A 43,042-nucleotide genomic window follows, 5' to 3' on the forward strand; every position below is an offset into this window, starting at 1 on the left:
GTCATGAGGCGCGTCCTTTGAGGGGGCGGGTGTCTGCGAGAGGGGTGAGGGTTTCGCCGGTACGGAGTTGGAAGGCCTCGTGGGTCAGCTCAAGGGTTGGCTGGGGGAGGCCGCGGAGGTCGGCAAGGGTCCAGGCGAGGCGGACGACGCGGTCGAAGCCGCGGCCGGTCAGGCGGCCGGTGGAGTAGTGGTCCTCGAGGAGTGCCTGGGCTTTGGCATCGAGGGGGAAGTCGCGGCGCAGGACTGCACCGGGGACTTGGCTGTTGAGGGTCCACGGGCTGTCGCGGTAGCGGGCGGACTGACGATCCCGGGCGGCCTGGACCCGGGCGGCGACGGCAGCGGTCGGCTCGGAGGACTCGGCGTCGGTGCTGCCACGGCTCGCGGGAAGGATCTGGCGCTGGATGTCGAGGCGGTCCTTGATCGGGCCGCTGATGCGTTGCCGGTATCGCGCGAGTGCTTGGGGTGTGCAGTTGCAGACCGCGTGCCGGACGCCGGACATGCCGCAGGGACAGGGATTCGCGGCGAGCACCAGCATGAAACGGGCCGGGAACTTCGCCACCGCTGCCGACCGGTGGACCTCGACGAACCCGGACTCCAGCGGCTGTCGCAAGGTGTCCAGAGTCAGCGGATGCATCTCGGGCGCCTCGTCGATGAACAGGATCCCGCGATGTGCGCAGCTGATCGCTCCCGGACGCGGCACCCCCGAACCACCACCGACCAGGCTCGACAACGAGGCGGTGTGATGAGGCGCGATGAACGGCGGTCGTGAGACCAGCTCGGCCTCACCGGTGAGCATCCCGGCCAGCGAATGCACTGCCGACACCTCCAGCGATTCGTCGGTACTGAGATCCGGCATCAGCCCGGCCAGCCGCTCGGCCAGCATCGTCTTGCCCGAACCGGGTGGACCGTGCAGGAACAGGTGATGGCCACCCGCGGCTGCTGCCTCGATCGCCCGGCGGCCCTCCTGCTGCCCGATCACGTCGTGCAGATCGACCTCCGGAACCCGCGTCAGCGACTCCGACAGCAGTCGTGGCTCGGCCTGCGGCGCCGCCTCGTCCGGAATCTCGACCCCGCGCAGCAACGCCAGCACCTGACGCAGCGACCGCACGCCGTAGACCTCGATCCCCGGAACGAGCCGCGCCTCACCCGCATTCAGCTCCGGCACGACGATGCGATCGAACCCGGACCGGGCCACGGCCAGCGTCATCGCGAGGGCACCGCGGACCTCGCGGATCCGGCCGTCCAGGCCGAGCTCGCCGATGATCGCGGTGCGCCGTGATGACACCGCCTCGACCACGCCCGCGGCTGCGAGTAGAGCACAGGCGATAGCGACGTCGTAGTGCGAGCCGGTCTTCGGCAGGGTCGCGGGGGAGAGGGCGATGGTGACCTTGCGGTCGGGGAACTTCTCACCGCTGTTGACCACGGCCGCCCGGACCCGGTCCCGGGCCTCCGAGAGCGAGGTGTCCGGCAGGCCGATCAGGGTGGTCTTGGGCAGGCCCTGGGCGATATCGGCCTCGACCTCGACCAGATGCCCCTCCAGCCCGACCAGGGCGACGGACCACATGTGTGCGAGCGTCATCAGGCCGCCCCTCGCAGATGATCCACCTGCGGGGGAGCGTCGGGGGTGATCAGGACAGCGACGAAGTCGATCCGTACCTCCCGGGGCCGGACCTCGTGGCTGCGCAGCCAGGCACCGGCCAGCTTCCGCAACGTGGTGAGTTTGCGGTACGTGATCGACTCCAGCGGCGACCCGTAGCCGAGCCCTCGCCGGGTCTTCACCTCACAGATGACGAGCGTGCCACCCTCGCGGGCGACGATGTCGATCTCGCCGATCGGGCAGCGCCAGTTGCGCTCGAGGATGACCAGACCCTGGGTCGTGAGATACCTGCTGGCGAGCTCCTCGCCGTACTGCCCAACTGCGTTGCTGGTTTGCATCGATGACCACCTCCGACAGAGAAGATGCCGGGATCGGGCCTCGGTTCTGGAACGACTTCGCCGCCTGTGGAAAACCACAGACGGCGAAGAAGGTCAGGCAAGAAGCGCAGGAGGTCAGTTGCGCATGTGCTTACCGCGAGTCGGCTTCTGCGGATTCTGCTGTGGGGTACGGATCGCCTTCAGCTCACCGGTTCGCTCCGGCTCCTGCCGGACAGCCTGCAGGCCACCCGTCCCGGGGTCGGTGTCGCCGATGTCGAACTCCCAGCTGTCCTCGTTGGCCAGCCGGCTGTGCCAGCGTCCGTAGAGCCCGTAGATCGCCAGCCCGAGCGCCATCCAGATACCGAACTTGGCCCAGGTGCTGGTCTTCAGGTTGAGCATCAGCCACACCGTCGCGCCCAGCGAGAGCAACGGCACCAGCGGCACCAGAGGCACCCGGAACCCACGCTCGAGATCCGGCTCGGTGCGGCGCAGCCTGAGTACGCCGACCGCACAGAACGCGAAGCAGAACAGGGCTCCGATGACGAGCAACTCCTCGAGCTGCAGCACGCTCGGATACAGCGTGAGTGCCACCGCGGCCAGACCGGCCACACCCGCGGCCCGGGCCGGCGAGGAGTAGACCCGGCTGACCCGCCCGAGGCTCTTCGGCAGCAGACCGTCACGGCCCATGTTGAACAGCACGCGACTCTGGCCGATCAGGACCACCATGATGACGGTCATCAGCGCCAGTAGGGCACCCAGATTGACCACCTTGGCGGCCCAGCCGACCCCGACTGCCGAGAGCGCACTGGAGACCGGTGCACTACCGGCGAGCTGACCGTACGGCCGCATGCCGACCAGGACCACGGCCATCGCGATGTAGAGGATCGTGACGGCGCCGACACCGAGCAGCATGCCCTGTGGGACCGTCTTGCGCGGGTTCCGCGCGTCCTCGGACGCGGTCGCGATCAGGTCGAAGCCGATATAGGCGAAGACGATCGTGCTCGCGGCGGTGAAGATTCCCATCGTCCCGAAGGTGCCGAACGACGAATCGACTATCCAACTGAACAACGTCGGACTGGCCGTTGCAGGCGCAGCCCGCGCGATCGGCACGAACGGCGTGTAGTTGTCCCAGTTGATGTGCGTCGCGCCGACCACGATCACCAGCAGGATCACGGCCACCTTCGCGGCCACGACCACGGTCAGCACCCGGGCGGACAGCTTCGTCCCGGTGACCACCATCGCGGTGAGCAGGAGCAGCAGCAGCGGCGCGACCAGGTTCACCTTGGCGGTCGGGCCGAAGTACTGCGCGACATTCTCGGGCAGGGTGATGCCGAACCCGTCCAGGGTGGCCAGCGCGTACGCCGACCAGACCCGGGCGACGATCGCGGCCGCGGTGACGAGCTCGAGCACGAGGGCCCAGCCGACCAGCCAGGCCCACATCTCGCCGAAGGTCACGTAACTGAAGGTGTAGGCGCTTCCCGAAACCGGGATCGTCGAGGACAGCTCGGCGTAACAGGCCGCGGCCAGCAGGCACACGATCGCTGCGATGACGAACGACAGGATCACGGCCGGACCGGCGGTCAGGGCCGCCTGGTTGCCGCTGATACTGAAGATGCCGGAACCGATCATCACGCCCAGGCCGAGAACGACCAGGTCGCGACGACCGAACAGGCGCGGCAGACGGTGCCGTGCATCCTCGACTCGAGTGAACGCCGACTCGACCGGCAGGCGCCGGCCTACGGTCTGTCCGTTCGCTGAGGGGGCCATGGTCAGGGGTGCCTCCGTTGCTACTAGGGCAATCGGGCCGAACAGTAGTCGACCGTCGGGCTAATCGACCAGACCTCCTCTTCCCGACGTCCGCGCGGTGGCTTGCGATGGCGGTCCCGCTCCCGCATGGTCGAGGCATGACGCCGGGCGAAGTCAGCGCGAACCCGTCACCCACACCGGACGGCACAGCCTGGCCGGAGGGTCTCACGGTGTTACTGACCGACTACGAACGGCATCTGACGGCGGAAAGAGACCTCAGCAAACACTCCGTCAGAGCGTACCTCGGAGATATCGCGGATCTACTCGATCATTTGATTCGGCTTGGTCACAACGATCTCTCGGGGCTCGACATCCGTGCCCTGCGGTCCTGGCTGGCCAAGCAGCAGAGCCTGGGCAAGTCGCGGAGCACGATGTCCCGCCGGGCGACCGCCGCGCGTGTCTTCACCGCCTGGGCCCACCGGACCGGGCGGATCGCGACCGATCCCGGCGCCCTGCTGGCCAGTCCGCGGCCGCACAAGAGCCTTCCGGGCGTGCTCAACCTGACCGACACGCGGGCCGTGCTGGACGCCGCCGCGGTCGCTGCCGACGACGGCAGCCCGGTCGGGCTGCGCGATCTCGCGATCATGGAGTTGCTCTACGCAACGGGTATCCGGGTCGGCGAACTCTGCTCGCTGGACATCGACGACATCGACACCTCCCGCCGCGTCGTCCGGGTCTTCGGGAAGGGCCGCAAGGAACGCTCGGTCCCGTACGGCGTTCCGGCCGCCAAGGCACTCGATTGCTGGCTGACCGAGGCGCGCCCGCAGTTGGCCCGCACCGGCAGCGGCCCCGCGGTCTTCCTCGGAGCCCGTGGCGGGCGGATCGATCAGCGCGCCGTCCGGCGACTGGTGCACGAGCGGATCGCGGTCGTCGAGGCGCCGGACCTTTCGCCGCACGGCCTGCGGCACACAGCGGCGACGCACCTGCTGGAGGGCGGCGCGGACCTGCGTAGCGTGCAGGAGTTGCTCGGTCACGCTTCGCTGGCGACCACCCAGATCTACACGCATGTCTCGACCGACCGGCTCCGCAAGGCCTACGAACAGGCTCATCCCCGCGCCTGAGCTGGGGTGTGTCGCTGCACCTGGTGCGGCGGCGACCGGCCGGAATGCGGCAGACTGCGGACCATGCGGGTTTCGGCGAAGTCTGACTATGCGTTGCGGGCGCTGATCGAGATCACCCAACGTTGGGTGGCCAACGACCCCTCGGTGGTGTCGGCCGAGGAGCTCAGTCGTGCACAGGGGATCCCGCACGGCTTCCTGCAGGGCATCCTGGCCGATCTGCGCCGGGCCGGCATCCTGGCCAGCCAGCGCGGGCAGTCCGGCGGCTGGAAGCTCGCGGTGGATCCGAACGAGATCTCGGTCGCCGACGTGATGCGGGCCGTCGACGGGCCGATCGTGAGCATCTCCGGCGTGCGGCCGGAGAGCGTCGCCTACAACGAGCGGGCAGTCGTCCTGCAGCGGGTCTGGATCGCCGCGCGGGCCAGCCTGCGTGACGTTCTCGAGCACACGACGCTGATCGACCTGGCCAAGAACAAGCTCCCCGCCGGTGTCGAGCGTCGCTCCAAGGACGAAGACGCCTGGCAGGCGCGCGTCCCCGGGAGCTGATCGGCCCAGTGGCACTGATCGGCCCAGCGGCAGTAGCCTGACCGGTCGGTCCGGGAGCAGGGTCAGCGGATCGAGATAGCGCTCGCCCTCCCGCAGTCCCCAGTGCAGGCAGGTCGCGGGCGCACAGTGCGACCCGGCCGCCGACAGATGGCCGATGAGCGTGCCGACGGTCACCACCGTCCCGGCCCGAACCGCCGGCACGACCGGCTGGTACGTCGTACGGCGTGGGCCGGAGGCGACTGTGACCACGCCGATCCCGGCCACCGAACCGGCGTACGCGACTGTGCCGTCGGTGGCGGCGAGGACGGGTTGACCCGGGAAGCCCGCCAGGTCCACCCCGCGATGGCCGGGCAGCCACGGCTCGGAAGGGTTGTCGAAGCCGTGCAGGACGGCCGGTCGTGGGTGCAGCGGCCAAGCGGCGGCCGAAGGCGGCGCGACGGCGGGCGGTGACGGTGTGAGGGCGGCTGGGAGGGCGAGGAGAAGGGCGGCAATGTTCATACCTGGAAGATGCCGCGGAAAGCGCCGTTTCCGGCGGCCGAGTTGCCGCCTGTGGACAACCCGTCCCCAGTTCGCTTCCGGTGGGGTTGGTCCCGTAGACTTCCGGTGGCGTCCCGCCTCGTGTGGGGCGACTACGCATGCCCGCACCACTGTGCGACCCCCTCGGTCCTGGCCTCACGGTCTGGATGGGGCCGGACGACGGGCATCAGGCGCGGTGGCCAACCGGTCCATCGCGAAACAACCGAGAGTGCGTTGCCCGGGGCGATACCTGGGGGCGCGCGACAGGAGGACCACCTCATGGCCGTCGTGACCATGAAGCAGATGCTCGAGAGCGGTGTCCACTTCGGGCACCAGACCCGGCGCTGGAACCCGAAGATGAAGCGATTCATCCTCACCGAGCGCAACGGCATCTACATCATCGACCTGCAGCAGTCGCTGTCCTACATCGACCGGGCGTACGAGTTCGTCCGCAGCACGGTCGCCGCCGGTGGCGCGATTCTGTTCGTCGGCACCAAGAAGCAGGCCCAGGAAGCGATCGCCGAGCAGGCGACCCGGGTCGGCATGCCCTACGTGAACCAGCGCTGGCTGGGCGGCATGCTCACCAACTTCCAGACCGTCAACAAGCGGCTCCAGCGGCTCAAGGAGCTGGAGCTCATCGACTTCGACGATGTCGCCGCCTCCGGTGTCACCAAGAAGGAGCTGCTGCAGAAGCGTCGCGAGCACGACAAGCTGCTCAAGACCCTCGGCGGTATCCGCGACATGGCCCGGGTCCCGGCCGCCGTGTGGATCGTGGACACCAAGAAGGAGCACCTCGCGGTCGACGAGGCGCGCAAGCTCAAGCTGCCGATCATCGGCATCCTGGACACCAACTGCGACCCGGACGAGGTCGACTTCCCGATCCCGGGCAACGACGACGCGATCCGTTCGGTCGGCCTGCTGACCCGCGTGGTCGCCGACGCCGTCGCCGACGGTCTGATGTCGCGCGGTGGCCAGGGCGCTGCCGCGGCCGGCGAGGAGCTGGGCGCCGAGGAGCCGCTGGCTGCCTGGGAGCGCGAGCTGCTGGAGAGCCAGAACGGCGCCGCTGCGGCCCCCAAGGCCGACGAGGCCCCGAAGGCCGAGGAAGCTGCCGCTGAGGCCACCGCCATCGAGGCGCCCACCGCTGAGGCCGAGGCTGTCGAGGCGCCTGCCGCCGAGGCTGCTCCGGTTGCCGAGGCTCCGGCTGCCGAAGAGGCTCCGGTTGCCGAGGAGACCCCGGCCGCCGAGGCCCCGAAGGCCGACGAGGCCTGAGACCCGCTGATCCTGCCGCCCGCCTCCGCGGGCGGCAGGGCACCGGACAGCTCCGCCCATCCAGCCGCATCGACACAGACGAGAGAACGAGGAATGGCGAACTACACCGCCGCTGACGTGAAGAAGCTCCGCGACACCACCGGCGCGGGCATGATGGACGCCAAGAAGGCCCTCGAGGCCACCGACGGCGACTTCGAGAAGGCGATCGAGGAGCTGCGCATCCACGGCGCGGCCAAGGCACAGAAGCGGGGCGCCGAGCGCTCCGCCAGCAACGGCCTGGTGGCCGCGGCCGAGAACGCCCTGGTCCAGCTGAACTGCGAGACCGACTTCGTCGCCAAGAACGAGCAGTTCCAGCAGCTCGCGGCCGACATCGTCGCGCACGCGTCGGCCAGCAAGGTCGGCGACATCGAGGGCCTGCTCACCGAGAAGCTCGCCGACGGCAAGTCGGTCGCCGAGAACATCGAGGCGCTGGCCGCGGTCATCGGCGAGAAGCTGGAGCTCGGCAAGGTCGCCGTGTTCGAGGGCCAGGTGACGGCGTACATGCACAAGCGCGCCGCGGACCTGCCGGCTCAGGTCGGCGTCCTGGTCGAGTTCGAGGGTGACAACGTCGAGGCCGCCCGTGGCGCTGCCATGCAGGCCGCCGCGATGCGTCCGCTCTACACCACCCGCGACGAGGTTCCGGCCGAGACGGTCGCGAACGAACAGCGGATCGCCGAGGCGACCGCGCGCGAGGAGGGCAAGCCCGAGGGCGCGCTCCCGAAGATCGTCGAAGGCCGGGTGAACGGCTTCTTCAAGGAGGTCGTGCTGCTCGAGCAGCCGTCGGTCACGGAGAACAAGAAGACCGTGAAGGCGGTTCTCGACGAGGCCGGTGTGACCGTGAAGCGGTTCGCCCGCTTCGAGGTCGGCGCCTGAGGCCTGCAGGACCGACGACACAGCACGGCACCACTGCAGGACATTGAGGAGAGGCCGGAATCGTGACGGAAACCCTGGGTACCGAGACGAATCCGGCCTCTTCGCCGTCTTCGCCCGCCTACCGGCGGGTGCTGCTGAAACTGTCGGGTGAGGTGTTCGGCGGCGGCAAGCTCGGCGTCGACCCCGACGTGGTGAACTCGATCGCCCGCCAGATCGCCGAGGTGGTCCAGGCCGGTGTCCAGGTCGCCATCGTCGTCGGCGGCGGCAACTTCTTCCGCGGTGCGGAGCTCCAGCAGCGCGGGATGGAACGCAACCGCGCCGACTACATGGGCATGCTCGGCACCGTGATGAACTGCCTGGCGCTGCAGGACTTCCTGGAGAAGCTCGGGATCGAGACCCGGGTGCAGACCGCCATCACGATGGGCCAGGTCGCCGAGCCGTACATCCCGCGCAAGGCCGAGCGGCACCTGGAGAAGGGCCGCGTGGTCATCTTCGGCGCGGGCTCCGGCATGCCGTACTTCTCCACCGACACGGTCGCCGCCCAGCGCGCGCTCGAGGTCGGCGCCGAGGCGCTGCTGATGGGCAAGCAGGGTGTGGACGGTGTCTACGACTCCGACCCGAAGACGAACCCGGACGCGGTCAAGTTCGACCAGCTCTCGTACGACGACTTCCTGGCCCGCGGTCTGCGGGTCGCCGACGCGACCGCGATCAGCCTGGCCCGCGACAACGCGCTGCCGATCGTGATCTTCGGTCTCGAGGAGGGCAACATCGCCCGGGTCGTGCACGGGGACAAGATCGGTACTGTCGTCGCCCCGGGGTAGTCCCCCGGTTCGGGCCGCCGTACCACTAGGATCGTCACGAAACGGGCCGCGCGGACGCGGCCCTGAGGAAGCGAGGGAATGTCGTGATCGACGAAGCACTCCGCGAAGCCGAGCAGAAGATGGCGAAGGCCGTGGAGGTCGCCAAGGACGATTTCGCCGCGATCCGCACCGGCCGCGCGCACCCGTCGATGTTCTCGAACATCGTGGCCGACTACTACGGTTCCCCGACGCCCCTGCAGCAGCTGGCCGGTTTCCAGGTCCCGGACCCGCGGACCGTGCTCATCTCGCCGTACGACAAGGGCGCGATGGCCGCGATCGAGAAGGCGATCCGCGACTCCGACCTCGGCGTGAACCCCGGCAACGACGGCTCGGTCATCCGGGTCACGATGCCGCAGCTCACCGAGGACCGCCGCAAGGAGTACATCAAGGTCGCCAAGACCAAGGGCGAGGACGCCAAGATCTCGGTGCGCAGCATCCGCCGGCACGCCAAGGACTCGATCGACAAGTCGGTCAAGGACGGCGAAGCCGGCGAGGACGAGGGCAAGAGTGCTGAGAAGCGGCTCGACGGGATGACGAAGAAGTACGTCGACTCGATCGACCAGCTGCTCAAGCACAAGGAAGCCGAACTGCTCGAGGTGTGATGGGCGTCGAGAGCACGCCGCCCGCACCGAGTCCGAAACCCACGCCGGATCCGGGTCGCGCCGGGCGTAACCTGCCCGCGGCGATCGGGGTCGGCCTCGGCCTGGGTGTGGTCATCATCGGCTCCCTGTTCTGGGAGAAGGTGCTGTTCATCTTCGTCGTGCTGGCCGCCGTCCTGGTGGCCGTGGACGAGATGATCAAGTCGCTGCGGACCGGTGGCGCGGTGATCCCGCGGGTCCCGGTCTTCGTCGGTACGGCGGCGATGCTGGTGGCCGCGTACTTCGGCGGACCGATGGCGCTGCTGGTCGCGATGGCGGGCACGGTCCTGGCCACGCTGTTCTGGCGGATGCCGGGCGGTTCGGTCGGGTTCGTCCGGGACACCAGCGCCGGGATCTTCCTGATCGGGTACGTGCCGCTGCTCGCCGGGTTCGCGATCCTGCTGGTCCAGCCGGACGCCGACGGGCCGCTGCGCGTCCTCACCTTCTTCCTGGTGGTCGTCGCCAGCGATATCGGCGGTTACGTGGCCGGTGTCCTGTTCGGCAAACACGCGATGGCGCCGACGATCAGCCCGAAGAAGTCCTGGGAGGGTTTCGCCGGCTCGACGCTGGCCTGTGTCGGTGCCGGTATCGCCTCGGTCGTCTTCCTGCTGGACGGGAGCTGGTGGGTCGGCGCGATCGTCGGCGCGGTGGCCGTGGTGACCGCGACCGTCGGTGACCTCGGCGAGTCGATGATCAAGCGCGATCTGGGCATCAAGGACATGTCGAACCTGCTGCCCGGTCACGGCGGTGTGATGGACCGGCTGGACTCGCTGCTGGCGACGGCGCCCGCGGTGTGGCTGCTGCTGCATCTTCTGGTGAAGGGGTGAGGGCATGACGATCGCACCGGACGGGCGTTCGCTGGTGGGTGAGGTGGTCCGCCTGGATCGCCTGCAGGACAACGACTATGACGAGCTCTACGCCGCGATCGGCAACGAGCAGGTGTACGCCGGCGGCTTCGGTGGCGGTGTCGCGCCGAAGAGTGCAGCTGAGATGCGGGAGTCCTGGATCCCCGCCGCGGCCAAGCGGTTCGCGTACGGCGTCCGGTTGGTTGCCGATAGCCCCCTTGGCGCGGCGGGCACTCTGATCGGGACGTCGAGTCTCGGCGATGTCGACGTACCGAACGAGCGGATCCATCTCGGCTGGACGGGCTACGCCCCCTCGGTGTGGGGGACTGCCGTCAACCCGGCGGCCAAGCTGCTGCTGATGAAGCACGCCTTCGAGGACTGCGGATTCGGTCGTCTGAAGATTCAGACCGGCTTGAAGAACACTCATTCCCAGGCCGCGATCGCCAAGCTCGGTGCGACCCGCGAAGGCGTCCTTCGTCGGCACATGGCGCAGGCCGACGGATCGTGGCGCGACACCGTGGTCTTCTCGATCCTGGCCGACGAGTGGCCCGAGGTGCGCAAACGCCTCGAGGAGCGGATCAACCGTTAGTCAGCTCCGCGAGCGCGGTGTACGAGGCGACGAGGTCACCACGGTCGTACGTGTTCGTGGTGACCAGGACCTCGTCCGCGCCAGTACGCCGTACCAGCCCGCCGAGCGCGGTGTCGACCTCAGCCGGCGTCCCGTAGATCTGCCCGGTCAACGCGTTGTCGAAGAGTTCCCGTTCCTTCGCCGTCATCTCGGCCGGGGGAGCGGACTCCAGCGGCGGAAACACCCCGCGCGTCCGCGTGTACGCAGTCGCCCATGCCTCCGGTAGCAACAGCTCCCTGGCCTGCTCAGTCGTCGGCGCAACCGCGGCGGTCGCAGCCAGTACGACGTATGGTCGCGAAGCCGAGGTGGATGGGCGGAACTCGGCGCGGTAGCGCTCAACCAGCTGCACCAGCTCTGCCTCGCCCTTCACGCCCGCGATCACCAAGGGGAGCCCGAACGACGCGGCCAGCGCGGCGCCCTCACCGATCGCCAGAATGAACGCCGGGATGCGCAGACCCTCGCCAGGACGGGCGTGTACCTGTGGATGGGCCTGCTGAGTGCCATCGAAGTACCCGAGGAGTTCCTTGAGCTGGACTGCGAAGTCCTCAGCCGCGTCCTTCTCGACGCCCAGTGCGCGACGGATGCCGTTGGTGAAGCCGACCGAGCGCCCGAGGCCCATGTCGATCCGGCCCGGGTACAGCGACTCCAGGACGCCGAACTGCTCCGCCACTACCAGCGGCTGATGGTTCGGCAGCATCACGCCACCGGTACCGACCCGGATCGTGTCAGTGCGCGCTGCCACGGCCGCAGCCAGCACCGTAGGGGCGGATCCGATCACTCCAGGCACGCTGTGGTGCTCAGACACCCAGAAACGCTTGTAGCCGAGCTTCTCGACCTCCTGCGCCAGGTCGACGGTCGCGCGCAGCGTCTCGGCCTCCGACTCGCCAGCACGCCGCCGCGACCGGTCCAGAACCGACAGCGGCACCCCTGACAACAAGCCCATACTCGGAGCAACCGCGGCCCCGGACGGCTCATTCCCCGAGCAGCAGCCGCAGGTCCGCCCGGAACCGATCGCCGTCGCGGAGCGGCGCCAGGAACTCGCGTTCGAGCTCGTGCCGAACCCGCTCGGCTGACTCGAACGTGCGCTCGCCCGCGGTCGTCAGTACGACGACGTTGCGGCGGCGATCCTCCGCGCTGCGCCGGCGCTCGACCAGCCCGCGCTCCTCGAGACCGTCGATCAGGTCGCCGATCGACGTCCGGTCCACCCGGAGCCGCGCGGCGACCTCCAGTTGCGACAGCGGCTCTCCGGACGCGATCGCGGACAACACGGCCAGGTCGCGGCCGTTCAGCCCGTGCGGCGCCAGCGCCTCGGTCTGCGCCTCGGTCAGGCGCGCCAGAACGTGTTTGAGCAGATATCCCAGCCGATCGGACGCCATGCGTTCGAATCTACCGGGGAACTGATCGTCAGGAGGGCTGATCATCAGCTAGTCTGATGATTATGGAACCGACCTTCGGTCTGAAGACCACCCCGATGCATGTCCCGTACGCCGACATCCAGCGCGTCTGGCGGGACGCCGACGAGGCCCCGCAGTTCCGCGATGCGTGGTTGTGGGACCACTTCCTGCCGTTGGCCGGCCCAAAAGGTGGTGACGTGCTGGAGGGTTGGACGCTGCTCGCGGCGCTCGCCGCCCAGACGAGCCGGCTCCGGCTCGGTCTGCTGGTCACCAGTAACCGGATCCGGCCGCCCGCCGTACTGGGCAAGATCGCCAGCACGCTCGACGTCATCTCCGGCGGCCGCCTCGTGATGGGCCTCGGCGTGGGCGGCACCCGGCAGCCGGATGGGGCCGGGGGCCTTCCCGGTCCGAATCCCGCCGCCGCGGAGTATGCGGCGTACGGGTTGAGCCTCGTGTCACCGGGGGAAGGCGTCGATCGGCTGCGGGAGACGATCGAGATCCTGCGGGCGATGTGGACGAAGGAGGTCTTCGACTTCCACGGTCGCTACTACACGCTCGAGCAGACCTGGAACGCGCCGAAGCCGATCCAGCGTCCGGGGCCGCCGCTGCTGATCGGCGGCTGGGGAAACCGGATGATGCGGCTGATCGCGGAGTGCGCCGATATCTGGAACATCAGCGGCCCGCCGCACAATGACCTCAATTTCCTGGCCGACCGGATCCGGCGGCTCGACGCCGAGTGTGCGGCGATCGGCCGGGATCCGGCTTCGATCAGCCGGTCACTGCAGCAGATCGTCTCGTACGACGATCCGTCCTCGACGCGGGCGATCGTGCGTGGAGCTGTCGACCTGGGGTTCGATCACATCGTGCTGTCGCTGCCCCGGCCGTACCCGGAGCGGGCGGTCCAGTGGCTGGTCCGGGAGATCATCGAGCCGACCGTCGGGTGACTCTTCGAGCAACATCGAAAAGTTCTGATCCTTTTCTGGAGCCTGCCGAACGCTCGCTGCAGGCCGCTGACCTGCGGAAACACCGCCGTGTGAGTATCTGACGGTTGTGTGACGATTCTGGGCAGGGGTTTACATTCGCGCCGAAGTCGAATGCACTCAGTGCTGGAGCGACCACCCCGGGTCACTCCGTGAGGCTGAGGGAGTTGACATGAGACACACCCCGCCGAAAATCAAGGCCGCACTCTGCGGTCTGGCCCTGGTCGCCGCAACCGCACTGCCGATGGCGTCCGCCCCCGCCATCGCCGGTCCCGCGCCGGCCATCTCGGCCGAAGCCGTCGCAGCGGCCAAGCCCGTCCCCAAGCTGGGCTACAGCACCCAGGTGCTCAAGACGCTGAACATCCAGTTCCAGTACCAGCAGACCGGCTACTGGTGCGGCCCGGCCGCGACCCGGATCGCGCTCTCGGCCAAGACGTCGAATCTGCCCAGCCAGCAGCAGCTGGCCAATGAGCTGCCCACGGACCAGAACGGGACCGACTGGATCGGTCAGGTCACCCGGGTACTCAACAACCGCCTCGGCACCTCCTACTACGAGACCAAGGAGATGCCGAACGACCCGCCCACCCAGGCGCAGCGCAACCTGCTCTGGCAGGACATCACCTACGACATCGACCGCGGCTGGGCCCTGGTCGCGAACATCGTTGCCCCGGCCAACAACCACCCGCCGGGCTACCCGAACTACACGATCTGGCACTACTTCACCGTGATCGGGTACGACTCGAGCGACTCGACGGTGCTGATCGCCGACCCGGCCGGCTTCAACCCGAACGCGACGTACTGGCTGACCTTCAACCAGCTCGCGACCCTGATCCCCCCGAAGGGCTACTCAGCCTGAGCTAGTTCCCTGAGGATCGCTTCCACGTGCTCAAGGCGCAGGTCGCGGACCTCACGCAGGCTGAACGCACCACCACGATGCGGGCTGAGGACAACGTTCGGCAGCTCGTGGAACGGGTACGTCGATGCGGTGACTCCGGTCACCGCATCGGCCGACCTGGCCTCCTCCCACCAGACGTCCAGGCCGGCAGCGACCCCGCCGGCACGCAGCCGCTCGTACAGGGCGCGTTCGTCGACCACGGTCGCGCGGGCGACGTTCACCAGCACACTGGGCTCAGGCAGTTGCGCAATGAGGCCCGCACCGAACAGACCGTCCGTCGCAGGCGAGCCAGGAATAGCCAGTGCGACGACGCGCGCCTGGCTGACCAGCTGAGGCAGCTCGGAACGAGGGTGGATGCGGATGTCGCCGTCCACACCGCTTTGCTCGGTCGAACGCACCACGTGGACCCGCATACCGAGTCCGTTCAACGCACGGGCGATCCGGCGGCCCACTTCGCCGTACCCGATCACCAAAGCTGGATGCTCGCCCAGAATCATCGTCGGGTTCGGTGGCACGTAGCGGGCGGTCCAGTCGCCGGTGCGCATCCCCTGGTCGGCAGGTACGATGGCGCGGGCCGCAGCCAACACCAGTGCCACCGCAAGCTCAGCTGTCGGCCCCGCGCTGTGGTGCACGGTTCGCAGTTGCACCTGTGGGAACTGCTCCAGCAGATCGCGCACCTCTTGCCGGACTCCGGCGAACGGGACGATCAGCGTCCGCAATCGCGGGCTGGCGGCAACCAGTTCGCGGGTGGGGGAGCGGGCGACCAGTACGTCGACGCGGCGTCTGCAGGCGGTGTGCCGTCGGTGAAACGCCAGCCGGGGTGGCGCTCGGTCAGGCGTTCGGTGGCTTCGTCCTCGAGGACGCCCACACCGTGGACCCAGAAGTGCGTCATGGGAGGGAAATGTAGTTTAAGGAGGTGAGCAGAGCGCCGCGGTTGGAGATCGAGTACTGCACGCAGTGCCGGTGGTTGATGCGGGCGGCTTGGACCGCGCAGGAGTTGTTGACGACGTTCCCCAAGGAGCTGGGGGAGGTGGCGCTGGTGCCGTCCACCGGTGGGATCTTCGACATCTCGCTGGACGGGGAGCTGCTGTGGTCGCGGAAGGCCGAGGGTGGGTTCGCCGAGATCCCGCTGCTGAAGCAGATGGTGCGCGACCGGATCGCCCCGGATCGCCAGCTCGGTCACTCGGACCGCAAGGCCGCGGAGTGATCCGTAGCACGTCGTGGATGTGAATTTGTGAATGGTTGGGCCCGCAGGCGACAATGGGTCGGTTATGACTACCTCCCTGCCTCTCGTTTTCGATGAGCCGCGCCGTGCCAAGAAGCCGCCGCGGCACTTGGCCGACCTGTCCGGGGAGGAGCGCCGCGAGGCGGTCGCCGCGCTGGGGGAGCCCGCTTTCCGGGCCAAGCAGCTGTCGAACCACTACTTCTCCCGGCTGACGTCCGACCCGGCCGAGATGACCGATCTGCCGGCCGCGACCCGCGACAAGCTCGTGGCCGACCTGATGCCGCCGTTGCTGACCAAGGTCCGCGACATGGAGTGCGACAACGGGACCACGCGCAAGACCCTGTGGAAGCTGCTGGACGGTTCGCTGGTCGAGTCCGTGCTGATGCGCTACACGGACCGCACCACGATGTGCGTCTCGTCGCAGGCCGGTTGCGGGATGGCGTGCCCGTTCTGTGCGACCGGTCAGGCCGGCCTGACCCGGAACATGAGCACCGCGGAGATCGTCGAGCAGGTCGTCGACGGCGCCCGCGCACTGGCCCGCGGTGAGATCGCCGGCGGCCCGGGGCGGGTCAGCAACATCGTCTTCATGGGCATGGGCGAGCCGATGGCCAACTACAAGGCCGTCATCGGTGCTGTCCGCCGCTTCACCGACCCGTCGCCGGAGGGCCTCGGTATCTCCGCGCGCGGCGTGACGGTCTCGACCGTCGGCCTGGTGCCGCGGATCAATCAGCTCGCCGGCGAGGGCATCCCGGTCACGCTCGCGCTGTCGCTGCACGCGCCGGACGACGAGCTGCGCGACGAGCTGGTCCCGATCAACAACCGCTGGAAGGTCGACGAGGTCCTCGACGCCGCCTGGGGCTACGCCGAGAAGACCAAGCGTCGGGTCTCCATCGAGTACGCGATGATCCGCGACATCAACGACCACGCCTGGCGCGCCGACCTGCTCGCCGAGAAGCTCCGCGCCCGCGGCGACTGGGGCTGGGTGCACGTCAACCTGATCCCGCTGAACCCGACCCCCGGCTCCAAGTGGACCGCCTCCGACCCCGCCGACGAGCGCGAGTTCGTCCGCCGCCTCCAGGCCGGCGGCATCTCCACCACCGTCCGCGACACCCGCGGCCAGGAGATCGACGGCGCCTGCGGCCAGCTCGCCGCCGCCAGCAAGTAAGGCCCGATGTTCACCCGCGTCCGCTGGCGCGAGGGCTACGACATCGACGAGGTGAACGCCTTCGTCGAACGCCTCGCCGCCACCGTCGAGGGCCGGTACGTCGGCGCCCCGGTGACCGCAGCCGACATCCGCAACGTCAGCTTCACCCCAGTCCGCTTCCGCGAAGGCTACGACGTGGCCGAGGTCGACACCTTCCTCGAAACGGCCGCCCAGGGCATGGCCGCCGCTCCGACCGCCCCGCCGTACCAGCCGCAGCCCCCGCGCCAGCTCCTGCAGCCCCCGCGCTTCACCCCGGTGAAGCTCCGCGAGGGCTACGACATGGCCGAGGTCGACGACTTCGTCGAACGCATCCTCGCAACCGTGAACGGCGTCCCGACAGACCGTCCCGTCACCGCCCGCGAGGTCAGCACCAAGCAGTTCTCCTCGGTCCGCATCCGCGAGGGCTACGACGTCATGGAAGTAGACCTCTTCCTCGAAGAGGCCGAGCGCCTGCTGAGTCAGTAACACATGAGGATCCGGCCGTACCAGTCCGCCGATCGCGACGCCGTACTCGCACTTGCCCCGCGCCTCACCGAAGGTGTCGCCCGGTGTGGTCGCCGGGTTCGTGTCCGGGCAGCTGCGGTCGCATTGGTCTGGCACATCCGAGCTGTACATCGGTGAGCTGGTCGTCTCTGCGCAGCACGAGGGGCACGGCGTTGGCCGAGCGCTCATCGATGCAGCCACGGCGGAGGCAACACGGTTGGGGCTGGCGACAATCACTCTGGACACCGGTGCGGCCAATGCGCGGGCGCTCGCGTTCTACCGGGCGCTGGGCTTCACCGAGGAGGACGTGAAGCTGACCAAACAGCTGGATGGGATGATCGAGGGGTGAAGATCCTCTCCATTCAGTCCGCGGTGGCCTATGGGCACGTGGGTAACTCGGCTGCCGTTTTCCCGCTCCAGCGCATCGGGGTGGAGGTGCTGCCGGTCTACACGGTGAACTTCTCGAACCACACCGGGTACGGCGCTTGGCGCGGGCCGCTGATCAGTCCGGACGACGTACGCGAGGTTGTGCTGGGGATCGAGGAGCGCGGCGCCTTCCCGCAGATCGACGCGGTGCTGTCGGGCTACCAGGGCGGTGAGGGGATCGCCGACGTCATCCTGGAGACCGTGGAGCGGGTGAAGGCGGCCAACCCGCAAGCGGTCTACTCCTGCGACCCGGTGATGGGCAACGCGAAGTCCGGGTGTTTCGTCGCCCCGGCGATTCCGGTGCTGCTGAAGGACCGCGTGGTCCCGGCGGCCGACATCATCACGCCCAACCAGTTCGAGCTCGGCTTCCTGACCGACACCGAGCCGGACACCCTTGAGTCCACCCTGGCGTCAGTAGAGCTCGTCCGCGCCACCGGCCCGCGCACCGTCCTGGTCACCAGCGTCGAGCGCCCAGACCGCGAGGACGGCACCATCGAGATGCTGGCTGTCGACGACACCGGCGCCTGGCTCATCCAGACGCCGTACATCCCCATGAAGGCCAACGGCTCCGGCGATGTGACCGCAGCCCTCTTCACTGCGCACTACCGCCGCACCGGCGACCTGGCCGACGCCCTGGCCCGCACCACCTCCAGCGTCTTCGACCTGCTCACCAACACCCACGCATCAGGTGAGCGCGAGCTACAGCTCGTAGAGTCCCAGGAGGCGTACGCCAACCCCCAGATGCAATTCAAGCCGACTCGCGTCAGCTGACGAGTGCAGCGGCCTCGTCGATGGTGTCGACCAACTGGATCACCATCGGGCGGTCGGCCGCGAGTGACTGCAACAACGGCCAGACGGGGAGGTTGACCGTCCAGTGCTCGACGCCGACCAGGATGAGGGGGATCTGGGTGGCGGGGTCGCCGTAGTAGTTCGGGGTGACGGCCTGGAAGATCTCCTGCACGGTGCCGGCCGCTCCGGGCAGGTACAGGATGCCACCGCGCGCCCGGCTGAGCAGGACGTCCTCGCGGAGCGCGTTGGAGAAGTACTTCGCGATCGAGGTGGCGAACACGTTCGGCGGCTCGTGACCGTAGAACCAGGTGGGAACGGAGACACCGCCGTCGCCCGGGTACTCCCGCCGTACGGCGAGGCCCGTGGTGGCCCAGTCGCCGATCGACGGGCGGAACGACGGCGCCGCCGCGAGTGAGGCGAGAGCCGCGTCCACCGCAGCGTCGTCGTACTCGGCCAACAACGACCCGAGGTTCGCGGCCTCCATGGCGCCCGGCCCGCCGCCGGTAACGACGGTGCGGCCGTCGCGGGCGAGCTTGCGGCCGAGCAGAACAGCAGCCCGGTACGTCGGGTCTGTGCGGGCGATGCCATGGCCGCCCATCACGCCGACCCAGGGACCGGTGTCCGGGAGCTCGTGGAGCGCGTCTGCGATCGCGTGGTCGTGCAGGGCGGTCGCTAGCGTGCGGCTGGTGTCACCACGCTCGTCGTGCAGCCGTGACCATGCGTAAATGCGCGCATCCGGGGTGGCGTCGTACCCGCGATCCAGACCGGCGTACAGGTCCTCTGCGGTGTACAGCGTGCCGCGGTACGAGTCGAACGGGAGCTCCGGGATCGCAGGGAACACCAGCCCGCCACCGTCGCGGATCCAGCGGTCCGACTTCTCCTCCAGCAGACAGCCGAGAAACAATGCGCCGAGCGGGTCCAGACCGAGCAGCTGTGCCGTCCGGCCGGTCAGATCCACCGACTGGACCCGCCACCCGACCATGGTGGTCGCACCGGCGGCCAGGACTCGGTCGAAATGGTCCAGGGACTCGATGTCCACGTGCGGAACGCTCGGCTGTGTCACGCAGAGCACCTTAATCTGACAGGAGGCCTCTATCAGCGGACCGCGCTTTGAGGTAATGCTTAGGACATGACACATGCGGAGCTCTGGGAGCGTCACAAGGCCGTCATGCCGGACTGGCTGGCGTTGTACTACGAGGAGCCGATCGAGATCGTCCAGGGATCCGGCCGCCGGGTCACCGACGGCGAGGGCAACAGCTATCTCGACTTCTTCGCCGGCATCCTGACCAACGCGATCGGCTACGACATCGCGGAGATCTCGGACGCGGTGCGGGAGCAGCTGAGCAGCGGGATCGCGCACACCTCGACGGTGTACCTGATCCGCAAGCAGATCGAGCTGGCCGAGCAGATCGCCGAACTGTCCGGGATCGAGAACGCGAAGGTCTTCTTCGCCAACTCCGGGACCGAGGCAAACGAGGCCGCCCTGCTGCTCGCCACCCAGAACCGCCGTTCCAACCAGGTCCTGGCGATGCGGAACTCGTACCACGGCCGCGCCTTCGGCACCGTCGCGATCACCGGCAACCGCGGCTGGTCCGCGAGCAGCCTGTCGCCGGTCAACGTGCAGTACCTGCAGGGTGCGTACCACTACCGCAGCCCGTTCAAGAACCTGCCGGACGCCGACTACATCAAGGTCTGCGTCGAGGACCTGCGCAACGTCATCGAGACCACGACCGCCGGTGACGTCGCCTGCCTGATCGCCGAGCCGATCCAGGGCGTCGGCGGTTTCGCCTCCCCGCCCGACGGCCTGTACGGCGCCTTCAAGGAGGTACTGGACGAGTACGGGATCCTGTTCATCTCGGACGAGGTCCAGACCGGCTGGGGCCGCACCGGCGAACACTTCTGGGGTATCCAGGCGCACGGCGTCGTACCGGATGCCATGACGTTCGCGAAGGGCCTCGGCAACGGCTTCGCCATCGGCGGCGTGGTCGCCAAACCCGAACTGATGGACAGCATCAAGGCGAACTCCCTGTCCACCTTCGGCGGCAACCCGATCTCCACCAGCGCCGCCAAGGCCACCATCGACTACCTGCTCGACCACGATCTGCAGGCGAACGCCGCCAAGCGCGGTGCCCAGCTGGCCGACGGTCTGCGCGGGATCGCCGAGGAGTTCCCCGAGCTCGCCGACGTCCGGGGCAAGGGCCTGATGCTCGCCACCGAGATCGTCGACCCCGCCGACAACACCCCCGACGCGGCCACCACCGCGCGACTGCAACAAGAAACCAAGAACCGCGGCCTCCTGATCGGCAAGGGCGGCCTCTACGGCAACGTCCTCCGAATGGCGCCCCCGATGACCCTGACCGAGGAAGAAACCACCGAAGCCCTAGAAATCCTCCGAGACTCCTTCAACACCCTCCGCTAACCCCAGTACGCCGAAGGCCCACCCTCGCGAACATCCACCGCAGGGTGGGCTACGCCAACACGTACACGGAGTCTTCTTCCCCCGCGTCGGCTACGCCCGCTCCTTCGTCGCAGACTACGCCAACACCCCACCCACCCCCCAGCCTTTCGCCGGGCTACCGCCCGCGGCCCAGCGCGCTGCCGCGCGCACGAGAACGGTCCGCGTCTGGCTGAGTCCCGCGTTAACGGGACGATCAATTCTCCTCCGCCGAAACCGACCAACATTCAAGCGCCGTGTCGACATCAGGTCTAGTTGATTGTGGACGAGAGTTGCTGATTCCCTTAAAAATAAGGGCGTTGACCATTGGTTGCCAACGGGCAAACATGGCATTTGGCGGTTAAATTGTGGTCGTAAAGTGGTCTAGATTCAGGCCCCGTACGCGCTCGTCTCGCGGAATCTGGCGCCCGTATCGAGACTGGGCCATGCTCTCCTCTGAGGCCCAACGGTTGGCGTTCCAGCAGCGCATGCGGGAGGATCCACAACGTGAGTCCAGTGGATCCTGATGACCGCGGTGAGAGACCGCGTCCAAGCTCGGATACGGATGACTGGTCGCAGCTTGGCTGGATCGCTCGCACGACCTGCGGTCTTGCCGGCGGCGCGGGAATCTATGGCGTATTCCTCGAAGGCACGAACACCGGCGGCGTACCGATACTGCTCGTGCTGGCTGCGTTCTTCGGATACCTGGCCGCCTCAGGCCAGCGGTTGATATCGCTGAAGATTGGCGACAATGAGGCGTGACTTCTGTCGTGAGCTGGACCTCGCCGGACGTCAAGGTGAAGTCGGTCGAAACGAAGCCTTAGCTGCTTAGCTTGGCGTCAGCCACCGTCGTCCACGGCGGGCAGTTCCGCTAATGCGTCTGTGATCAGGCGACGCGCAGCTGCGCCGTACGCCGCCAAGCTCGACAGCGCGGTGAAGGTCTCCGCGTACATCGCTAGTTCGCGTGGGTGCGTGACCGTAAGGAATCCGGACACAAGTTCCACATTCGCCTGGCTGTTGTCGAACATGTAGAAGTCTTCCACCGGCCAACGCGTCGAGCGGTCTACGGTCGTCGGGATGACTCCAAGGGTGACCGACGGAAGTGTCGATACGTCAAGCAGGTGCCGGAGCTGATCAGCGAGGACGGCGTGGCCGCCCACCTGGTAGCGCAGCGCCGCCTCCTCGAGCACGAAAGCAAAGGTATGGTCGCTCTCGCGGAGAATGTGTTGCCGCTCGACGCGCTCGGCAACGGCCGCGGCTACGTCGTCGATTGCAACCTGCCGACGGTCCCGCACCGATTCCAGGACGGCGGTGGTGTACTGCGGCGTCTGTAGGAGGCCGGGGATCATGGTCTGGCAGTAGGACCGAAACTTGCGCGTACGTTCGTAGATATCGCGGACGGCGACGTTCAGTTGTTTCAGCCCGGTTCGCTCAGCCCGGCGCCACTCGAGCCACATCGAGTTGACTGCCCTGACCTCGGCGACGAGCTCTGGTATCAGCTTCGGAACGGAGCAGACGTAGCACCAGGCTCGCAGATCGGTTTCGCTCGGCCGCTGTTTGGCGTGCTCGATTCGCGACGTCTTCGCCTCATGCCAACCGGCCGCAGTAGACAGTGCCCGCGCTGTCAGACCAGCGTCGAGCCTGATCTCCTGCAGCCGGTTGGCGAGAGCATGGTGCGCGCTCTGAGCGCTTGAGAACTGAGACTCAGACATCGCAAACCTACGAGCGGAAGGGCTAGTCGGCTGTCACCCCGTCTGCGGCATAGTTGCTGTGGTCGATCCCGAGCTCCCAGCAGTCCCCAAAGGCCGCCTCGCATAGTCTGACGGCTTCTGAATCGGCGGTTACCTGATCGCCTGTGTATCGCCCGTCCCCCGCGAAGAAGTAGAACTGAAGGAAGGACCCGTCAAAGACCCAGACGTCGTTGCCGGGCAGCGCGAGTGCTGACACTCGCTGCCGAGCCACCCACCGGATTTGCTCCCCGGCATCGATGTTCACCCGCTGGGTGACGGCGTGCTCAAATCGGATGTAGTCAGACACAGGCTCGCTGACGACCCGCACGCGCTTGAGTTCGACTCCTCGGGTGGTCGCCTGTCGAGCGGTCTCAGTCCATTCTGCATAGGCTTCGACGGCGCCATCGAGGTCGCCGGCCTGCCACGCGAGATGACCTGGGTCCTCGATCATGTACTGATCGCGGAACTCCAGCTTGAGCGCCGTTCTTGTGGTCCTGGCGAGCAGATCAGCGAACGACTCCGGCACGACACGCCTCCAAGATGATATCGGCCATTCTGGCCGGTAAATTCACGACCGACTCCGTGTGCTCGGTCGTTGAGGATGATCCGTGGTCGCCTGTTGAATTCGAACTCGATCCGCGCCAGTGTCCAGGCCCTGGACAGGGTGGCGGGTGCATTCGGACCGGTTGCTGGACCTACGTCTTGCGTAGTCAAGAGCGCGCCTTCGGCCGCGCCGCACGCGCTGCCTCAGTCGTGAACAGTCCCGCACGGCCTCGAACGGGTCGCCGCTGGCATCCCCGAACAGCCACTCGTCCGGCGCCCGCACATCCACCGCCTTCAGTCGCACAACCGCTGTACCCCCGTTGAGTCGCGTAGCCGCCAGCTCCCCCAGGTGCCGACCCAAGCCCGCCGCGCCGACCGGAGCCTCCACGTACCGCATCCCCCCACCCTCCCACGAGGTCCGTTGGAGGGGTCTATGTCTCGCAGGTCGGGTTGTACGACACGACCATGTGCCGCTGGCGATCCTGCCTCCGGCAAGGAGAAGCCCCCACGGGCGCGAACTGCGTGGAGGCTCGTCGCGTTCGCCCGCTTCATGTCGGCGAGGAACACCACGTGCCCTTGACCGGATGGCGCTCACAGGGTCCGCCCCTGCCGCTGTGCGAGGACACCGGAGACATCACCATGGCTCTACCTGGTACGCCCATCGGATGGTCGGCAGACAGCTATCTGCCGCAGACGCCGACGGCCTGGTACTTGGTCTCCTGCGGGAGGTGGACGAGATCGAGGGAGACTGCGACGTCCCAGGTGGTCCCGTTGTTGCCCATTCCCAAGATGATCGGGCCGAAGGCGCCGCCGCCGAGTGGTTCGGTCCCAGCGGGGCATTCGGCCTCCGCCCAATCCACGTTTGTGCGGATGTCGGAGACTGCCGATGCCGGATAGCTGAGGCCGGCAATCCCGCGGGCGCAGATCGCGAATGTTGTTGCTATGTGGGCAACGGTGTCGCTGTTGAAGTAGCGCGCGACCCACGCGTCGTAGCTGGGTGGCGGGGGCTTGGCGGCCGCGAATTCTGTGCTCGTCTTGTAGTAGGTCGTGTGCCGAAGGGTCAACTTCGCTGAATCGTGGCCGGCGCCACCTCCGACGAGCTGCTGGTCGTTGGCGCAGGCGGCATAGGTTCCGGAGGTCGCTCCAGGCGCGACCTGGTTCGGTGAGCTCACGATCGTGTAGCCGCTGAGCCCACTCACGCAGACAGCACTGACCGTGAAGCTCGCGCCTGCCTGGCCGTGGATGATGCTGGCTGCCCAACCGGTCCCGTCATTCGTCGGGTAGCCCGACGTCATTGCGTCGATCGAATGCGTAGAGCTGTCAACGCCCCCACCGGTCACCTTGCTCCCAGCCGGGCAACTGGCCCATCCCGAGCCAGTCTTGTCCGCGCCCGCGTAGAACGGCGCCGATACCACATACGTCACCCGCCCCGACGCCGACGCACTCGCCACCTGCAGCAGGCTCCCCACCAGTACGGCAACGAGGCCGATCAGCATTCCTCGAGATCTCATGCCGGAGACGGTAGGCGGCGAGCATCTCCCGACGGTTTCACCGTGATTTCACCAAGCCGACGTCGTGTGTGCCTGTCTTCTGGCGGGGCTGACGAGCTGACGCTGCCAGACCGAAAAGTTCTTCGTCTCCGCCGGCTATCGAACGAACAAGGCCGGTCCGCTCGACAACGTCTGTGGAACCCTGCCGGAAAGCAATCGCCACCGTGTAGCGAACGACCGACTCGAGGCTGCGATCCGTCAGGACGTCCGGAGGCGGTTTGGGCCGGAGCCCAGGTGCACGCCGTTAGGTGCTGTTGTCGGTGTTGTCGGTGTTGTCGCTGTTGACGGGAGGTGCGTGCCGCAGGGCGGCGAGTACGTAATCCACGATCGTGTACACCTCAGCCGTAGAGCTCTGCCGGTGGAGAATCAGGCGCCGCAAGAACGTCGGCCCGGTCAGTAGATCGATTGCCAGTTCGATGTCGGCGCTGTGTGGGATCTCTGCGCGTTGACGTGCTCGCTGTAGCACTTGTCGGAGCGGCTCCCTGCGCCGCTCAGATAGCTCAACGTGAAGGGTCGCGAGAGCGGGATCGCGTTCCGCCGCGTCGATGAATGCGGAGAGTAGACGAGGAAAGGGCTGAGTGCTCAGCAGGGTGTGCATGCCAATCAGCAGAGTGCCCAGATCGGATCGGAGTTCACCGGTCTCCGGCGTCGGATCCGTTTGGGAGATCCGCTCCATGGCTTCGGCAAGCAACTCGGCGCGGGCGGACCAGCGTCGGTAGACAGTCGCCTTACTGGCACCGGCCCGTGCAGCGACGGCTTCCATGGTGAATCCGCCGACACCCTCGTCGGCGAGCAGATCGAGGGCCGCGCGCAGCAGTCGATCCCGGGCAGCGGCGCCGCGCGGGATCGGAGTGCGCGGCCGGTCGGTCGGTTCGGGCACGGGCGCGGGCTCATTGGTCGGAGACAGTGGCACGATCGAAACGGTAGTGTACCGTTAGCCTTATCGCAAGCCGCTGACCGACCAGGGGGGCGAGTCGGCTGCGTTGGCCTGCTCGAACGGGTCGTCAGCGGCGATCATCTCGAACCTGTGCTCGATCAACGCCGTGGGTGATTGTCACACCGCCTGCACGAGATACCTGTTGCCCCCCAAACACAAAGACGCCGCCCGTCGAGATGTCGCCGAAAGTACTCCCGGTGCGCGGGCAACAACTCATCCATCAAATCAAGCGGCCGAACATGGCATAAATCGCAGCCAGCGGATTTATCAAAGCCTAGAAAATACAATTGGAGGAAAGAGAGATGCGAGAGATACGGACACAGGTCGTCGTCGCGGGTGCCGGTCCGGTCGGCCTCTGGCTGGCAGGGGAGCTGCGGGTGGGAGGTGTCGACGTCCTGCTGATCGACCAGGCCTCGCAGCGCACGGACGATCGCCGGGCCGGCTCACTGCAGAGCCGGACCCTGGAGGTCTTCGACCAGCGCGGGTATCTGGAGCCGATGCTCGCCGCCGGATCGCCGGGTCAGTACGCTCACTACAGCGGAATCGTGCTGTCGCTCGAAGATTTCGACGTTCCCTACCGTTATGCGCTGCAACTGTTCCAGGATCGCGTCGAACGGCTGCTCGAGAAGCGTGTGACGCAGCTAGGCGTCAGGCCGACGTGGGGCACGGCGGTCATCGGTCTCAGCCAGGACGCCGACGAGGTGGTGGTGCGTGCGCAGACCGCCGAGGGCGAGGTGCTGATCCACGCCGACTACGTCGTCGGGTGCGATGGAGGGCACAGCGCCGTGCGCAAGCTCGCCGGTATCGGCTTCTCCGGAACCGACCCCACACTCTCGGCTATCGCCGCCGATCCGGTGGTGATGGACGATCCACCGGTCATCGAGGGATTTCCCTTTGACCGTCCTGGCACGAACGGCCACTACACGATACTGCTGGCCGCAGAGGGCTGGTATCGCGTGGGCGTCGTGGAATACGACCCGTCGCTGGCAGAGCGTGAGCCTTCCGCCGACGAGTTGCGGGCGGCCATGCGTCGGGTGATCGGCAGTGACTTCGGGCTGCACGACACTGACCGGGTCAAGCTGTTCGGGGACACGACGCGGCAGGCGGACAGGTATCGGGATGGGCGGGTGTTGCTCGCAGGTGATGCCGCCCACGTGCACTTCCCCGCCGGCGGACAAGGTCTGAACACGGGAGTGCAGGACGCGGCGAACCTCGGTTGGAAGCTGGCCGCGGTGGTACGTGGCGATGCCACCGCGGACCTTCTCGACACCTACCACACCGAACGACACTTCGCTGGCGAGATCGTCCAGAAGAACACTCGCGCCCAGGTCGCGCTCAACCGCCCTGACGAACACCACCGGCCGTTGCGCGAGACGATGAGGTGGCTGGCCACCGAGCCGACGGTGACGAAAGTGCTGGGCGGAATGATCTCGGCGCTCGCTCTGCGCTACCCGTCCGAGGCGGGTGGGATGGCCGGCATGCGTCTGCCGGATGTTCACGTACGCACCACCGACGGTGATGTCCGGCTGTTCGAGCTGCTGCGCCGTGGGCGCCCACTGCTGGTTGTCCTCACCGACGGCATGGACCTCTCCGACGTGGCCGAGGGCTGGGCTGGTCGAATCGATCTGGTCACCGGCACCGCTACCGTTCCGGAATGGACGCTTCCGCAGGGGGAGCGGATCGCCGTACCAGAGGTCATGCTGGTGCGTCCGGACGGTTACGTGGGCTGGAGCAGCACCGCTGGCATCGATGGCCTTGTCGAGGCGCTCGGCACCTGGTGTGGCCCCGTTCGCGAGGCGTCTCAACAGCGATAACTCGTTGACGCGGGAGAAGAAATCTCACGTGAGAAGAAACCTCCTGCGTCGAACGGCGAAGACCCCCTCCCGGCTGCGGAAGGGGGTCTTCAGTCGTTCTAGGACCGTCCGGCGACGGAGGCGTCGCCTTCGTCGAGTGTTAGGGGCGGCGGGGCACCGGTGATCTTGCGGCGGCGCCGCGAGCGGCCTTCGAGGTAGCGGGCCAGGACCGACAGCAGTGAGCACAGGCCGATGTAGACGATCGCGGTGACGATGTACGTCGGGATGTACGGGAACCCGTAGGTCAACCGGCCACCCATCTGCTTGGCGACGTACAGCAACTCGGCGTAGGTGATGATGAACCCGAGCGCGGTGTCCTTCAGCAGCACGACCATCTGGGACACGATCGCCGGCAGCATCGCGCTGATCGCCTGTGGCAGCAGAACGAGGCGGACGACCTGGTTCTTGCGCAGACCGATCGCGTACGCCGCTTCCCGCTGACCCTTCGGTACGGCGGCGATCCCGGCCCGGAAGATCTCGGCCAGCACCGATCCGTTGTACAGCGTCAGGCCGAAGACAACTGCCGAGAACGGGGTCAGTCCCCAGTGGAACTGGATGTTCGCGTAGTAGAAGAAGAACATCAGGATCAGCAGCGGGATCGCCCGGAACAGCTCGACGACGTACGTCGCCGGGACCCGGACCCACTTGTGGTCACTGATCCGTGCCGCGGCGAAGACGGCACCGAACAGCAGTGCCAGTACGGCGGCCAGCCCGGCCGCGCGCAGCGTGTTCAGCAGGCCGGTGAGCAGCTGCTCCTGGATGGCGGAGTACTGGAACTGCCGCCACAGCCGGCCCTCGAACTGACCGTGGGTGTACAGCCGGTTGATCAGCCAGGCGGCGGCGCCGGCGACGGCGAGCACCACCAGGAGGTTGGAGACCCGGTTCCGGACCTTGCCCCGGGGACCGGGGACTTCGTACAGCACCGTGCTCATCAGGCCACCGCCGTCCGTCGTTCGGCCCACCGCTGCAGGAACATCAGCGGGACGATCAGAATCAGGAAGCCGATCGTGATCCAGATCAGCGTGAGCAGCTGGTTCTCACCGCGCTCGGACATCGAGAACGGAATCGCACCGGCCTCGGCCAGCGAGAAGCCGGCCGCGATCGTGGTGTTCTTCAGCAGCGCGATGAACACACTGGACAGCGGCGGCACGATCGCCCGGAACGCCTGCGGCAGCACGATCAGCGTCAGGACCTGGAAGAACGTCATACCGACCGCTCTGGCGGCCTCGGACTGGCCGGGGGAGACCGTGTTCACTCCGGACCGGACCACCTCGCAGACGAATGCCGAGGTGTAGATCGTCAACGCCCCGACACCCGCCCAGTACGGCGACGGCAGCGCCAGGTCCATCTTGGCCGCGCCGAAGAACAGGAAGGCGAAGACCAGCGTCAGTGGGGTGTTCCGCAGCGTGTTCACGTAGCCGGTGCCGACACCGCGCAGCGCCGGAATCGGGGAAACCCGGAACGCGGCCAGGATGGTGCCGAGCACCAAACTGAGCACGGCGGAGACCAGGAACAACCTGATCGTCAGCCAGAATCCGTCCCGGAACAGATCCCAGTTGTCGGTGAGAACCGAGAGCATCGCGACCTTCCTCGTACTAAGCCTCGTACAGAGCCCGGCCGCGGCATCGGTGAGGACGCCGCGGCCGGGGGGTGGATCAGTACTTCTCGAGTGCCGGCGGGGTGCCCGGGGAGCCGGACTTGCCGAGCGTCTCGTCGTAGATGGCCTTCCAGGTGCCGTCGGTCGCGGACTTCTCCAGGATGGTGTTCACCTGGTCGCGCAGCGCCTTGTCGTCCTTGGGCAGGCCGATGCCGTACTTCTCGGTGCTGAACGGCTTGCCGACCACGCGGAGCTGGTCGGGTGCGGTGGCCGCGTAGCCCTTGAGGATCGCGTCGTCGGTGGTGACGGCGTCGACCTTCTTGTCGAGCAGCTGGGAGACGCACTCGGAGTAGGTCTTGAACTCGGAGATGTTGCTGGCTTCGGTGAGCTGCTCGTCCTTGACCCGCTGGATCGGGGTCGAGCCGGTCGCGGAGCAGACCTTCTTGCCCTTGAGGGCGGTCTTGCCGGCGTCCATCGAGGTGTCGGCCTTGTTGACCAGGAGGTCCTGGCCGGCGACGAAGTACGGGCCGGCGAAGGAGACCAGCGCCTTGCGCTTGTCGGTGATCGAGTAGGTGCCGACGTAGTAGTCGATCTCACCGCCGCCGATGGCCGTCTCGCGGTTCGCGGACGGGATCTCCTTGTACTCGATCTTGTCCGGGTCGAAGCCCAGGTTCGCCGAGACCATCCGGGCGACCTCGATGTCGAAGCCGCAGCGCTTGCCGTCGGCATCCTTGTAGCCGAGGTTCGGCTGGTCGGCCTTGACGCCGACGATCAGGTTGCCGCGGGTCTTGATCTTGGCGAACGCCGGGCTGCCGGCCACGTCCACACCGGACGCGGTCTCGAACTTGTGCGGGGTGCCGCAGGAGTCGGACGCGGCGTTGCCGCCCCCTCCGGCCGCAGGCTCTTCCTTACCGCAGGCAGTCGCAGTCAGCGCGAGCGCCGCGACGCCGAGTCCGGCGACGAGGTGACGCATTCTCATTTCAGGTTCCCCTTTGATGTGTGATTGCTGGGTACGGCCGCGGGCGGAGGCTCAGTGCTTCAGGATCTTGCCGAGGAAGTCCTGGGCGCGCCGGGAGGTCGGGCTGGTGAAGAACGTCTCCGGGTCGGCCTGCTCGACGATCTCGCCGTCGGCCATGAACACCACCCGGTTCGCCGCGCTCCGCGCGAACCCCATCTCGTGGGTGACCACGACCATCGTCATCTGCTGCTTGGCGAGGTCGATCATCACCTCCAGGACCTCCTGGATCATCTCCGGGTCGAGCGCCGAGGTGGGCTCGTCGAAGAGGATGACCTTGGGGTCCATCGCCAGCGCGCGGGCGATGGCGACACGCTGCTGCTGGCCGCCGGACAGCTGCGCCGGGTACTTCGACGCCTGGCTGGCCACCCCCACTCGTTCCAGCAGTTCCATGGCCCGCTGCTCGGCCTTCTTCGGGTCCATCTTGCGGACCTTCAGCGGGCCGAGGGTGACGTTCTGCAGGATCGTCTTGTGCGCGAACAGGTTGAACGACTGGAACACCATGCCGACGTCGGCCCGCAGCGTGGCCAGGGTCTTGCCCTCGCTCGGCAGCGGCTGGCCGTCCAGCTCGATGGTGCCCGAGTCGATCGTCTCGAGCCGGTTGATCGCGCGGCAGAGCGTCGACTTGCCGGACCCGGACGGGCCGATCACCACGACGACCTCGCCCTTGGCGATGGACAGGTTGATGTCCTTCAGGACGTGCAGTTCGCCGAAATGTTTGTTGACGCCGGTCAGGGCCACCAGACCCGTTTGCGTCAAGGTGCCGGAATCGCTCATGGCCAGAACCTAGCGGAGCCCGGGGGGCCGTCGCATCGCCGGTCGGTTCCGTGGTGGTAACGATCTGCAATGAACCGGCGCGTACCGTGACAGGCCCATCACCCTGCGCACGATCGTGCTCATCAGTGTCCGGAACCTGCCGCACCGCAACAACCTCCCGCAGGAAGTGCTACCGGCGACGGCGTCACCCCTCCGGTCCCCGATAGGGATTTGTCTACTTCGCGCCGTACTCTTGGTGACTGTTATGCGTACTTACGAGGTCCGCACCTACGGGTGCCAGATGAATGTCCACGACTCCGAGCGGCTGCGCGGCCTGATGGAGGACGCGGGGTACGTGCGCGCGCCCGAGGGCGACCAGGCCGATGTCGTGGTCTTCAACACGTGTGCGGTCCGGGAGAACGCCGACAACAAGCTGTACGGCAACCTCGGGCACCTGGCGCCGGTCAAGGCCAAGCGGCCGGGGATGCAGATCGCCGTGGGTGGCTGCCTGGCGCAGAAGGACAAGGCGTCCATCACCAAGAAGGCTCCCTGGGTCGACGTCGTGTTCGGCACCCACAACATCGGCTCGCTGCCGGTGCTGCTGGAGCGGGCCCGGATCGCCGAGGAGTCCCAGGTGGAGATCCTGGAGTCCCTCGACGTGTTCCCGTCGACCCTTCCGACGCGGCGCGAATCGGCGTACTCGGCGTGGGTCTCGGTCAGCGTCGGCTGCAACAACACCTGCACGTTCTGCATCGTCCCCGCGCTGCGCGGCCGCGAGAAGGACCGCCGCCCGGGTGACGTGCTCGCCGAGGTCGAGGCGCTCGTCGCCGAAGGCGTCCTCGAGGTGACCCTGCTCGGCCAGAACGTGAACTCGTACGGCGTGGAGTTCGGCGACCGTTACGCGTTCTCCAAGCTGCTGCGGGCCTGCGGGGAGATCGACGGGCTGGAGCGGGTCCGCTTCACCTCGCCGCACCCGCGCGACTTCACCGCGGACGTGATCGAGGCGATGGCCGAGACGCCGAACGTGATGCCCTCGCTGCACATGCCGCTGCAGTCCGGTTCGGACCGGGTGCTGAAGGCGATGAAGCGTTCGTACCGGCGCGATCGGTACCTCAAGATCATCGAGGACGTGCGCGCGGCGATGCCGGAGGCGGCGATCACCACCGACATCATCGTCGGCTTCCCGGGCGAGACCGAGGAAGACTTCCAGGGCACGCTCGACGTCGTGCGCGAGGCACGCTTCGCCGGCGCCTTCACCTTCCAGTACTCCAAGCGTCCCGGTACGCCGGCCGAGTCCATGGAGGACCAGGTCCCGCGCGCGGTCGTCCAGGAGCGGTACGAGCGGCTCGTCGCGTTGCAGGACGACATGGCCTGGGCCGAGAACAAGCTGACCCTCGGTCGTTCCCTCGAGGTCCTGGTCGCCGAAGGCGAAGGCCGCAAGGACGCCGCCACCCACCGCCTCAGCGGCCGGGCCCGCGACAACCGCCTCGTCCACTTCGCCCTCCCAGAAGGCGTCGAACCACCCCGCCCCGGCGACGTAGCTACCGTCGAGGTCACCTACGCCGCCCCGCACCACCTGGTAGCCGACACCTTCGGCTCCATCCGCCGCACCCGAGCCGGCGACGCCTGGGAACGCCTCCAGGACGCGCCCTCGTCATCAGCCCCCGGCGTCATGCTCGGCATGCCGACGCTCGGCGCCAAGCCCCTCGAACCCGCCGTTGGCGGCTGCCAAATCGGATGAGCTCGTCGATCCCGGATCCCGCAGCCGCTCACCCGGCGGCGGAACCCGGCGCGACTCCGCTCCTTCCCGCGGACGCCGAGCCGTTCGCGGCGGGGCGGGATGCGGATGTGTACGCACTCGACGAGGCGTGGGTCGTGCGCAGGTACCGGAATGGGCACCCCGTGCGCGATGAGGCCGACTTCATGCGGCACGTGGCGAAGTTCGGCTACCCCGTGCCCGCCGTACGGGAGGTCGACGGCGCGGACATGGTGATCGAGCGGCTCACCGGTCCCACGCTCGCCGAGTCAGCCGTCGCCGGTGACCTCACCGCCACCGAGCTCGGCGTACTGCATGCCGACCTGCACCGCCGCCTGCACGCGATCTCCGCCCCCAGTGGCACCCCGGGCCTCGTAGTCGTGCACGGCGACCTGCACCCCGAGAACGTGATCGCCACCCCCGCCGGCCCGATCGTCATCGACTGGTGCAACGCCGAAGAGGGCACGGCCGAATTCGACATCGCGATGACGGCGGTCATCTTCGCCCAGGTAGCCCTCGACCCCACCTGGGCCGACCTCTCCCCGCTCCTCCGCGAGGCTCTGACCGCCTACCTGGCCAACTCGATCGACCCAACCCCGGGCCTCACCGCGGCATTAGATGCCCGCAGCAACAACATCACCCTGACTCCCGCCGAGAAGGCGCTGCTCCCCGCCCAGGAAGCGCTCATCCGCAGCCATCTCCGTCGGTAACGACACGGTACTAGTCCGCACCGACACCATTCCGCAGCGCCCGCCACGCCTGAAGCTCAGCCGCAGCGGGCACCACTACGTGTTCTTACCGTCACGCGTTCAGGAACTGGGACGGCTTCAGCGCGCGACCCACGATCCGCACCTCACCGATATGCCCCGCGAACCCCTGGTCGACCTCGTTCGCGTAGTGCCCCGCACCCACCAGCCACGGCTTCCCGACCGTCGCCAGCCCATTCGACGGGGTCGCCGGATTACGCAGCAGCTCCGACGAATCGACGTACAGGACGCTGTGCCGTCCGTCGTTGACGATCGCGAGGTGGAACCACTGCCCGGCCACCTGCTCATGCCCCCAGTTGGTGAACGTGTCGTTGCGATCCAGCGGATACACCGCCCACTGCACCTGCCGCCCACCCGAGAACCCAAGCTTCACCACCGGCTCATCCGGGTCACTGCCCGTCTTCCCGGCATCCCGCCCGGTCCCCAGCCGTGAGATCAGCCCCTCCCACGAATGGTCCTGCCCATCGTCGGCCAGCTTCACAAACGCCTCGATCGTGTACCCGCCCCGGAAGGTCAGCTTGTTGATCGGCGCGCTGTCGACCGTCTTCAGATACCCACCACGCGCCGGATTCTTCCCACCCGGGAACAACCAGCTCGCATGCCCAGGCTGCTCCGGATGGAACTCGGCCGAAACGGAAGGCGCACCCCCAGCGAGCTGCACCCGGGTCAGATGGTTCCCCTGCCCTGACTGGTCGACGACCTGCCCGCTCACCGGCCCGTCGAACCGCCAGTACGCCGCCGTCCCAGGAATCACCAACTGCTTCGCAGGCCGGGCCGGCCGCACCGGAACCGGCGCGAACCCCGCGAACCGCTCTTCGAAGTCCAGCGGCACACTGAACCTGTTCACGTCATCGGTCAGCTCGACCTCACCCTCGGCAAGCTCGTTGCGCCGGGCCGGGTCCTGCTTGAGGATCCACGGGGCGATCGTCTCGACGTCGATGGTGTTCCGGGCCAGGTCGAAGTGGTACAGCCGGACCATCCCGGAGCCGCCGTAGTACCGGTCCTGGTAGTTCGCGAGATGCATGTGCACGTCATGCCCGGCAGTGTTCTGCCGAGTGAGCCGGCCGGACGGCCAGAAGTGACCGTTCAGGGTGAGGAAGATCTGGTCGTTGTCCTTGACCAGCTGGTCCCAGACCCGCTTCCCGTGATCGCTGAACTCCGCGACCCCGCTGTCGGCGTACACGAGGTCGTGAATGGTCAGGATCACCGGCATCCGCGGATGCGCTGCGATCACCGCGCGCGCCCACGCGAAGCTCGCGTCCGACGGCCGCCAGTCCATTGCCAGCAGCAACCACTGCCGCCCGGCCGCCCGGAACACGTGGTACGAGTTGTACCCGTTCGCCGTCGATCCACCGTACGTCGCCATCCGCCGGAACCGCTGCGGCCCGAACGTCCGCAGGTACGGCGAGTCGCCGCGACTGTCGTCCTTGGAGCCGTCGATGTCGTGGTTCCCGGCCAGCACCGAGTACGGCATCCGCGCCCGGTCCAGCACCTTGAACACCGGATCCGCCTGCGCGAACTCCGAGGCCAGTGCGTTCTCCACCACATCACCGAGATGCGCCACGAACACCACGTTCTCCGCGGACCGCTGCTCGACCAGATACTCGAACGTCGCCGTCAGCGGCGCCGAGTCACCCCGATCCTGATCGAACTGATACTGCGTGTCCGGTACGACGGCCACCGTGAACCGCGGGTGCTCCGTATCAACCCGCCCGCCGTACGACGAGGTCGTTGCCGAAGCCGCCCCTCCATCCAGCACCCCACCCGCGACCACAGCCCCCGCGCCGAGCGCTCCTGCCTGCAAGAGCCGCCGCCGGCTCGTCCCGTCGTACTGCTGTTCCATGAACTGCCTCCACGTCGCTACCTGACACCGCAGCGAACATTAGAACGCAGCCCCCCAAGCCCCGGTGAACGCCACCAGAACCCTGAGCCAACGCCGGTGAGTCAGCTGAAGCCCTCGACGATGACAGCGGGAAGCCCACCATCCAGCCCCGCCAGCACCCGCGCCTCGTGCGGGACCGTTGGCTCCGGCAACTTGTCCAGCGCGACCCACTCGAGCCCGTCCGCCTTCCCCGGCTCCATCAACTGCGGTTCACCCGTCCACCGCGACGTTGTGAAGAAGAAGTCCACCCGCTCGTCGATCGGTTCCCCGTTCCCGCCCGTCCGGTGCATCGCCGTCACCGGCACCAGATCCGCCGGGTCGATCTCCACCCCGACCTCCTCCCGAACCTCCCGCACTGCCGCCTCCAGCACCGACTCCCCAGCCTCGACATGCCCCGCCGGCACCGCCCAATACCCATCCATGTAACCGGTGTTGGCCCGCAACATCATCAACACCTCGTCCCCCCGCCGCAACACCACATAAGCCGCCGGCACCACCCGAAACCGATCCATCCCCCGAGCCTCCCACGGCTACCCATGTCAATTCACGGCGGTCCGCTTCGACGTATAGGTAAGAGACCGGCAACGGGCCGGTCCACTGCCCCGGAGCTCACCATGACTGCAACCCTCGCCACCGTCCCCACTGTTGCCCCGTCGATCGGACGCCTGCTCCGCGACGGCGCCGTAGCCGGCGTCCTCGCAGCTGTTGCCACCGCGGCCGTCGCCGCCACCGGCCAGGCCGCCGGTATCAGCCTCGACGTCTCCGGCGCCCCGATCCCGGTCCCCGGCTTCGCCGTCACGACCGCAATCTTCGCGACCCTCGGCCTCCTCATCGCGCTGGCCCTCCGCCGGTACGCCGCCCGCCCGCGCACCGCCTGGATCCGCACCACCGTCGTCCTGACGGCCCTCTCCTTCACCCCCGACCTCCTCGCTGACGCGGCCCCCACCACCAAGGCCCTCCTGATGACGACCCACCTGATCGCGGCCGCCATCATCATCCCCGCGGTAGCCCGCCGCCTCCGGTGACGAACGACAAAGGGCCGCGAGCGGTGCTCGCGGCCCTTCGGTGAGGAAGCTTTCAGGCGGGCTTGTTCGCGTCCGGGATGTCGTCGTTCTGGCCGTCGAGGCCATCCAGGCCGTCCTTGGCCTTGTCGACACCCTGGTCGATCTTGTCGCCGTACTTGCCACCGGTCTTCTCGTCGATCAAGTCACCGGCCTTGTCCAGACCGTCGCCGACCTTGTCGCCGTGCTGATCGACCAGGTCACCGGCCTTGTCCTTCAGGTCCTCGGCCTTGCCCTTGAACTTGTCGAAGATGCCCATCTCAGGGGCTCCCATTCCTGCGTAGTGAACTGCTTACTGACAGCTAGCGGTAGATGATTGCATCAACCGGCCTCGAACTCCTAGGACCGCCGCGAACTGTCGGACAGGAATTCAGCGGGTGTTACTACTCGACGTCGCCGCCGGAGTCCTGGCTGCCGCCACCCGACTCGACGTCACCACCCGATTCGACGTCACCGCCGGACTCGACGTCACCGCCGGACTCCACGTCGCCACCACTCGCCTTCAGTTCGACGTCACCGCCGCTGCGCTTCGCGGCGTCCAGCTCGTCGTCCCCCAGACCCAATGCGTCCTTGGCCGCATCGGACTCTCCCTCGAACGGATTCGTCACAGCTTCATTCCTCCCGTAATCCGGTGTTGCGAACTGGCGTCGTGTCTACCCGTCTTCCGGGGTCATCCACAAGGCCACCCCGAGGCTTCTTGGTGCAGACTTGACGGCCCCCCGGGGCCGGTGCAGCGGGCCCGGACCGAAAACTGTCACACTGGAGCGATGGCCGAACCACTCGTCGTCGCGGTCGTCGGCCCTACAGCGGCCGGCAAGTCCGACCTGTCCGTTGCCCTGTGCAAACGCCTGCGCGGCGAGGTCGTGAACGCGGACGCCATGCAGGTCTACCGCGGCATGGACATCGGTACGGCGAAGATCACCGGCCCCGAGCGGAGCGGCGTACCGCATCATCTGCTCGACATCCTCGACGTGACCGAGACCGCGACGGTGGCCGAGTTCCAGCAGTTGGCCCGGTCCGCGATCGACGACTGCACCCGTCGGCAGGTAATTCCGGTCCTGGCCGGAGGGTCCGCGCTCTATGTCCGGGCGATCCTCGACGACTTCACCTTCCCCGGCACCGACCCCGCCGTACGGGAGCGGCTCGAGGCTGAGCTCGAAGACCTCGGGTCAGGTGCTCTGCATCAGCGGCTCCAGGACATCGACCCCGCAGCGGCCGAGCAGATTCTGCCGAGCAACGGTCGCCGGATCGTCCGGGCGCTGGAGGTCGTCGAGATCACCGGAGCGCCGTACAGCGCGACCCTCCCAGCCCATCGGTACGTCTACCCAGGCGCCGTACAGATCGGTCTCGACGTCCCGCGGCCGGTGCTCGACGAGCGGATCGACCGGCGGGTGGACCGCATGTTCGACGAAGGTTTCGTCGACGAAGTGCGGTCGCTGCTCGACCACGGTCTGCTCGAAGGCCGGACCGCGAACCGCGCCCTCGGCTACTCCCAGGTGATCGCCCTGCTGAACGGCGAGATCGACGAGGCCGAGGCCCGGGAGCGGACCGCGCAGTCGACCCGCCGGTTCGCGCGGCGGCAGGATTCCTGGTTCCGCAAGGATCCGCGGATCACCTGGCTCCGGTACGACGACTCCGCCCTGCTGGACAAGGCGATCGATGTGCTGGCCGCAGGCAACCGAACGGGTGCCGATGACGTAGTCGGGGTAGAAATCGCCCCCGGAGCAGGGGCTGTCGATGCGAGGGGGTGACCGTGAGGCGGAGTTCCGTGAGTACTTGCTCGCGGATCGCACCCGACTGATGAGAACGGCGCTGTTGCTGACCGCGGGGGATTCGCATACCGCGGAGGATCTGGTCCAGACCGCCTGTACTCGGGTCTACGTGCACTGGCACCGGATCCGGCACGAAGGCGCCGGGCCGTACGCGCACCGCATTCTGGTGAACGCGTTCCTCGACGAGCGCCGCCGGGCCGGCCGCCACCCTGAGGTGGTGACCGCCGACACGCTCGAGCCGAGACTGGCCGACGAGACGGATCCGGTGGACACGATCGCGGTCCGGCGGGCGCTGCTGGAGCTTGCGCCCCGCCAGCGCGCGGTCCTGGTACTGCGGTACTTCCAGGATCTCGACGTCGCGACCTGCGCGCGGATCCTGGAGTGCACCGAGGGAACGGTGAAGAGCCAGACCGCCAAGGCGCTCAAGCGTTTGAAGGACCTGATGACCGACGAACAGCCGGATCAGGCAACGGGGAGTGGCTGACATCCCGGCCGCACAGGCGCCGGGAGAAGGACGGAGCAGTGGACGAGGTCAAGAAGTTGCTGGAGGGGTTCGCCGAGGAGGCCGCCGATGGGCTGCCACCGGCGGATATCGACGCGGACGTCGCGCGGGGGCGGCGGGCGTTGCGCCGGATCAAGCGGCGCCGCCGGGTGACCGGCGTACTGTGCGTTGCCGCGGCGTCGGCCGCTGTGCTCGCGGTCGGCAACCAGGTGAAGTGGTGGGGCGGCGCCGGCAACCCGCCGGTCGCCGGCGGGGCGAACGAGTCGTCGGTCGCGGCCTCCGGGAGTCCGGCTGGATCGACCGCACCGAGCGCGAAGGCCAGCGAAGGCACGATCTCGTTGTTCTCCACCGGCGTCGATCTGGCGGCCAACCAACAGACCTGGAACACGATCGGCTGCACGCTCGCCCCGGTGGGCTGGGCCCCGGAGACGCCGATCGCTGCGAACCGCGTCGTACTGGCGCAACCGGAGATGCGGACCTCGGAAGTCTCCTCGAAGGTAGTCCTCGAGCGGCGCGAAACTGCACTGACGTTGACTCAGCTCCGAGTGACCGATGAGGCCGGCAAGACGTTCCACATCGGCACGGTGGACGGCCGGCTGGCGGGCCAGGTGAAGCTCGCCGACGACTGGCTGCTGGTCGAGGCCCCGGCCGGTAACACGGCGTGGACCGACGAGACGGTACGTCGTTTCCTGGCGTCCTGCACGATCAACTAGCCGCCGGACGCGCCTGGCGACTGGCGCGCGGCCCGAGTTCGGGGTAGGCAGGGGGAGAGTTCCCCCTGTCGCTCGAGCTCCTGGAGACCCGGTGAAGAAGCTGGTCGCGTCCCTGTCCGCGAGTGCGCTCGTCCTGTCCGGATTCGGTCTGAGTGGTGCGGCCGCGAGTCCACCGAAACAGCAGGCGCGCACCAAGTACCCCACCGCGATCGGGTACGGCGGCGCCGTCGCCTCGGTCGACCCCGATGCGACGAAGATCGGTCTCGACGTACTGCGTCGTGGGGGTAACGCGGTCGACGCAGCGGTCGCGACCGCCGCAGCGCTTGGAGTCACCGAACCGTATTCCGCCGGGATCGGCGGCGGTGGGTACTTCGTGTACTACAACGCCAAGCAGCGCAGGGTGATGACGATCGACGGCCGCGAGACCGCGCCGGCGACGATGCCGTCGGACGCGTTCATCAACCCGGCAACGGGTCAGCCGTACAAGTTCACGCCGGACCTGGTCACTTCCGGGGTCTCCGTCGGAACGCCGGGCACAGTCGCGACCTGGGACCGCGCGTTGCGGCAATGGGGCTCGCTGTCCCTGAACAAGGCGCTGAAGCCGGCCGCCGAACTGGCCGAGGACGGCTTCGTCGTCGACCCGACCTTCCGCAGCCAGACGCTGGACAACAAGGAACGGTTCGCCGCGATTGCGCCGACCGCGAAGCTGTTCCTGCCCGGTGGTGACGCGCCCAAGGTCGGGACGGTGTTCAAGAACCCCGAGCTGGCCGACACCTACCGGCTGATCGGCGCGAAGGGGCTCCCGGCGTTCTACGGCGGCGCGCTCGCGGGCGAGATCGCCGCCACGGTGAAGAACCCGCCGAAGACCCCGGGGACCGCACTGCCGGTGATGCCCGGCCACCTGACCACTGCGGATCTTGCGAAGTACAAGGTGATCGACCGCGCGCCGACCAAGGTCCGCTACGACGGCCTCGAGGTGTACGGGATGGCGCCGTCATCATCCGGCGGCACCACCGTCGGCGAGGCCCTGAACATCCTCGCGCCTCTGCACCTCGACCGGATGGAGACCCCGCAGGCGCTGCACTCCTACCTCGAAGCCTCAGCGCTGGCCTTCGCCGACCGCGGTGCCTACGTCGGCGATCCGGCGTTTGTCGACGTACCGACGAAGGAGCTGCTGTCGCCCGGCTTCGGTGCCGAGCGCTCCTGCCTCATCGACCCGGCCAAGGCCTCGGTGAAGCCGCTGAAGCCCGGCGTACCGGATGGTCAGTACGGGACGTGTGGCGCGACCACCGCAACCAAGGAAGGCCGGGACACCGAGGGCGTGTCCACCACGCACCTCGTTGCCGCGGACAAGTGGGGCAACGTGGTCTCGTACACGCTGACGATCGAGCAGACCGGCGGTAGCGGCATCACAGTCCCCGGCCGTGGCTTCCTGCTGAACAACGAGCTCACCGACTTCACCACCGTGTACGCCGAGGCCGATCCGAACCGGATCCAGCCGGGGAAGCGCCCGCGGTCGTCGATGTCCCCGACGATCGTGCTGCGGGACGGCAAGCCGTTCCTCGCGCTCGGTTCGCCGGGTGGGTCGACCATCATCACCACGGTCCTGCAGACCCTGACCAACCGCGTCGACCGCGGCATGACGCTTCCCGAAGCGGTCGCCGCGCCCCGCGCCTCCCAGCGCAACTCGGCAGCCGTCACCGCCGAGCCGCCGTTCATCGATGCCTACGGCACCGCCCTCAAGCCCTTCGGCCACACTCTCGTCCCCAGTGGTGACGCGTTCACCTCCGCGGCCGAGATCGGTGCCGTGGCTGCCCTGGAGATCCTGCCCAACGGCGGCTTCCTCGCCGCTGCCGAACCCACCCGCCGAGGCGGCGGCTCCGCCGGAACCGTCCACCAACTCTGGCCCAACTAGGAGCCGGCTCTCGTACCGGAACTCGCGGTAGTAGTCCGTCATGACTGCCGCGAGTGGGGAGTGGAGGGTGAGGATCGCCGCGACCTGTGGCGGGATGCCCTTCGGCGGTTCCCCTCGGGCGCAGGCCTGGATGACGAGCCACTGCACCAGGTGGGTGAAGGCGTAGGAGCGGTCATAGGTCCGGTGCTCCGTGAAGAACAGCCGCTGGCCGTCGGTGAGGATGTTCTGGAAGTGGCCGTCGAAATGCAGGAGGCCGCGGGCGTTCATGAAGGAGATTCCGGCCCCGAGTTCGTCCGCCACCATGGTGCAGGCCTGCTCGGCCGTCTCGGCGTCGGCCTTGACCTGAACGTCCAGCCAGTCGTGCAGGTTCTGCGGGATGTACTCCAGGAACTGCGCGATACTCGCCGAGGAATCCCGGAGCGCCTCGAGCCGGTGGCGCACTTGCGGCGCGCCTTCCCAGTAGGCAACGACCTTCTCCACATCGGCTAGTTCGTCGGGTAGCACCTGGTCGGGGTGCGGCAGGACCCGCCAGTGATACATCAGCGGGAAGCCCTCATGCTCCTGCGCGAGCACCCAGTTCGTCGCCATGGTGTGCACGGCCAACTCCCGCCAAGCACCCCATCCCGGGCCACCCGGGACTCCGAGGCCGGGGTAGCAGAAGGTCGGTAGGTCGAAGAGGTTGGCCGTGGACCGGACGTTCTCCGGCTGCCTTTCGAGATCGGTGAGTGGCAGCCGCTTAACGAAGACCGGCGTCCCGTCCACCTCTAGCAACGCTGAGGTCCCGCCGATGCCGACACCCATCGGCGCGGCCGCATCCACGAGATCGCCCAGCACGCGATCACTGCACAATGCCAGCGAGGTGGAGACGGCACTGTAGGCGGACAGACGCGCACCCCGCGACGCGTCGAAGCTCTCGACGGCTACCTCCACCAGGGCACCAACCTCTCTGAGATCCGTGCGCTCTCCAAGGGGGTACGCACACAGTCGACGCATGGCCTGCGGTTCATCCCCTGGCACGGGCGGAGGACATCGAAGACCCGATCGTAAGTACCGATCGTAGAGCCGGTCGAGCAGGCGGCGCCCCCAGTGAAGTGCCGATCCGATCGCCCTTTCGACCGCACTTTATGTGGGGATCGACAACAAGGCTGGGCCCGTGCCTCGGTAGACCGCCACTGCTCAGCGGCGCGGAGGTGGTCTGCCTCGCCGTGGTCGGGCTCCATCCGCACTGCCTTCGAGGCCCGGACCGCGAACACCACCCAGGCGCAAGGTGGCAATGAGGGATTTCCGCAGCCGACCACGTCGGGCCCCGCTCGCAGGCCGGCACGTTCACCACGGTCTCGCGCGCCAGTCCCGGCCAGCCCCGGCAGTCCCGGCAGCCGTCGCGATCCCGGCATCCCCGGACTGCCCCGACAATCCCGACAATCCGGGCAACCCCGGCAGCCGTGGCGATCCCGGCATCCCCGGACTGCCCGGCAATCCCGGCAACCCCGGCCAGCCCCGACAATCCCGGCCAGCCCCGACAATCCCGGCAACCGTGGCTCGGCTCGCTGGTCTTCAGTCATCCGGCATTCCCTGGATGACTCGGTGGGTGCCGGTGCGGTCGACCCGGAAGACGAAGCCGTGGGGTGTTGTCCATTCGATCGTTTTTGCGTCGATGCGGCGGACTTTCCATCCGGCGGCGTGCGTCTTCACCCGGTGGCCGTAGCGGCTCAGCGGTATGAGGTTCAGGGTGTTCGTCTGGCCCGGTGGGCCGAGGGGGTTGTAGGGCTGGATGTGGTCGAGGTCGATGTTGTTGGTGGTTTCGCGGGTGCCGTAGGGGAATTGTTCGGTGGGGTGGGTGAGTTTGATGTGTTCGCGGATCCGGTCGGTGA

Annotated in this window: 46 protein-coding genes and 2 pseudogenes; 26 read left to right on the forward strand and 22 right to left on the reverse strand. The window is 67.7% G+C overall.

The annotated features are described in order from the left end of the window. Nucleotide 1: 1 nt before the first annotated feature. The 3 genes from E1261_RS12465 to E1261_RS12475 all read right to left on the reverse strand — a co-directional run bounded on the left by E1261_RS12465 (nucleotide 2) and on the right by E1261_RS12475 (nucleotide 3,681). Nucleotides 2-1,579, reverse strand: a complete 1,578-nt coding sequence (locus tag E1261_RS12465; RefSeq protein WP_132406028.1) for a YifB family Mg chelatase-like AAA ATPase — start codon at nucleotides 1,577-1,579, stop codon at nucleotides 2-4. Continuing rightward, a complete protein-coding gene (locus E1261_RS12470; RefSeq protein ID WP_132406030.1) occupies nucleotides 1,579-1,935 on the reverse strand; it encodes a YraN family protein in 357 nt (118 codons plus the stop codon). The genes E1261_RS12465 and E1261_RS12470 overlap by 1 nt, the downstream gene beginning before the upstream one ends. 114 nt (nucleotides 1,936-2,049) lie before the next feature. Then, entirely contained in the window at nucleotides 2,050-3,681 is a 1,632-nt protein-coding gene (locus E1261_RS12475; RefSeq protein ID WP_132406032.1) for an APC family permease, read from the reverse strand. Between the two features lie 137 nt (nucleotides 3,682-3,818). Between E1261_RS12475 and E1261_RS12480 the strand changes: the two genes are divergently transcribed. Then, complete coding sequence (locus E1261_RS12480) at nucleotides 3,819-4,781, forward strand: tyrosine recombinase XerC (protein ID WP_132406034.1); 963 nt, start codon at nucleotides 3,819-3,821, stop codon at nucleotides 4,779-4,781. 63 nt (nucleotides 4,782-4,844) lie between these two features. Then, a complete protein-coding gene (locus tag E1261_RS12485; protein WP_132406036.1) occupies nucleotides 4,845-5,324 on the forward strand; it encodes an RrF2 family transcriptional regulator in 480 nt (159 codons plus the stop codon). Between the two features lie 126 nt (nucleotides 5,325-5,450). Here the strand turns inward: E1261_RS12485 and E1261_RS47120 are convergent. After that, nucleotides 5,451-5,822 (reverse strand): annotated as a pseudogene (locus E1261_RS47120) (peptidoglycan DD-metalloendopeptidase family protein); the annotation flags it as partial. Nucleotides 5,823-6,119: 297 nt separating this feature from the next. Between E1261_RS47120 and rpsB the strand changes: the two are divergent. The 6 genes from rpsB to E1261_RS12520 all read left to right on the forward strand — a co-directional run bounded on the left by rpsB (nucleotide 6,120) and on the right by E1261_RS12520 (nucleotide 10,953). Further along, nucleotides 6,120-7,109, forward strand: a complete 990-nt coding sequence (gene rpsB / locus E1261_RS12495; RefSeq protein ID WP_132406038.1) for a 30S ribosomal protein S2 — start codon at nucleotides 6,120-6,122, stop codon at nucleotides 7,107-7,109. Nucleotides 7,110-7,202: 93 nt separating this feature from the next. After that, nucleotides 7,203-8,021, forward strand: coding sequence for a translation elongation factor Ts (gene tsf / locus E1261_RS12500; protein WP_132406040.1), 819 nt, complete (start codon nucleotides 7,203-7,205; stop codon nucleotides 8,019-8,021). A 62-nt stretch (nucleotides 8,022-8,083) separates the two neighbouring features. After that, the gene (gene pyrH / locus E1261_RS12505) at nucleotides 8,084-8,842 is read left to right on the forward strand and encodes a UMP kinase (RefSeq protein ID WP_420814010.1); all 759 of its coding nucleotides are present in this window, start codon (nucleotides 8,084-8,086) and stop codon (nucleotides 8,840-8,842) included. 86 nt (nucleotides 8,843-8,928) lie between these two features. Next, the gene (gene frr / locus E1261_RS12510) at nucleotides 8,929-9,483 is read left to right on the forward strand and encodes a ribosome recycling factor (protein ID WP_272948577.1); all 555 of its coding nucleotides are present in this window, start codon (nucleotides 8,929-8,931) and stop codon (nucleotides 9,481-9,483) included. Continuing rightward, nucleotides 9,483-10,346, forward strand: coding sequence for a phosphatidate cytidylyltransferase (locus E1261_RS12515; RefSeq protein WP_132406044.1), 864 nt, complete (start codon nucleotides 9,483-9,485; stop codon nucleotides 10,344-10,346). The genes frr and E1261_RS12515 overlap by 1 nt, the downstream gene beginning before the upstream one ends. 4 nt (nucleotides 10,347-10,350) lie before the next feature. After that, a complete protein-coding gene (locus tag E1261_RS12520; RefSeq protein ID WP_132406046.1) occupies nucleotides 10,351-10,953 on the forward strand; it encodes a GNAT family N-acetyltransferase in 603 nt (200 codons plus the stop codon). On the opposite strand, the gene E1261_RS12525 is transcribed toward E1261_RS12520, so the two are convergent. Together E1261_RS12525 and E1261_RS12530 are read right to left on the reverse strand one after the other, a co-directional pair. Then, a complete protein-coding gene (locus E1261_RS12525) occupies nucleotides 10,943-11,935 on the reverse strand; it encodes an LLM class flavin-dependent oxidoreductase (RefSeq protein WP_132406048.1) in 993 nt (330 codons plus the stop codon). The two genes, E1261_RS12520 and E1261_RS12525, sit on opposite strands and share 11 nt — an antisense overlap. 28 nt (nucleotides 11,936-11,963) lie before the next feature. After that, the gene (locus E1261_RS12530; protein ID WP_132406050.1) at nucleotides 11,964-12,368 is read right to left on the reverse strand and encodes a MarR family winged helix-turn-helix transcriptional regulator; all 405 of its coding nucleotides are present in this window, start codon (nucleotides 12,366-12,368) and stop codon (nucleotides 11,964-11,966) included. A 62-nt stretch (nucleotides 12,369-12,430) separates the two neighbouring features. Here E1261_RS12530 and E1261_RS12535 point away from each other — a divergent pair, with 62 nt between their 5' ends. After that, complete coding sequence (locus tag E1261_RS12535; RefSeq protein WP_238176165.1) at nucleotides 12,431-13,330, forward strand: LLM class flavin-dependent oxidoreductase; 900 nt, start codon at nucleotides 12,431-12,433, stop codon at nucleotides 13,328-13,330. Nucleotides 13,331-13,538: 208 nt separating this feature from the next. Then, nucleotides 13,539-14,222, forward strand: coding sequence for a C39 family peptidase (locus E1261_RS12540; RefSeq protein ID WP_132406052.1), 684 nt, complete (start codon nucleotides 13,539-13,541; stop codon nucleotides 14,220-14,222). On the opposite strand, the gene E1261_RS12545 is transcribed toward E1261_RS12540, so the two are convergent. Then, entirely contained in the window at nucleotides 14,210-14,938 is a 729-nt protein-coding gene (locus tag E1261_RS12545) for an NAD(P)-dependent oxidoreductase (RefSeq protein ID WP_165952471.1), read from the reverse strand. The genes E1261_RS12540 and E1261_RS12545 overlap by 13 nt on opposite strands. A gap of 29 nt (nucleotides 14,939-14,967) precedes the next feature. Then, nucleotides 14,968-15,153, reverse strand: coding sequence for a hypothetical protein (locus E1261_RS45235; protein WP_165952472.1), 186 nt, complete (start codon nucleotides 15,151-15,153; stop codon nucleotides 14,968-14,970). Nucleotides 15,154-15,177: 24 nt separating this feature from the next. Between E1261_RS45235 and E1261_RS12550 the strand changes: the two genes are divergently transcribed. From E1261_RS12550 to pdxY, 5 genes are all read left to right on the forward strand, one after another. After that, on the forward strand, nucleotides 15,178-15,468 hold the full coding sequence (locus tag E1261_RS12550) for an Rdx family protein (protein WP_132406056.1): 291 nt from the start codon (nucleotides 15,178-15,180) through the stop codon (nucleotides 15,466-15,468). 64 nt (nucleotides 15,469-15,532) lie between these two features. Beyond that, nucleotides 15,533-16,651: a dual-specificity RNA methyltransferase RlmN gene (gene rlmN / locus E1261_RS12555; RefSeq protein ID WP_132406058.1), complete on the forward strand. Its 1,119-nt coding sequence runs from the start codon at nucleotides 15,533-15,535 to the stop codon at nucleotides 16,649-16,651. A 6-nt stretch (nucleotides 16,652-16,657) separates the two neighbouring features. Then, on the forward strand, nucleotides 16,658-17,155 hold the full coding sequence (locus tag E1261_RS46855; RefSeq protein ID WP_132406060.1) for a DivIVA domain-containing protein: 498 nt from the start codon (nucleotides 16,658-16,660) through the stop codon (nucleotides 17,153-17,155). A gap of 85 nt (nucleotides 17,156-17,240) precedes the next feature. Continuing rightward, nucleotides 17,241-17,522: a GNAT family N-acetyltransferase gene (locus E1261_RS12565; RefSeq protein ID WP_165952473.1), complete on the forward strand. Its 282-nt coding sequence runs from the start codon at nucleotides 17,241-17,243 to the stop codon at nucleotides 17,520-17,522. Then, on the forward strand, nucleotides 17,519-18,370 hold the full coding sequence (gene pdxY / locus E1261_RS12570; protein WP_132406064.1) for a pyridoxal kinase PdxY: 852 nt from the start codon (nucleotides 17,519-17,521) through the stop codon (nucleotides 18,368-18,370). The genes E1261_RS12565 and pdxY overlap by 4 nt, the downstream gene beginning before the upstream one ends. Here pdxY and E1261_RS12575 read toward each other — a convergent pair. Further along, complete coding sequence (locus E1261_RS12575) at nucleotides 18,363-19,451, reverse strand: LOG family protein (RefSeq protein WP_132406066.1); 1,089 nt, start codon at nucleotides 19,449-19,451, stop codon at nucleotides 18,363-18,365. The genes pdxY and E1261_RS12575 overlap by 8 nt on opposite strands. 66 nt (nucleotides 19,452-19,517) lie before the next feature. Between E1261_RS12575 and E1261_RS12580 the strand changes: the two genes are divergently transcribed. Together E1261_RS12580 and E1261_RS12585 are read left to right on the forward strand one after the other, a co-directional pair. Then, nucleotides 19,518-20,807: an aspartate aminotransferase family protein gene (locus tag E1261_RS12580; RefSeq protein ID WP_132406068.1), complete on the forward strand. Its 1,290-nt coding sequence runs from the start codon at nucleotides 19,518-19,520 to the stop codon at nucleotides 20,805-20,807. 531 nt (nucleotides 20,808-21,338) lie between these two features. Then, nucleotides 21,339-21,584, forward strand: coding sequence for a hypothetical protein (locus tag E1261_RS12585; protein ID WP_132406070.1), 246 nt, complete (start codon nucleotides 21,339-21,341; stop codon nucleotides 21,582-21,584). 77 nt (nucleotides 21,585-21,661) lie between these two features. Here E1261_RS12585 and E1261_RS12590 read toward each other — a convergent pair whose 3' ends face one another. From E1261_RS12590 to E1261_RS45930, 4 genes are all read right to left on the reverse strand, one after another. Further along, nucleotides 21,662-22,534 carry a helix-turn-helix domain-containing protein gene (locus E1261_RS12590; protein ID WP_132406072.1) on the reverse strand — a complete coding sequence of 291 codons (873 nt, stop codon included), beginning with the start codon at nucleotides 22,532-22,534 and terminating at the stop codon, nucleotides 21,662-21,664. A gap of 22 nt (nucleotides 22,535-22,556) precedes the next feature. Then, on the reverse strand, nucleotides 22,557-23,078 hold the full coding sequence (locus E1261_RS12595; protein ID WP_132406074.1) for a DUF6879 family protein: 522 nt from the start codon (nucleotides 23,076-23,078) through the stop codon (nucleotides 22,557-22,559). Between the two features lie 697 nt (nucleotides 23,079-23,775). After that, entirely contained in the window at nucleotides 23,776-24,606 is an 831-nt protein-coding gene (locus tag E1261_RS12600; RefSeq protein ID WP_132406076.1) for a hypothetical protein, read from the reverse strand. A 283-nt stretch (nucleotides 24,607-24,889) separates the two neighbouring features. Continuing rightward, nucleotides 24,890-25,525 (reverse strand): TetR/AcrR family transcriptional regulator, encoded by a 636-nt coding sequence (locus E1261_RS45930; protein ID WP_238176166.1) that lies wholly within the window; start codon nucleotides 25,523-25,525, stop codon nucleotides 24,890-24,892. A gap of 359 nt (nucleotides 25,526-25,884) precedes the next feature. Between E1261_RS45930 and E1261_RS12610 the strand changes: the two genes are divergently transcribed. After that, nucleotides 25,885-27,396, forward strand: a complete 1,512-nt coding sequence (locus tag E1261_RS12610; protein ID WP_132406080.1) for an FAD-dependent monooxygenase — start codon at nucleotides 25,885-25,887, stop codon at nucleotides 27,394-27,396. A gap of 98 nt (nucleotides 27,397-27,494) precedes the next feature. Here E1261_RS12610 and E1261_RS12615 read toward each other — a convergent pair whose 3' ends face one another. The 4 genes from E1261_RS12615 to E1261_RS12630 form a co-directional block, all read right to left on the reverse strand. Further along, nucleotides 27,495-28,367 carry an amino acid ABC transporter permease gene (locus E1261_RS12615; protein WP_132406082.1) on the reverse strand — a complete coding sequence of 291 codons (873 nt, stop codon included), beginning with the start codon at nucleotides 28,365-28,367 and terminating at the stop codon, nucleotides 27,495-27,497. Continuing rightward, on the reverse strand, nucleotides 28,367-29,014 hold the full coding sequence (locus E1261_RS12620; RefSeq protein ID WP_132406084.1) for an amino acid ABC transporter permease: 648 nt from the start codon (nucleotides 29,012-29,014) through the stop codon (nucleotides 28,367-28,369). Before E1261_RS12620 ends, E1261_RS12615 begins: the two co-directional genes overlap by 1 nt. Before the next feature lie 76 nt (nucleotides 29,015-29,090). Continuing rightward, entirely contained in the window at nucleotides 29,091-30,011 is a 921-nt protein-coding gene (locus E1261_RS12625; RefSeq protein WP_132406086.1) for a glutamate ABC transporter substrate-binding protein, read from the reverse strand. Between the two features lie 51 nt (nucleotides 30,012-30,062). Then, on the reverse strand, nucleotides 30,063-30,791 hold the full coding sequence (locus E1261_RS12630) for an amino acid ABC transporter ATP-binding protein (protein WP_238176170.1): 729 nt from the start codon (nucleotides 30,789-30,791) through the stop codon (nucleotides 30,063-30,065). Nucleotides 30,792-31,068: 277 nt separating this feature from the next. Here E1261_RS12630 and miaB point away from each other — a divergent pair, with 277 nt between their 5' ends. Then, complete coding sequence (gene miaB / locus E1261_RS12635; RefSeq protein ID WP_132406088.1) at nucleotides 31,069-32,544, forward strand: tRNA (N6-isopentenyl adenosine(37)-C2)-methylthiotransferase MiaB; 1,476 nt, start codon at nucleotides 31,069-31,071, stop codon at nucleotides 32,542-32,544. Then, entirely contained in the window at nucleotides 32,541-33,269 is a 729-nt protein-coding gene (locus E1261_RS12640) for a phosphotransferase (protein WP_132406090.1), read from the forward strand. The genes miaB and E1261_RS12640 overlap by 4 nt, the downstream gene beginning before the upstream one ends. Nucleotides 33,270-33,360: 91 nt before the next feature. Here E1261_RS12640 and E1261_RS12645 read toward each other — a convergent pair whose 3' ends face one another. Continuing rightward, on the reverse strand, nucleotides 33,361-35,169 hold the full coding sequence (locus tag E1261_RS12645) for a LamG-like jellyroll fold domain-containing protein (RefSeq protein WP_132406092.1): 1,809 nt from the start codon (nucleotides 35,167-35,169) through the stop codon (nucleotides 33,361-33,363). A 101-nt stretch (nucleotides 35,170-35,270) separates the two neighbouring features. Next, nucleotides 35,271-35,720, reverse strand: a complete 450-nt coding sequence (locus E1261_RS12650) for an NUDIX hydrolase (RefSeq protein ID WP_132406094.1) — start codon at nucleotides 35,718-35,720, stop codon at nucleotides 35,271-35,273. Between the two features lie 102 nt (nucleotides 35,721-35,822). Here E1261_RS12650 and E1261_RS12655 point away from each other — a divergent pair, with 102 nt between their 5' ends. Then, nucleotides 35,823-36,233: a DUF6069 family protein gene (locus tag E1261_RS12655; RefSeq protein WP_132406096.1), complete on the forward strand. Its 411-nt coding sequence runs from the start codon at nucleotides 35,823-35,825 to the stop codon at nucleotides 36,231-36,233. A 52-nt stretch (nucleotides 36,234-36,285) separates the two neighbouring features. Here the strand turns inward: E1261_RS12655 and E1261_RS12660 are convergent, their stop codons facing one another. Next, nucleotides 36,286-36,543 (reverse strand): antitoxin, encoded by a 258-nt coding sequence (locus tag E1261_RS12660; protein WP_238176167.1) that lies wholly within the window; start codon nucleotides 36,541-36,543, stop codon nucleotides 36,286-36,288. A 109-nt stretch (nucleotides 36,544-36,652) separates the two neighbouring features. Next, nucleotides 36,653-36,877, reverse strand: coding sequence for a hypothetical protein (locus E1261_RS12665; RefSeq protein WP_132406098.1), 225 nt, complete (start codon nucleotides 36,875-36,877; stop codon nucleotides 36,653-36,655). Between the two features lie 159 nt (nucleotides 36,878-37,036). Here E1261_RS12665 and miaA point away from each other — a divergent pair, with 159 nt between their 5' ends. The 5 genes from miaA to E1261_RS45245 all read left to right on the forward strand — a co-directional run bounded on the left by miaA (nucleotide 37,037) and on the right by E1261_RS45245 (nucleotide 41,660). Next, entirely contained in the window at nucleotides 37,037-38,020 is a 984-nt protein-coding gene (gene miaA / locus E1261_RS12670) for a tRNA (adenosine(37)-N6)-dimethylallyltransferase MiaA (RefSeq protein WP_132406100.1), read from the forward strand. Further along, nucleotides 38,007-38,525 (forward strand): sigma-70 family RNA polymerase sigma factor, encoded by a 519-nt coding sequence (locus E1261_RS12675; protein WP_132406102.1) that lies wholly within the window; start codon nucleotides 38,007-38,009, stop codon nucleotides 38,523-38,525. The genes miaA and E1261_RS12675 overlap by 14 nt, the downstream gene beginning before the upstream one ends. A 38-nt stretch (nucleotides 38,526-38,563) precedes the next feature. Further along, nucleotides 38,564-39,256: a hypothetical protein gene (locus E1261_RS12680; RefSeq protein ID WP_132406104.1), complete on the forward strand. Its 693-nt coding sequence runs from the start codon at nucleotides 38,564-38,566 to the stop codon at nucleotides 39,254-39,256. Between the two features lie 91 nt (nucleotides 39,257-39,347). Beyond that, nucleotides 39,348-41,171, forward strand: a complete 1,824-nt coding sequence (ggt, locus tag E1261_RS12685) for a gamma-glutamyltransferase (RefSeq protein WP_132406106.1) — start codon at nucleotides 39,348-39,350, stop codon at nucleotides 41,169-41,171. A 183-nt stretch (nucleotides 41,172-41,354) separates the two neighbouring features. Next, on the forward strand, nucleotides 41,355-41,660 hold the full coding sequence (locus E1261_RS45245; protein WP_238176168.1) for a hypothetical protein: 306 nt from the start codon (nucleotides 41,355-41,357) through the stop codon (nucleotides 41,658-41,660). Between the two features lie 1,065 nt (nucleotides 41,661-42,725). Here the strand turns inward: E1261_RS45245 and E1261_RS45250 are convergent. Continuing rightward, a pseudogene (locus E1261_RS45250) lies at nucleotides 42,726-43,042 on the reverse strand (hypothetical protein); the annotation flags it as partial.

Origin of the sequence: Kribbella albertanoniae (genome assembly GCF_004348455.1) — a bacterium.
GTDB lineage: Bacteria > Actinomycetota > Actinomycetes > Propionibacteriales > Kribbellaceae > Kribbella > Kribbella albertanoniae.

What these genes read in the sequence shown, in the direction of transcription:
- E1261_RS12535 (WP_238176165.1), top strand. Translation starts at nt 12,431, where the DNA reads ATGGAACCGACCTTCGGTCTGAAGACCACCCCGATGCATGTCCCGTAC.
- E1261_RS12655 (WP_132406096.1), top strand. Translation starts at nt 35,823, where the DNA reads ATGACTGCAACCCTCGCCACCGTCCCCACTGTTGCCCCGTCGATCGGA.
- E1261_RS12525 (WP_132406048.1), bottom strand. Translation starts at nt 11,935, where the DNA reads ATGGGCTTGTTGTCAGGGGTGCCGCTGTCGGTTCTGGACCGGTCGCGG.
- E1261_RS12520 (WP_132406046.1), top strand. Translation starts at nt 10,351, where the DNA reads ATGACGATCGCACCGGACGGGCGTTCGCTGGTGGGTGAGGTGGTCCGC.
- rpsB (WP_132406038.1), top strand. Translation starts at nt 6,120, where the DNA reads ATGGCCGTCGTGACCATGAAGCAGATGCTCGAGAGCGGTGTCCACTTC.
- E1261_RS12650 (WP_132406094.1), bottom strand. Translation starts at nt 35,720, where the DNA reads ATGGATCGGTTTCGGGTGGTGCCGGCGGCTTATGTGGTGTTGCGGCGG.
- E1261_RS12485 (WP_132406036.1), top strand. Translation starts at nt 4,845, where the DNA reads ATGCGGGTTTCGGCGAAGTCTGACTATGCGTTGCGGGCGCTGATCGAG.
- miaA (WP_132406100.1), top strand. Translation starts at nt 37,037, where the DNA reads ATGGCCGAACCACTCGTCGTCGCGGTCGTCGGCCCTACAGCGGCCGGC.
- E1261_RS12675 (WP_132406102.1), top strand. Translation starts at nt 38,007, where the DNA reads ATGCGAGGGGGTGACCGTGAGGCGGAGTTCCGTGAGTACTTGCTCGCG.
- tsf (WP_132406040.1), top strand. Translation starts at nt 7,203, where the DNA reads ATGGCGAACTACACCGCCGCTGACGTGAAGAAGCTCCGCGACACCACC.
- E1261_RS12470 (WP_132406030.1), bottom strand. Translation starts at nt 1,935, where the DNA reads ATGCAAACCAGCAACGCAGTTGGGCAGTACGGCGAGGAGCTCGCCAGC.
- E1261_RS12540 (WP_132406052.1), top strand. Translation starts at nt 13,539, where the DNA reads ATGAGACACACCCCGCCGAAAATCAAGGCCGCACTCTGCGGTCTGGCC.
- E1261_RS12615 (WP_132406082.1), bottom strand. Translation starts at nt 28,367, where the DNA reads ATGAGCACGGTGCTGTACGAAGTCCCCGGTCCCCGGGGCAAGGTCCGG.
- E1261_RS12480 (WP_132406034.1), top strand. Translation starts at nt 3,819, where the DNA reads ATGACGCCGGGCGAAGTCAGCGCGAACCCGTCACCCACACCGGACGGC.
- miaB (WP_132406088.1), top strand. Translation starts at nt 31,069, where the DNA reads ATGCGTACTTACGAGGTCCGCACCTACGGGTGCCAGATGAATGTCCAC.
- rlmN (WP_132406058.1), top strand. Translation starts at nt 15,533, where the DNA reads ATGACTACCTCCCTGCCTCTCGTTTTCGATGAGCCGCGCCGTGCCAAG.
- E1261_RS12610 (WP_132406080.1), top strand. Translation starts at nt 25,885, where the DNA reads ATGCGAGAGATACGGACACAGGTCGTCGTCGCGGGTGCCGGTCCGGTC.
- E1261_RS45235 (WP_165952472.1), bottom strand. Translation starts at nt 15,153, where the DNA reads ATGACGCACTTCTGGGTCCACGGTGTGGGCGTCCTCGAGGACGAAGCC.
- E1261_RS12660 (WP_238176167.1), bottom strand. Translation starts at nt 36,543, where the DNA reads ATGGGAGCCCCTGAGATGGGCATCTTCGACAAGTTCAAGGGCAAGGCC.
- E1261_RS12640 (WP_132406090.1), top strand. Translation starts at nt 32,541, where the DNA reads ATGAGCTCGTCGATCCCGGATCCCGCAGCCGCTCACCCGGCGGCGGAA.
- E1261_RS12580 (WP_132406068.1), top strand. Translation starts at nt 19,518, where the DNA reads ATGACACATGCGGAGCTCTGGGAGCGTCACAAGGCCGTCATGCCGGAC.
- E1261_RS12515 (WP_132406044.1), top strand. Translation starts at nt 9,483, where the DNA reads ATGGGCGTCGAGAGCACGCCGCCCGCACCGAGTCCGAAACCCACGCCG.
- E1261_RS12600 (WP_132406076.1), bottom strand. Translation starts at nt 24,606, where the DNA reads ATGAGATCTCGAGGAATGCTGATCGGCCTCGTTGCCGTACTGGTGGGG.
- E1261_RS12620 (WP_132406084.1), bottom strand. Translation starts at nt 29,014, where the DNA reads ATGCTCTCGGTTCTCACCGACAACTGGGATCTGTTCCGGGACGGATTC.
- E1261_RS12530 (WP_132406050.1), bottom strand. Translation starts at nt 12,368, where the DNA reads ATGGCGTCCGATCGGCTGGGATATCTGCTCAAACACGTTCTGGCGCGC.
- E1261_RS12645 (WP_132406092.1), bottom strand. Translation starts at nt 35,169, where the DNA reads ATGGAACAGCAGTACGACGGGACGAGCCGGCGGCGGCTCTTGCAGGCA.
- E1261_RS46855 (WP_132406060.1), top strand. Translation starts at nt 16,658, where the DNA reads ATGTTCACCCGCGTCCGCTGGCGCGAGGGCTACGACATCGACGAGGTG.
- E1261_RS12590 (WP_132406072.1), bottom strand. Translation starts at nt 22,534, where the DNA reads ATGTCTGAGTCTCAGTTCTCAAGCGCTCAGAGCGCGCACCATGCTCTC.
- E1261_RS12465 (WP_132406028.1), bottom strand. Translation starts at nt 1,579, where the DNA reads ATGACGCTCGCACACATGTGGTCCGTCGCCCTGGTCGGGCTGGAGGGG.
- E1261_RS12625 (WP_132406086.1), bottom strand. Translation starts at nt 30,011, where the DNA reads ATGAGAATGCGTCACCTCGTCGCCGGACTCGGCGTCGCGGCGCTCGCG.
- E1261_RS12475 (WP_132406032.1), bottom strand. Translation starts at nt 3,681, where the DNA reads ATGGCCCCCTCAGCGAACGGACAGACCGTAGGCCGGCGCCTGCCGGTC.